This is a genomic window from Enorma massiliensis phI (genome assembly GCF_000311845.1).
Lineage (GTDB): Bacteria > Actinomycetota > Coriobacteriia > Coriobacteriales > Coriobacteriaceae > Enorma > Enorma massiliensis.
In genome coordinates this window covers 1136590-1194260 of the sequence record NZ_HE978574.1, presented here as the reverse complement: position 1 = coordinate 1194260, position 57671 = coordinate 1136590, and the positions used below count along the sequence as shown (strand labels likewise).

The following is a 57671-nucleotide window of genomic DNA, read 5'->3' as shown; positions in this document are numbered from 1 at the left end:
AACTCGAGGTCTTCGACCCGCGCGACAACTCCGTGTGCCCGTGCAACCTAGAGCGCCTTCCCGACGAGGACTGGGGTCTCGAGTTCGACGGCGCCGTATTCGATGGCATGCGCACCTGCGTGAACGCCTGCACGTTCTGCTTCATGCGCATGCTTCCCCCGCATATGCGCGGAACGCTCTACATTCGCGACGACGACTATCGCCTGAGCTTCCTTCAGGGCAACTTCGTTACGCTAACCAACATGTCCGAGAGCGATGTCTCCCGGGTCATCGACTACCATCTGAGCCCCATGAACGTTTCCCTCCACGCGGTGTCACCGGACGTGAGACGGTCCCTCATGGGCAAAAACGCTCAGCGCGGCATGGAGGTCGTCGAGCAGCTCATCGAAGCAGGGATCGAGATTCACGCTCAAATCGTCCTCATCCCCGGAGTAAACGACGGTAAAGAACTCGACCGCACGCTCGCTTGGTGCGCCGAACGATCCGCCATCTCGAGCCTGGGCATCGTCCCCTTGGGTTACACCCGTTTCCAAAAACGGTTCAGCGCATCGTTTTCCGACGACCCAGCCGCAGCACGCGCCGTAATCCACCAGGTCGAACCCTACCAGCGCGAAGCCCGGCGCACGCGTGGGCGCACCGTGTTCCAGCTTGCCGACGAGTTCTATCTCGACGCCGGCGTTCCCGTACCAGCTGCAGAGACCTACGACGGGTATCCGCAGTACTATGACGGTATCGGCATGATTCGCAGCTACCTCGATGAGTCCTTCGAGGTACAGGCGGAGCAGGCAATGCGAATCGAGGCTGCGGGGCGCCTCCTTGGCAGCCTTGGCATCAAGCTCACGGTGGTGAGTGGCTGCGCTGCCGCGCAGACGATCCGCAGCTTCGTATCCGATTCCCCGCTAAGAGGAAGCGTCCGCGCGATCGAGAACAACTACTTCGGGGGGAACGTCGACGTGACGGGGCTCATCTGCGCGGAAGATTTGCTCGCCCAGCTCGGTAGCGACCTCTCGGGGATTATGCTCTTTGTGCCGGACGTGATGTTCAACGCTGACGGTCTTACGCTCGACGGTTATCATCAAGAACGGCTGAAAGCTGAGCTCGTTCGCCGCGGAGCTCGGGTTCGCATCGCGTCAACGATGCCGCTCGATCTCTTGGGCGCCCTCGAGGAAGAGCTTACCGCCCTTGCACCGGGCACCGAGCAGCAACGTACCGCAAACGTGTAGGAGAGTATATGAAACCCATCGTCGCCGTCGTCGGAAGGCCCAACGTCGGTAAATCTACGCTGGTGAACCGCCTCGCGGACACGCAGGACGCAATCGTCCACGAGAGCCGGGGCGTCACGCGCGACCGCTCATACCATGATGCCGACTGGAACGGTCGGCAGTTCACGCTCGTAGACACGGGCGGCATCGAGCCGCTCAAGAGCGAGGACGTATTCTCAGCCTCCATTCGCGACCAAGCGCTCGCCGCAGCTGAAGAGGCCGATGTCGTGCTCTTCGTCGTGGATGGATCTGTTGGCGTAACGGAGGAGGACGAATCGGTCGCGCGCATGCTCAAGCGCGTCAAGAAACCGTTGTTCCTACTCGTCAACAAGCTCGACAACCCCGATCGCGAGCAGGAACGGCTCTGGGAGTTCTATTCGCTGGGGCTTGGCGACCCGCGCCCCATTTCCGCCCACCACGGGCACGGCACGGGCGACCTCCTCGACGAGGTGGTCAGCTGCCTTCCTGACGAAACCGAAGACGCCGAACCGTTCCCCGATGCGCTCGGTGTCGCGATCATCGGCCGTCCCAATGCCGGTAAGTCGTCCCTCTTCAACAAGGTGATCGGCTCCGATCGGTCCATCGTCTCGGACATCGCGGGCACAACGCGCGACGCCATCGACACCTATGTCGAGCGAGACGGCCGCCGCTACCGTCTCGTCGATACGGCAGGTATTCGCAAGAAGAGCACGGTCTACGAGAACATCGAGTATTACTCCATGGTTCGAGGGCTGCGCGCCATCGACCGCGCCGACGTGGCGCTGCTCGTGGTCGATGCCGGCATCGGCATGACCGAGCAGGACCAGAAGGTCGCAAACCTCGCCATCGACCGCGGTTGCGCCCTCGTCATCCTTTTGAACAAGTGGGACCTCCTCACGGAAGACCATGAGCGCGAGAAGGTCATGGAGACCGTATCACGCCGCATGACGCTTGCGCCCTGGGCAAAGGTGCTTCGCATTTCCGCCCTCACGGGCCGTTCGGTGGAAAAGATCTGGAACTACATCGACGACGCCGCGGCCGCGCGCGCAACCAAGGTCTCGACCTCTGCGCTCAACGCTTTCCTCACCGACCTTCGTGAGTTCGGCCATACGGTGGTGGACGGCAAGCGCCGTCTCCGCATGCACTACGTGACCCAGACGGACGTCAACCCTCCGACATTCACCTACTTCGTGAACCACCCCGACCTGGTGAGCGACTCCTACCGCCGTTATGTCGAGAACCGCATGCGCACGAAATTCGGCTTCGAGGGGACGCCCATCCGCCTCCATTTCCGTGCCAAGAGCAACAAGGAGGCGTAAATGGACAGCGCCAACACCTCGGCTGTGCTCGCCACGGCCATCACGATGATCGTCTCCTACCTTATCTGCGGTATTCCCTTCGGCAAGATCCTCGTCGGGTTGATGAGCCATAAAGACATCCAGAAGGAGGGCTCGGGCAACATCGGCACCACCAACGCCCTGCGCGTGGGAGGTCCCAAGGTGGCCGCGCTCACGCTTGCGTTCGACCTCCTCAAGGGTATGGTGTGCGTCATCGTCTTCCGCGATGTGGTTTATGCGGGAAGCTCCTGGAGTGCCTGCTCGACCGTTTCCTACCCGCTTTTGGTCGCGCTCGTGGCGCTTGCATGCCTCTACGGGCACATCTTCTCGCCCTACCTCAAGTTCCACGGCGGCAAGGGCATCGCCACGGGCGTTGGCATACTCTTCGGCTTCTATTGGCCACTCGCCCTCATCCATCTTGCCATCTTCATCGTACTCGTTGCGATCACGCGCTACGTCTCGGTTGGCTCGATCGTCACCGCAGCGCTCGTGCCCTTCACCGTATTTCTCACGCAGCCGGGTATCCCTCTGCCCGCCCTCGCTGTCTGGGCGATTCTAGGCTGGTCCGTTGTTTTCGCCCACCGCGGCAATATCGCGCGCTTGCGGGCGGGCACCGAGAACAAGCTGTCCTTCGGGTCGAAGAAAGGGGAGCGCTAGATGAAGATCGCCGTTATTGGTGCCGGTTCATGGGGCACCGCCATCTCGGGTGTCGCTGCCGCAAAGGCAGATGAGGTCATGCTTTGGTCGCACGACGAACCCGTGCCGCCGAGCATAAACGAGCGGCACTTGAATCCGCTCTACCTGACCGACTACACGCTTCCGGAAAACGTCAGCGCCACCTGCTCCTTCGAGGAGGCGCTTGCAGGAGCTTCGGGGGCGATCGTTGTGGTTCCCTCGCCCTTCATACGCGCCACGATTCGTTCCGCCGCACGCTACGTCGCCGATGACCTACCCATCCTCTGCCTCACCAAGGGCATTGAACCCCATACGGGCAAGCTCATGCACGAGGTCATCGCCGAAGAGCTCGGCCACCCGGAGCGCATCGCGGCGCTCACGGGCCCCAACCACGCCGAAGAGATCTGCCGAGGCAAGGTCGCAGCCGCCGTCATCGCATCCGAGACGCCTCAGGTTGGCGAGTTTTTCAAAGAGCTACTCATCTCGCCCTCGTTCAGGCTGTACGCCTCGAACGATATGGTCGGTATCGAGACATGCGGTGCGGTGAAAAACGTCATCGCCATCGCCTGCGGTATCGCAGCGGGCGCCGGCTATGGCGACAACACGCTCGCACTCATCATGACGCGCGGCCTCGCCGAGATCAGCCGTATCGTGTGCGCGCGCGGCGGAGACCCCATGACCTGCATGGGTTTGGCCGGTATGGGCGATCTCGTGGCTACGTGCACATCGCCCCATTCACGCAACCGCTCCTTCGGCGTCGCCTTTGCCGGCGGGGAATCCCTTGAGCACTACCAGGAGCGCACCCATATGATCGTAGAGGGCGCTGCGGCGGTGCAGAGCACGGCTGAGCTCGCGCGCTCGCTCGGCGTCGATGCACCCATCACCTTCGTGCTCGAATCGCTGCTCTACAACAACATGACGCTCGACGAAGCCCTGAACACCCTCATGGGGCGCGTGCCCACCGAAGAGTTCTATGGGCTCGACCGTGACTGACCTACCTACATCCAACTCTGCACCAAAGGGGCTTTCCATGGGAACACTTGCACGCATCGCACCCTCGATTCTCTCGGCCGACTTCGCACACCTCGCTCTAGACCTCGATCGCATCTCGAATGCCGACTTTATCCATGTCGACGTCATGGACGGCCACTTCACGGGCAATCTCACCTTTGGCCCTGGTATGGTCGCCGCTTGCAAGCGCTCGACCGACGTACCGCTCGATGTTCACATGATGGTCTCGAACCCCGATGAGACGATTGGATGGTACGTGGAGGCGGGCGCCGATATGATCACCGTTCACGCCGAAGCTTCCACGCACCTCCATCGCACGGTGACGTACCTCAAGGAACACGGCGTCAAGGCAGGAGCCGTCCTCAATCCCGCTACGCCGGTCGGTGTGCTCGAAGACATCCTGCCCGAACTCGACATGGTCCTCGTCATGAGCGTTAACCCCGGTTTTGGAGGACAGCGCTTCATCGAGGGCACGTATGCCAAGCTCGATCGCCTGCAGGCGCTCTGCCGGGCAGTCGGCGCCCATCCGCTTATCGAAGTAGACGGGGGCATCTCTGCCGCCAATATCGAGGATGTCGCTCGCCACGGAGCCGACGTGTTCGTTGCCGGCTCCGCCGTCTTCGGGTCGAGCGACCCGGCAGCTGAGGTCCAGCGCCTTCGCTCGCTCGCGCAAAGCGGTATCGCCGCTGCGGAGGCGGATGCCGCATGAGCGTGGCGCCGACGCGCCTCGTGAACCTTGATTATGCTGCCTCGACCCCGTTGCGGCCCGAGGCTATCGAGGCGATGCGAGCCTATGATATCTCCGAGATAGCGGGTGCGAATCCAAACTCGCTCCATACGCTTGGCAGACGCGCCGCTCAGGCGCTCGATGCGGCCCGTCGAGACATCGCACGCTCGCTGGGTACCGGTGTGCGCCCTGCTGAGGTCGTCTTCACGAACGGTGGAACGGAAGCCGATGCGCTCGCGCTCTTCGGTATCGCCGAGGGCGCCCGCTCGCGTGACCACGGACGAACCAGGGTCATCACCTCCGCCATCGAGCACGAGGCGATCCTCGATAACCTCGCACAGCTCAAGCGGCGCGGCTTCACCGTCGATATCCTAAAGCCCGGAACCCTCGGGATCATCGAACCAGGCACCCTCGATGCCGCCATGGGCGATGATGTGGCACTTGTGAGCATCATGTTCGCGAATAACGAGACGGGAGCCGTCCAGCCAGTCGGAGAACTTGCCCAGATCGCCCACAATCATGGAGCGTATTTCCACACCGACGCCATACAGGGATACCTCCATGCCCCGATCGATGTGTCAGTTCTTAGGGTTGATGCGCTTTCCCTTGCTGGTCATAAGGTAGGCGCGTCCGTGGCGAGCGGAGCTCTGTACCTAAGGAGGGGAGTGCCCTTCGAGCCCCTCATTCGCGGCGGTGGCCAAGAGGCGGGAAGACGCGCTGGAACGCAGGACGTCCGCTCGGCACTTGGCCTTGCAGCCGTGGCGCGAACGCTTTCCCCGCGCCTCGATGAAGACCACGCGCGCGTGCTTTCCCTCTCAGGGCGCCTCTACGAGCGATTGCTTGAGAGTCCGCGCATTCACGCCACCTTGCCCGACCTTATGCATACAGACCGGCTCCCAGGGATTGTATCCATCCTGGTCGATGGATGTGAATCGGAGGAGCTCATATTGCAGCTCGATGTTCGTGGCTTCTGCGTCTCGGCTGGGTCTGCCTGCTCGAGCGGATCCACGGATGCGAGCCACGTGCTCACCGCCATGGGAATTCCCCGCGAACGCGCGGCGGGGTCGCTTCGCATCTCGTTCGACGATCGCGTGCGAGAGCAGGATCTTGATGCCTTCGCCGATGCGCTCCTCGACCTTACGGGAGGTGCCCGCTCATGAAGGTCTGTGAACTAGAGCGCTCGCTCTTCGAGTCGTTCCCGAAAGTTGATGCTGAAAGCTGGGACCACGTCGGACTCTCCGTGGGCGACCCCGACTCTACGGTGGGCCGCGTCCTCGTTGCGCTCGACGCCACGGCCGATATGGTCAGGCGTGCTCATGACGCCGGTGCCAACGTGCTGCTCGCGCACCATCCAGTCTATATCGCAGCACCCGACGCCTTCGTTCCGAGAGCCGGTTCCCACCCTCAGGCTGCTGCCGCTGTCTTCGAGGCGGCTCGGCTCGGTGTGAGCGTCTTGTCGTTCCATACGAACCTCGATCGCTCCCAGGCCGCGCAAGAGCTGCTGCCGAGCCTCATGGGGCTCGAAGCCCAGCATTCACTCGAGCACCCTGAGAGTTCCGGCTCTTCTGGTCTTGGCTCGATTGCCTCGGTTCCGGACCGTCCGACCCTCCAAGAGCTTGCAGAGCGTGCCGCAGAGGCCTTTGACACCGCTCCGCGTGTCTGGGGTGACCGCGATACGCCGATTTCAAGCTGCGCGTTTCTCGGAGGAAGCCTCGGTGATTTAGGTGAATCCGCCCTCAAATGCGGAGCCGATGCGATCATCTGCGGTGAGGCCGGATACCATGTATGCCAAGACCTTGCCGCGCGCGGGATGGGCATCATCTTGTTGGGACACGATGCGAGCGAGACGCCCTTCACCCGCATCCTCGCTGAGGCCGCGACGCGAGCCGGCGTCCCCTCGGACTCAATTCAGATCGCAGATCCGCCGCGTCAATGGTGGACGATAGAAGGAGGATGTTCATGAGCAACGGAGAGAACCTGCTCAGCCTGCAAGAAGTTGACATCGAGCTCTCGCAGCTCAAGGATAAGCTCGCGCAGCTCCCCGAGCTTAAGGACCTCGCCAAGAAGCGCCGCGCGCTTGCCGCAGCAAAAGAGGAGCTCTTGAAAGTCGTCGCCCTGCGCAAAGACGCCGAGACAGACCTCGCCGACCTCGCCGAGGAGGAGGCGGAGTACCGCCGTCGCGTCGACGAGGCACAGAAGTCAGTGGATTCTAGCGATTACCATCGCGTTCAGAATCTTGAGATCGAGCTTTCAAACCTTGCCAAATGGCTTGACAAGGTCGCCTTCGACCAGCGCAGCTGCACCGCGAGGCTCGAGGAGACCAGTGCGCGCGAGCAGAAGGGCCGCGAGTTTATCGAAAAACTCGAAGCTGCCATCATCAGGAGCGGGAAGGCCGCGCGCGCCGCGGCCACCGACCTACAAAACGATATCGCCGAGCTTGAGCGCCGCCGTGAAAAGCTCACCCGCCAGCTTCCCGATTCCCTGCACGAAGCTTATGCCGTCGCCAGCAAGCAGTTCCGTGGGCTTGGCGTTGAGAAGTTGGAGGGAAGCACGCCATCGCTCTGCCGTATGGCGCTCACGGAGGCTTCGCTGAACGAGGTTAAGCGAACGAAGGGCGTTACCACCTGCCCCTATTGCCACCGTATCCTTATCGTCGACGAGGGTGACCAGAAATGAGCGGTCGCGCCGAGGGTCGCTGCGTCCTAGTCTGTGTTACCGGCTGCATCGCTGCCTACAAAGCATGCGAGCTCGTACGCATCCTCCAAAAGGAGGGCGCACGGGTTAAGGTGCTCATGTCCGAGCATGCCACGCAATTCATAGGACCCACCACCTTTAGAGCACTGACCCATGAAAAAGTTGCCATCGGGCTCTTTGATGACCCTTCTGACCCCATCCACCATGTCTCGCTCGCCAAAGAGGCTGATTGCATCGTCGTAGCGCCCGCAACGGCGAATATCATCGCCAAGATGGCCCACGGGATCGCCGACGACCTCATGTCGACAACGCTTCTCGCTGCAACGGGGCCCATCGTCGTTGCGCCCGCGATGAATGTGAATATGTGGAAAGCTGCTGCCACCCAAGAGAATGTCCGCACGATACGCGCGCGCGGCGTTCGCATCGTAGGGCCCGGTAGGGGATACCTCGCATGCGGCGACGTTGATGAAGGGCGCCTGACCGAGGTCTCTGAGATCGGCGACGCCGTCATCTGCGAGCTCGGCGCCACGGATGCGCTCGCTGGGGAACGTATCGTCATCACGGCGGGCGGAACCCATGAACCGATCGATCCGGTTCGCTACATCGGTAACCGGTCATCAGGCAAGATGGGCGTTGCCCTCGCTCGTGAAGCTCGTGCTATGGGAGCGCACGTCACGCTTGTTCTCGGACCCGCCACCGAGCCCGCGCCAGCAGGCGTCGATGTCGTTCCCGTGGAAACGGCAGCCCAGATGCTTGAAGCCACGCAGGCAGCGTTCTCCCGTGCCACCATGCTTATCTGCGCTGCGGCCGTGGCGGACTATCGGCCCGCCAAGCCAGCCAACCGAAAGCTCAAGAAGGGCATCGACGAGCTCGAATCCATTCAACTCGAGCAAACCGATGACATTCTCGCTCAGCTCTCGCACGATCGCGGCGATCGCATCGTCATCGGATTCGCCGCCGAAACCGGTAACCCCATCGACTATGCGCAACAAAAGCTCGTACGCAAGGGATGCGACGCCATCGTTGCCAACGATGTGTCGCGCTCCGATTCCGGCTTCGGGAGCGATACGAATAAGGCCTGGTGGATCACCGCCCACGCGACCGAGGAACTCCCGCTGCTCAGCAAATCCGAACTTGCTCGCACCCTGCTCATTCGTGCGCACGATTTGAGGTCATAAAAATTTCTCTTGCACAAACCGCAAGAGTTGAGTAAAGTATCTTTTGCTGTCGCAGAGATGGCAACACTTCGGGACGTGGCGCAGCTTGGTAGCGCACTTGACTGGGGGTCAAGGGGTCGCTGGTTCGAATCCAGTCGTCCCGACCAGAAGGTTCGGAGGCGTCGAGAATATCTCGACGCCTCTTTTTTTGAGAAACCCCAAGGGGTTATCTCGCGTTCGGTTGGGTATCATGCTGTAGTGTGAACGCATCCGAATAGGGACTAGAGGAGAATCGTGGGCCTCAGAAAGAAGATCAAACGGGAGCTGATCGGCACCCCAGACTATCCCTCGAACCAGATCTTCACCATCTCCAACTTCATCACCGTTCTTCGCCTTATCCTCACGTTCGTCTTTTTGTATTTATTTGTCATGGATGTCAACCGCTATGTCGCGCTCGTCATCTATGCGGTCGCCGCGAGCACGGACTGGCTGGATGGCGCCATTGCACGCAAAACGCGCACGGTGAGCTGGCTTGGCAAGATGATGGACCCCGTCGTTGACCGGGCGCTTCTTTTTACCGGCGTCATCGGCCTCGTGGCGCGCGGAGAGCTCCCCATCTGGGTCTGCATCGTCATCATCTTGCGCGACGTCTATCTTGCCTGCGGCAATGCCGTCGTACGGCGGTACCACAAACGACCGATCGACGTGGTGTACACCGGAAAGGCCGCTACCGCGCTTCTCATGACCGGCTTCTCTTTCATGCTTCTCGGTTTGCCAAAAATCGGCGGCATCGGCGTTCTCGGCACGTTCTCGGAAGCGTTCCCCGGCCTCGATGCCCGCGAAGTTCCCTTAGGGATATTCTTCGTGTATGTTGGCGTGATCTTCTCCTTGCTCACCGCAGTCATCTATACCGTAAAGGGATACCGAGCCTCGAAGCACGCCATCGAGCATCCTGAGGAGGAGGACGTGGACTTCCTCAACCCGGAAATTGAAGAGGCTGATGGGGCTTCTGGAGCTTCTTGAGTCGCCCGTGAATCTCAACGCGCGCTAGGGTAGAATGAAAGTGCCTTTGCGATGTATTAAACCGGAAACGATTCCGGATCCGTATGTGATAGGGGTTTCCATGGCAGGACTTGGCACAGATTCCACGCGCGTCTTTCGCATGCCCATAGACGATGCAACCGCCCCCGACCTCATGAAGAGCACTAAGATCGTCAATCCGGTGATCTCCATTATCAAGGGGCCCCAAACGGGCAACACCTTCGAGATCACCGCTCCTGAGACCTCGGTCGGGCGCGATCCCGCCAACGCCATCTTCCTGAACGACATGACGGTCTCCCGCTCCCACGCTAAGATCGTGCGCACGCCACTAGGCACCACGATTGAAGATCTGGGCTCACTTAACGGCACTTGGGTCGATGGCGCCATCGTCAACTCTGCTCCGCTCCACGACGGCTCCTCGGTTCAGATCGGCACGTTCACGCTCATCTACCACGAGAGCAGCCCGGAGCGCATCGAAACGGGTGAGTAGCTTTGGCTGAGCGCAGCTATCTGAGCATCGGCCAAGTCGTTAACCTACTACGCGGCACGTATCCCGACCTCTCGAATTCGAAGATTCGATTCCTTGAAGACGAAGGACTCATCACTCCTCACCGCACGCCCAAGGGGTATCGCCAGTACTCCATGGATGATGTAGAGCGGCTTGAGGTCATCCTGCATCTTCAGAAGACGCGCTATATGCCGCTGAACGTCATCAAGCAAAGGCTCGAAAGCGCCGACGATCTGCACACCCTTGCCTACGAAGTCGGCCTTTTGTCCGATGTGCCCATGAAGACGCAGCCCAAGGAAACCAAGCAGAAGCTTCATCCCCTTGAGGATGTTCCGGACTTGCTGGGCGTTAGCATCTCCTTCGTGCGCTCCCTCGCACAGAACGATCTTGTGCGCATCATCAAGAGCCCGAAGAATCGCGAGCTTATCGATGGAAGCGATTTCGAGATTATTCGCTATTGCGATGAGCTTTCGCGTTTTCATATCGAACCTCGGAACCTCCGTCAATACGTCGTGTCCGCCAACCGCGAATCGACGATGTTCGAGCAGGTCCTTGTAGGCATGCTTGGTCTCGATGACAGCGACGAGGACCGCAGCGCAAAGCTGGAGCGCGCCTTCAAGAAGCTGCACGACCTCACCGATGGCCTTCATACCGCCCTCTTGAAGGGCCGCGTGTTCGAGTCGCTCAATGCCGTAGTCAAGGATGCCGACGTGGATTCCATCGATGATGAGCTGGCTCGAGCGGAGGCTTCACGCGAGTCCAAGAGAAACGCTGGCGACGCGGCTTCGCGCACTGAATCGACCACTCGCACCGGTACGCTTACCGATGCTCCCATCTCCCAAGAAGCAACCTCATCTCGTCGCACATCACGCGTCGTCAAACGCGCGCGTTAGCGTATGCACTGTTATCAGTAGAGGAGCCCTTATGCCTGAGACCGCCGCAACTGACTTCGACTTCGAATCGTATATCACCGACATTCCCGACTACCCGGAGCCAGGCGTTGTCTTTAAGGACATCACACCGCTTTTCGCCGACGCCAATGCGATGCGACAGGCTATCACCGCGCTTGCCGACCACTTTCGCGGTAGGGGAGTGACGAAGGTCATCGGCCCCGAGGCTCGTGGCTTTATGGTAGGTGTTCCCGTAGCGCTTGAACTCGGCGCGGGCTTCATCCCCGCACGTAAGCCCGGAAAGCTTCCGCGCGAGACCGTGTCCATCAGCTACGAACTCGAATACGGCACCGATACGCTCGAGATCCACGCGGATGCCCTTGAGCCCGGCGATCGCGTCCTAATCATCGATGACCTCGTTGCCACCGGTGGTACCGTTGCGGCGACAGGCAAGCTTGTCCAGAACATGGGTGCCGAGCTGATCGGATATGGCTGTATCCTTGAGCTCGCATTCCTGAATCCTCGTGACGCGCTCGCTGCATCCGGCGACCAAGAGCTCTTCAGCTTGGTCAAGGTTTCTTAAGGGCCTGCAAACGGGGTAACGCCTGAAGCTCAGCGGATAATCTGAACTAAGGGGCTATTCCGAGCCTTCATATCCGATATAGTGCAGATAGCCTAGCAGATAGGCCTTCGCGGCAAACGCCGTGACTGCATTTCGAACGAGAAGCGACTCCCTGGTAACATGCGTCGCCGAATCCGGTTGGGGAGTCGCATCGATCGAGAATGCGGAACGCACGGCGTTTTCCAGTTCCACGGCCACATAATCGAAGGCAACGTCGACCATATAGGATACCCGCTGAATCTTAAAGAGCGTCGCAATCGCTTGAATCGACAGTACCTGCTTGAAAATGCAGATTACGAGCAGGCGAGCTACGTGCTCACGGTTGTAGAGCTTTTTAACCGGCGCCGCAATGAGGCCTGCCTTCACATAGTTATTAACCATAGAAGGTGTCAGGAGCTCGCCATCGATGCAGGTGCCAAGCGGGCTCAGCGTCTGCTCGACGATACCGATAACCTGATCTCGATAGAGGCCAACTGTGGGGAGGTCCTCGAAACGAGGCATCTTGAAATCAACAAGGGCCGAAGCTATTGAAGAAGTGAGATAGGCATCGGGAAGAACTGTCGGCTTGATATCTTCCTGGGTGATTGCTCGACCGTGTTCATTCATGGGGATTACCGATTTCTGTGCCGTCATTGCATCCTCCATACCACGCACGTTCCACTGAGCATACAAATTACCTACCTAACACGGTACCAACCACATGATACTCTCATTGCTTTTAAAACTATGTCATCTTGTTTTAGAAACCATCTGTTTCACCATTTCGATAAGGGAGCACGTATAATACAGATAGGTTCGATACCGTCGAAGGGACCTACACGATGAGTTGGGCACTTATAGCAGATTCCAGTTGCAACCTCCGTGGCTACACGCCATCTGCCCCAGATACCATTTACCGTTTCGCACCGCTCAAGGTCAACGTAGGCGGCCAGGAATATGTCGATGACGAGGCGCTCGACGTAGCCGAGCTCAACCGCCGTGTCGCTGCCGAGGAATCGGCCACATCAAGCGCATGCCCGAGCGTAGGGGAATGGGCCGACCGCTTCCGCTCAGCCGACAACGTGATTGCCATTACGATTTCCGCGAATCTCTCTGGTAGCTATGAGGCAGCTATCATGGCACGTGATCTCGTACTCGAAGAGGATGGTTCCCGCAACATCTTCATCGTGAACTCCCGTGCGGCAGGCGGCAAGCTCGAGCTATTGATCGTGGCATTAGATAGGTACCTAACTGAACATCCCGATGCCACCTTCAACGAGGTTACCGCGTATATCTGCAATGTAGAGCAGTCTTCGACGGTCTTATTCCTGCTCTCGAGCTACGAAAACCTTGCCAAGGCGGGCCGTATGCCCAAGGTGGCCGGCATGCTTGCCAACAAGCTCAATATCCGCATGCTTGGAACCGCGAGCAGCGAGGGCACTATCAAGGTCCTCGGTCCCGCACGAAGCCAGAAGAAGGCATTCGAAAAAATCATTGGATCCATGCGGGAAGACGGCTTCCAAGGCGGTGACGTGTTCATCGACCATGTCTTCAACGAGAAGGCCGCGGAAGACCTCGCGGCGCGCATTACCGCCGAATGGCCGACTACAAAGGCAACCATTCTTCCATGCGGAGGCCTGTGCTCGTACTACGCAGAGACCGATGGGCTCATCATAGGGTACGGATGGTAGGAGCATCGGTCCATCAGGCGATGATGCTAGCATCCGCAACGATAGATGTCTTTTGGCATAACTATATCCAGCCATGCAAACGGGCGCGCTGCAAAGAGTGCAGGGCGCCCGTATTGTTGTGATCCGATAACCTCGACCGTTCCGTCAAGGCGGAATCAAAGCGTGGCTTCATCAGAGGATGGCTACAGAAGAGCTATCTTTGGCTTCATCTAACAAGTTTACATAAGATATATTATCTTGATTTAATAGATGAGCAAGATGAGCTCACGAACGTATGTGAGCCTTGAAACTATACCTCGCATATCAGCCCCGCTCGGTCACAAAGCGATACGCCTCAGAGCCTGCAATAGCTCCGTCAGCCGCAGCGGTAATCGCTTGGCGGAGTCGCTTTGAGCGCATGTCTCCCACGCAATACAGCCCCGGCGTACGCGTTTCCATGGATTCATTCGTCATTACGCCACCATCAGAGCCAAGGTCTACGAACGGCCGGACGAGCTCCACAACTGGATCGGTTCCCGCAAATACAAAGATGCCGAACGAGCCCTCTTCATACGCTTCAGTATGCTCTTCGCCCGTATCGTTATTTCTAAACGTAATACTCGACAGGAACCGGTCGCCGTCAACCGCAGTGATCGACGTACTATAGCGGACTGTTACTCGCTCATGCGCCAAGAGCCTATCAACGACGCCCTTCGGAGCTCTAAACTCATTGCGGCGCACAACCATCGTTACAGAATTCGCAATGCGCGCAAGATACAGCCCCTCTTCACAGGCAGCATTCCCGCCGCCGATAACGAACACGTTCTTCCCGCGATAAAACATGCCGTCGCACGTCGCGCAATACGATATACCGCGACCGCGGAATTGATCTTCACCGGTAAAACCAGCGGTTCTTGGACGAGCGCCCGTGGCGACGATAACCGCAGGCGCTTGATAGGCCTCATCTGCGCACACGACATTGAAGGAGCCGTCATCGAGCCGCTCAATGGCTTCAACAACGCCATAGACGCTTTCTGCGCCGGCCTCCGTCGCATGTTCCTGCAGCTTCATACCGAGCTCCGCGCCGGTAATGGTTGGTATGGCGGGATAGTTTTCAACGATATCCGTCGTGGCAATCTGGCCGCCCGGCATGCCTTGCTCTATGACGACGGTTTTCAAACTTGCTCGCGCAGCGTAGATGGCTGCTGCATAGCCAGCTGGACCGCCCCCGATGACCACGGTGTCTACCACACGATTCGTCTTATCCATATCGCTCCTCGCATTCAACGAAGCTACCATGCTAAGGTGCTGATTCCCGCTTTATCCCTACCCTATTCAACACTTACTTCGGTACCTAATTGTATGCACAAGACATAAGCGCCCCGAAGGTCCACGCGGAAGTTGAAACGGTCGGCTAAGAAAGAGAGCGCCTCCCATCTGTAACGAGAGGCGCCCTCTATACCATGAACAATGCCTACGCTGCCCATCACGCTGGACAAGACGTACAGCGAGCTATGCGCAGATTGGCACAGCTTACATGATGGTCATGATGAAATAGACCAAGAATGCAGCAGCGGCGACCCACATGAGCGGGCGAACCTTGCGAATGTTGCCCGTGACGGCAGACACGACCACGAAGGTGATGAAGCCAAGGCCGATGCCGTTGGAAATGGAATACGTGAACGGAATGCCAGCGATGATCATGAACGCCGGGAAGGCCTCGAGGGGGTTGGCCCAGTCGATATCGGCGACATCGCTCATCATCAGGAAGCCAACGAACACGAGCGCGCCGCAGGTGGCTGCAGAGGGAATGCAGTTGATGAGCGGCGAGAAGAACGCGGCGAGCAGGAAGAGGACGCCGGCAACCACCGAGGTGAGGCCGGTACGGCCACCATCGGCTGCACCGGAAGCGGACTCAACGAAGGTGGTGATGGAGGAAGCACCCACGAAGCCACCGGCGATAGCAGCGGCGGAGTCGACGATGAGTATCGGCTTGATGTCTTCGACCTTACCATCCTCGGTGAGGAAGTCGCCCTGCTTGGCCACGGCCATCGCCGTGCCCATGGTGTCGAAGAAGTCGCTCATCATGAGCGAGAAGGCAAAGAGCAGAAGAGACGGGGTGGTGATGGCCTCGACGATTCCCATGACATTGGAAGCCTCGCTCACCTGGAACGGGGCAGCGAAGGTCGAGAAATCGAGCGGAGCGACCACGCCGGTGGGCAGGCTCGTGACACCCAGCGGCACACCGATGATCGCGGAGATGACGATGCCCCAGAGCAGAGCGCCCTTCACCTTCATGGAATACAGGACCACGGTAAGGACGATCGAGATGATGCCCACGAGCAGAGCGAAGTTGTAGCCACCATCAGCGTTCAAGAGCGAGCCAAGCGAGACCATGGTGTCGGCGTTGGAAACGATGACGCCACCATCCTTAAGGCCGATCATCGCGATGAAGAGACCGAGACCGATGGAGATACCGTGGCGCAGGGGCACAGGAATGGCCTCCATGATCGCCTCGCGCAGGCCGCAGAGCACCAGGAACAGAATGGCAACGCCCTCCACGAAGATGACGGCCATGGCGGTCTGCCAGCCGAGTCCCATGCTGCCGCACAGGGTAAAGGCGACGATCGAGTTGATGCCCATGCCCGAAGCGCAGGCAAGCGGACGGTTCGAGAACACGCCCATAGCGATCGTCATAACCGCGGCACCCAGGCAGGTCGCAGTTACTGCGGCCGTCGGGTTGATCCCCGCGGCAGACAGAATGCTCGGGTTGACGATGATGATGTACGCCATGGCCAAAAACGTCGTAAGGCCGGCGCGCACCTCCGTTGCGGCATGAGAGCCGCGCTCGGAAAACTTGAAGAACGTATCCATTACTCCCCTTTTCTTCGGATTGCTCTTCCCTACTATGTGCTCGGAGGCGCCTGTTAGCGCGCCCCGCTTGAGCCGAATCCACCGGTTCCACGGTCGGTCTCATCCAGCTCGTCGACTTCAACGAGCTGAACGACGGGAACCTCTTGAATGACGAGCTGGGCGATGCGTTCGCCGCGCTCGATATGAATAGACTCATGCGCATCGAGATTGATTGCGATCACCTTGAGCTCGCCACGATAATGCGCATCGATGAGCCCAGGCGTATTTGCGATGGAAAGACCCCGCTTGAGCGCCATGCCGCTGCGCGGCTGCACGAAGCCGGCAAAGCCGTCAGGGATTGCGATGGCGAGCCCCGTAGAAATCAAGACGCGCTCATGGGGTGGAATATCGACGGTCTCATTCGCGCGAAGGTCGAGCCCTGCATCACCCGCATAGGCATACGAGGGCAGCTCTACCGTGGGGTCGAGCCGCTTGATCTGTACATTCACTAAAGACATGCGCTCACCTAAGCTTATCGAGTTCCTGCAAAAACTCATCGACGTCTTTGAAATCGCGATAGACGGATGCAAACCTGATATAGGCCACTTTGTCTATCTTCTCGAGCCGCTTGAGCACCATATCGCCGATCTCATGTGAAGAGACGTTCGTGAGGGTACGGCCCCGAAGCTCAAGCTCAATATCATCGATGAGTGCGTTCAACTGCGAGATATCGATCTCTCGCTTAGAGGTCGCGCGCATCAAGCCAACAAGAAGCTTGTTCCGGTCAAACGGCTGCATGGTTCCATCGCTTTTGATAACCTCGATGGGATCTTCGCAACGCTCGAATGTGGTAAAGCGATATCCGCATGACCTACATTCGCGGCGGCGCTTTATCGCGTTCGTAGCATCCTGCATGCGCGAATCAACGACTCGCGTATTATCTCCACCGCAACGCGGACAGCGCATTAAACCTCCTCAGGCGCGAACAACTTAGATAGAGTACCACGTCTTGAGAGAATCTGACCGAGAAGTACTAGATATTGCGTTTTGGAAATAGGAAAGGCTCGCTCGCCCGTCACAAAGAAGAGTTGAAGGGAGCGAGGCACAGCGTATACATGGGACGCAAAAACTGGCAGCCGCCGAGGCTTAAGCGAGCCCGGTACGGACAGCGCGCGGGCCACCCTTTAGGAAAGCGGCACGATCAAGGTGTCACCCGGCTGCAGGGTGCTCGTCTCCAAGTCGTTCCAAGTGCGAATGACATCAGAGGTCTGGCGCGTAGAGAGCCCCTCGATATCGTAGGCTTCGGCAATCGACCAAAGAGAATCGCCAGCTTTCACCGTAATCGTTTGGCGCGAGGATGATGCAAGGGCGCTATCGAAAGCGCGCTGTTCACTCGAAAGCATGAACCAAGCGGCAACGACGAGAGCAAGTGAAAGGAGAGCAACGATAACCCCTGCGACGACCGCATGCGACAAAGAGCCCGTCGATGAAACAGGGGTAGCTGCGACATGGGCACTGCGAGGAGACTCAGCGCGCCGGACGGGAAGCTCGTAGATCTGCGTCGCATAGGTGGGAACACGAGGCTCGTCATAGAGAACATCGGAAGACAGCGCGAGGTTTCCCTCGACGATGGCGAATGTAGCGTGCATTGGAAACCCCTTTCTCGTTTGACGAAACTGTTATATCCCGGCACCCGGACAAAAAACTCTGGCGCAAGAACGAGTGTTCGTATATCATTATCTTCGAACAGTTGTTCCTGTCAAGTAAAAATCGAACAAATGTTTTGTATGGAGGGAGCATCGATGGCACGCAAGATTTCGAAGCGCCAGCAGCAAATCTACGACTACATTCGTGCGTACCAGCAAGAGAAGGGTTATCCGCCGAGCGTGCGCGAGATGGCGGCCGCCGTGGGGCTCTCCTCCCCCTCCACGGTCCATGCGCACCTGAGCGCCCTCGAAGCGCGCGGCCTCATCAAACGCGACGCCACGAAGCCCCGTGCGCTCGAGCTGTTCAATGAGGACGGTAGCTCCGTAAGCCTTGCAGAGGTCAAGGAGTCTCCGGACCGCGGTACGGTAACGCTCCCCTTGGTGGGCAGGGTTGCCGCGGGCATGCCCATCCTCGCCGAGCAAAACGTCGAGGACACCTTCACCCTTCCCACCGAGATCGCAACCGACGCCTCCTCTTTCGTGCTCGAGGTACATGGTGATTCCATGATCAATGCCGGTATCTTCAACGGCGATTACCTGGTCGTACGCGAGCAGAAGAACGCCATGAACGGCGAGATCGTTGTTGCCATGATCGATAACGAGGCTACGGTCAAGACGTTCTACAAGGAGCGCGGTCGTGTACGCCTCCAGCCCGAAAACGATGCCATGGAGCCTATCTATGCCGAGAATCCGCAGATCCTGGGCAAGGTGGTCGCCCTCATGAGGCGCTTTTAGGAGCAGACGTGCAGGATAACGCACACGAAGAGAGCCCTCGGAAGCCGCGCATCGCCTTCTTTGACTCGCTGCGCGGCTTCACCATCATCTCGATGGTCGCGTTCCATGCGGCCTATGATGCAGCCTATCTCTTCGGATTCGAAATCCCCTGGTTCACCGACCCCATCATCCAGACGGTCTGGCGCTCCTCGATAAGCTGGGTGTTTCTCGCCCTTGCAGGATGGATGACCAGCCTTTCGCGTAACAACCTTAAAAGGGGCGGTGTCTATGCAGCAGCTGCAGGCGCCGTATTCCTTGCCACCAGCATCGCTGGGGTAGATACGCCCATCTCATTTGGCATCATCTACTGCATGGCCGCTTGCACGCTCCTCTATGCCGCCACGGCACCGTTGCTTAACCGCTTCCCAGCAGCAGCGGGGCTCATCAGCTGCCTTGTGCTCTTCGCCGCAACCTACACCCTGCCGCACACGACCTATCCCGTGGAAGGCCTAGCTTGGCTCGGGTTTCCCTCGGCGTCGTTTGTCTCAGGAGACTACTATCCGCTTTTACCCAACGTATTCCTCTACCTCGCGGGTGCTTTCGCAGCACGCTGGTTCGACGGACATCACGCATCGGGCTATCCCATGTGGATGATGAATGCGAACGTACCCTTCCTCTCAATGATCGGTAATCTCAGCTTGCCGATCTATCTTGTGCACCAGCCCCTGCTCATCCTCATCTTTACTATGGTCAGCAGTTTGTAGGCAAGCTCGCATATGAGCAACGGCGGCCAGAAACCTCAGCTTGAATAATAAGCGGAAAGGTACCCGGCAATGCGAGGGGGCACTTTTGCCACGAGATGCGTGGACGTCTCTTCGAAAGACTCCTCGAGCACGTGTCCGGATTGACGAATGAGTTGGACCAGCGATCCGTTTGCATATGGAATATGAACGTCGATAAGCTTATCGAGCGCAGCAGCCTCGAGTGCCACGCGCTCAACCAGATCATCGATGTGCTCTCCCGTACGCGCCGAAACGAGAACGGCATCAGGATAGATGCGCCTAAGATCGAGCAGCGTTTCGGCATCTATGAGGTCAATCTTATTGAACACCACAAGAGAACGCGACTCGCCCGCGCCAATCTCTTCCAAAACGCGATGAACCGCATCAAGCTGACGAGAGAGGTTATCATCAGATGCATCGGCAACCATGAGGATCAAATCGGCCTCACGAACCTCAGACAAGGTCGATTTAAAGGCATCAACGAGCCCGTGCGGAAGCTTTTGGATGAAACCGACGGTATCGGTGATCGTCATAGACCGGCCGCCAGGCAAGCGATAAGCACGCGTCGTCGGATCAAGCGTAGCGAAGAGCTTATCCTGCGCAAGTACCGTCGACCCAGTCAATCGGTTAAGAAGCGAAGATTTACCAGCATTGGTATAGCCCGCAAGAGCGACGCGGAACGCGGGAGAAGCGATCCGCTCCTTCGATTGCACGGACCTTCTACGCTCAACCACGGCAAGCTCGCGTCGAACCGCGGCAATGCGGTTGCGAACCATGCGTCGATCGACTTCGAGCTGGCTTTCTCCCTGTCCAAAACGGCTTCCAATGCCACCGCGCGTCTGCTCCTTCGCAAGGTGGCTCCACATGCCACGAAGGCGCGGCAGAAGATATTGAAGCTGTGCGAGCTGCACCTGGAGCCGCCCCTCACGCGTCTGAGCGTGCAACCCGAAAATATCAAGAATCAAAGCGGTTCGATCGATGATCTTCACCGGCTCTCCAACCGCTTTCTCAAGATTCGCCTGCTGAGAAGGAGAAAGGTCATCATCGAAGATAACAACATCGGCGTCGAGGCGCGAGACGAGCCCGCAAACCTCGGCCACTTTGCCCGATCCGATAAACGTCCTAGGATTCGGTCGTTCGAGCCGCTGCGTAACACGAGCAACACACTCAGCTCCAGCGGTATCGGCAAGACGTTCGAGCTCATCGAGTGAGCGGTCAACAGGCCAAGAAGAGCCCCTCTGCTCTATGCCGACGAGCACCGCTCGCTCGGGAACCGGCGATGTCGATACGGGGATGAACCGAGCCATCAGCAGCGCACCTCGCGTTCGATAGCATCGACCGCACCCTCGATATCAAGCGAATCCATGTCGAGCCAGGTGATGCGATCGTCACGACGAAACCAAGAGAGCTGACGCTTTGCATAGCGGCGCGAGCGCATTTTGATGAGCTCGATCGCCTCGTCCAGAGAGCATGCACCGTTCAAATAGTCGATGATCTCTTTATAGCCAATTGCCTGGCGCGCCGTGAGCGCAGGCCCCGCACCACGCTCCAAAAGGCGCTCCACCTCTTCTACGAGCCCATCTCGCACCATCGCATCAACACGAGCATCGATACGCCCATACAGGCGCGACCGCTCCATCGTGAGGGCAAAGATATGAGCCGAATAGACCGGCTTGGGCGTTGAGAATCCCTTGCGTTGCTCAGCATAAGAAACACCCTCATCAAGCATCTCAAGTGCGCGGATAACGCGTCGCACGTTATGGGGATGGATGCTTTGCGCGCTCTCCGGATCGCGTCGATTCAGAAGCTCGTAGAGCGCATCGGGACCGTGCTCCTCAGCAAAGCGCTCATATCGCCTGCGAGCGCCGCTCTCGATTTCACCCGAGGGAAACCTCATATCGTCAAGAGCCGCCATGATATAGAGGCCTGTTCCGCCGCATAGCACCGGAATCTTGCCAGCAGCCTGCAGCCGATCGATCTGCTGGCGAGCATCGCGTTGGAAGAGCGCGGCGGAATATGCCTCGTCCGGCTCGATGATATCAACAAGCAGCAAAGGGGCGTGCCGCTCCTCGACGGGCATCTTCGCAGTGCCGATATCCATTCCACGGTAGACCTGCATCGCATCAGCAGATATGACGGCGCTTCCCCAACGCTCCGCAAGGGCATCGGCCACAGCGCTCTTCCCTACCGCGGTAGGCCCCACGACGGCGACCACGGGCCCCGTCATCGAGGGTCGCCTGCCACGGTGCCCGAGAGATACCAGGTACGTGCGGTGTCTACGCGAACGTCAACGATCTTGCCGATAAGGTCCTCGATGTGAAGCCCCTCGGGAATGGGAGCATGGACCGTTTGGTTCTTCGGGCTCTTGCCCTGAAGGACTCGGGTGTTCTTCTTCGAAGCGCCTTCAACGAGAACGGGTACCGTGGCATGGAGCTCGCCCTGGTTGAACTCATAAGCGGTATCTTCGATAACCTTAACGAGTCGATCGAAGCGTTCCTGAATCACCTCATGCGGAGTCGGGTCCACGATGGCGGCAGCGGGCGTGCCCTCACGACGCGAGTAGATGAAGGTAAAGGCCTGGGCGTACCCAACCTCGCGTGCAAGGGAAAGGGTCTCCTCGAAATCCTCTTCGGTCTCTCCGGGGAATCCAACGATGATATCGGTGGTGAGCGCAATTCCGGGAATGCGATCGCGGACGCGACGAACAAGATCAAGGTAATCCTCGCGCGTATACCGACGATTCATCTCCTTCAAGACACGGGTAGAGCCCGACTGCACGGCAAGGTGAAGATGAGGCATGACCGCAGGCGTCTCGGCCATAGCGTCAATGGTCTCAGGGAGCAGGTCTTTAGGATGCGACGAGGTGAAGCGAATACGCTCGATACCGGTTTCACCAACCTTGCGAAGCAGCTCTGCAAAGCGCGGCGCCCCATAGCGGTCACGCCCGTAGGAGTTGACATTTTGACCAAGGAGCGTAATCTCACGGACTCCAGAGCGCACAAGCGCCGAGACCTCGTCTAAAACCTCCTCAAAAGGCCTGCTCTTCTCACGTCCGCGCACATAGGGAACAATGCAGTAGCTGCAAAAGTTATTACAGCCGGTCATGATCGGAACCCAAGCGTGGTAAACCGTCTCACGATGCCACGGCATAGACACGGCGGCAAGCGACTCGTCCTCGGCAATCGAAACATGACGGCCGCCATCCTCAAAGGCCCGTGCGATAAGTTCGCCGACGTGCGCAATGGCATGCGTGCCGAAGATTACGTTCACGTTATCGACGTTCGTGAGGAGCCCCTCGCCATCTCGCTGGGCGATGCATCCGCCCACAGCGACGACCCGCGTGCCGGAAGGTGGAGCAGGAAGGCTCTTGCACGAATTGCATTGGCCGTAAAGACGCTGATCGGCCGCCTCGCGAACGCAGCAGGTCATGAATATCACGATATCCGCGCCAGCGGGATCCGCTGCCTCAAGGCAGCCGCAGGCATCAAGCAGACCGGCGACGCGCTCGGAGTCGTGCAGGTTCATCTGGCAACCGAACGTGCGGATGAAATACGTCTTGCCGGAAAGCGCCGGCCGCACACTCATCATATCCATGTTAGTAGACCATGGCTGCATCGGATACCTGATCGGCTTCCGCACCCTGGAGGGAGATGCGATGAACGATGACGGCAAGCCTGATGGCCGTACGCGACTCGCCGTTGATAAGGATATCGGAGAACGTTGGAGCACAAGAGATATCAAACCCTGTGGGGATGAGGAAACCGCGAGCTATAGCCATGGCCTTGATGGCCTGATTGACCGCTCCAGCGCCCACACACTGCATATTGACCGGAACGCCATCCTTGACCATGCCTGCTATAGCGCCGGCAACGGAGGCGGGCGATGACTTGCTCGAGACTTTCAGGTATTCCATAGTGCGGTTCTCCTGCGTGTATGGTTTGAATATGCAGCCCTTTGACTTTACCGTATTGGCCCGTGAGCAGCAAGAAAATGATTCAGGCCATTCTCGGACCCGGTCATTCGCCCTTCTGGATATCGAATGTGACCGTAATCGAATCACGGGAAACCCTGATTCTGGGCTCTCGACTGAGCGAAAGGTAGTAGCGCGCGGCGATGCCCTCGAAGTCGCGCTCAAGAACGCGCGAGAACTCATCGAGATCATCCTGGGCAATCTTAAGACCGCGGCGATCGCGGGATAGATCAATGGGAGCGGGCGCCTTGCGTTCGGAACGCATGCGGAGCAGACGAGAGGTCACGCTTCGCAACGGCTTGATCTGCCCGCTCAGAATACGGTGAGCAGTGCGCTCGGACATCTCAAGTCCTATAGCGCGCGCGATGCGCATCAGATCGGCGGCATCGGCCGCACAGCCCAATCGCTCGCAAACCGGGAGCTCGGCTTCATCGTCAATGAAGAGCATCTTTGAGGCATCAAGCGATGAGGTTGCTTGATCGTAAAGCGTCGCAGCGATCTCTGCCGGACTGCCCAGATACACATCGCATCCATGCTGTTCTTCCAAAGCGAACTCGCAGACCGTGCGAATGATGTTATGCGGGCCTCTCGAACAGACCCACGCACCTTCCTCGTTACGTGAAGCTTTAGGCCAGCTTGACTGGTCGGCACGCTCGGGCAAACGCTCGGTATCCGCAACGACGCGCATAGAGGTGCCGAGCCCAGGCGCGGAAGCCACAACGCACGCCTGGTCGGTGTTTTCGCGGATGGAATACAGGGCCATGCCACGACCGTGCACGCCCCAGCGGTCCATCTTCATGCTCTCGAGCTTAGAAGTCACGCGAGCATCGAAGATGCGTTCGTGCATGTCCTGCGGCACGCCAGAGCCGTTATCAAGAAAGAGGAGGGTCCTGACACCCCCCTCTTTCGATGTGGCAACATACATGCTGGTAGCACGTGCGTCGCGCGCATTGCGCAGCATTTCGATAACGATATCCTCAACGTGTTGAATATCGTGCTTTGCCTGTCGGCGCTCAGCCTCAGCAACGCGCAGCCGAACAAATCCCTCGCCAAGGTTCTCCTCAACGCGAAGGTTGCCCTCGCCCGTCATGGACGCGATGAACGAGATGAGTTGCTGAGCGTCTGCCATACGCTACTTCGCGATATCCATCGCACGGCTCTCGCGGATCACGACGACGCGCACCTGACCGGGATATTCCATTTCCTCCTCGATCTGACGAGCGATATCGTGGGCGAGCACCGTAGCCTGGGCATCAGAGATCTTCTCAGGCTGAACCATGACATGGACCTCACGACCAGCCTGCATGGCGAAGGTACGCTCGACGCCATCGTGGGCGTTGGCAATCTCCTCGAGCTTCTCAAGACGCTTCACATAGCTCTCGAACGACTCGCGACGGGCACCGGGACGCGAAGCAGAAACGGCGTCGGCAGCCATCACAAGCATGTCGAGCACCGTGTTCGGCTCAACATCCGCGTGATGTGCCTCGATAGCATGGACGATCTCGGGCTTCTCGCCATAGCGACGAGCCAGATCGGCACCGATGACGGCATGGGGCCCATCAACCTCATGATCGATGGCCTTACCAAGGTCGTGCAAGAGGCCCGCTCGACGCGCAGGCACGGAATCGAGACCGAGCTCGGAAGCCATGATGCCAGCCAGCTCTGCCACTTCGATGGAATGGTTGAGAACATTCTGGCCAAACGAGGTACGGTACCTCAGGGCACCGAGCGTCTTCACAAGCTCGGGATGAAGGTCATGGAAGCCGATATCGAATGCAGCCTGCTCGCCAGCCTCGCGCACGCGCTGCTGCACGAGCTCAGATGCCTTTTTGTACATCTCCTCGATACGGGCAGGATGAATACGTCCATCCGCAATGAGGTTTTCGAGCGCAACGCGAGCGGTCTCGCGACGGACGGGGTCGAAGCTCGAAAGCACGACGGTCTCGGGGGTGTCATCGATAACGAGGTTGACACCCGAAACCTGCTCGAAGGTGCGGATGTTGCGCCCCTCGCGGCCGATGATGCGGCCCTTGAGATCATCCGAGGGGATGTGAACGGAGGTCACGGTAACCTCCGCGGTGTGATCGGCGGCACAGCGCTGGATGGCCGTAGAAAGAATCCGCTGAGCGGTCTTTTGGCACTCGGCCTTCACCTGCTGCTCGGAATCGCGAATGATGGTCGCCGCCTCATGGGTAACCTCACCGCGGACCTTATCGAGAAGCTCACGGTGCGCGTCATCTCGCGTGAGCTCAGAGATGCGCTCGAGCTCTTCGGTCTGCTTGGCATAGAGGTCCTCGAGCTCACGGCTGCGCTTCTCAACTTGCCCGGCCTGGCTGGAAAGCTGGTGCTCGCGCTTGTCGAGCGCATCGTTTCTCCGGTCAAGCGATTCCTCGCGCTGCATGATGCGGTTCTCGAGCGCGCGAAGCTCGCGCTTGCGCTGCTTTTCCTCCGCCTCCGCAGCTTGTTTGTTCTGGATAATCTCTTCTTTTGCCTCGAGAAGAGCTTCCTTCTTCAAGGTCTCTGCCTGTCGCTGCGCCTCGCCGATCACCTGGTCTGCCTCAGCGCGCGCCGATTCGATTCGGGAATCCGCTTCGCGAAGGCTGCCGTTCTTGGCGTTGCGCATGGCGATGACGGCGATGACGGCGCCTACGGCGAGGCCAACGACAATGCCGATGACAATCTCCATGCTCACTCCTCTAACGTAAAAAGCAACTCATTGATGGCGCATGGCTGCGCCCGACATTTGCGAGGTATGAACACCCAATATGAAGTTGTGTATGTAACACAAATGAACTCATCTACGATGAGTGTGCATCACAAGACAAATGACAGATTCATCCTACGTTTTAAGTCAAAAACTGTCAATTCTACACAGCACCAGCTGCGACTTTACGGAGGAATTACACGACCCTTGAGCGCCTAGCCTTTATCAGGCATCGTCGTCGATCCGCTCGCGCGCGGCGCGGGCTGCGACATCGAATGAAAACCCCTTTCCCACCAGATGCCGAACAAGCTTCTCGAATGCGCGCGTTTCGGGGACCGATTTTCGCTGCAAAAGCTGACGCGCTCGTTCAGCATCGTCTTCCGCAGAGAAGAATGCTTCGGGATAGCCGGGCAATGCCCTTGGATCTGCCCCGCGTCGCTTAAGCTCAAGCTCAATCTTACGACGACCCCAGCCTCGACGAAGACGCTCATCTATGAATGAAGCCATGAATCGCGCATCATCGAGAAACTTGAGGTCCAAGGCTCGTTCGATCGCAGCGTCGATAGAGGTCACGCGAAAACCATGCTGCTGGAGCTTTGAGCGAACTTCATGACTCGAATGCTCGCGCCTCGACTGCATCTCAGTAAGGGCAGTGAAGCAGACGCGGCTCTCGAGCTCCATAAGAGCGTCCATCGCCGAGCGATACGTGCACGGCAGATCTGGCAGGGCTTTCTCATACAAGCGAGCCACACGAGGAGGAACCCACCCGCTGCGCACATCGCCATTTTCAAGCGAGAAGCGAACCTCGGCACGCGGGCGTCGATATGGCAGGGCCCCGCCCATGCCGGCGGAGCCCTTTGGTGGCAAAGCTATATCAATCTCAACGACGTTCTCGGACATGATGAAACGAAAAGGCTAGAGCGCATCGTTCGCGGCGGCTACGTCATCGTCCAAGATGACGGCGTCCCCCGTGGTCTCGTCTGAAAGCTCGAGACCGCATGCTACGCGAACGCGATGCTCGATCTCATCGCAAAGGTCGGGGTTAGTGCGCAGGAACTCCTTCGCAGCCTCGCGACCTTGGCCAAGCCGCTCAGATTCGTAGGTATACCAGGCGCCGGACTTCTTCACGATGTCGTAGTCGACGCCCATATCGAGTATCGAGCCCTCTTTTGAAATGCCGGTGCCGTACATGATGTCGAATTCAGCGGTGCGGAAGGGAGCTGCGACCTTGTTCTTTACCACCTTGCAGCGCACACGGTTGCCCACGACCTCATCTTTAACCTTGATGCTCTCGATACGGCGGATGTCGATTCGCACGGAGGAGAAGAATTTAAGCGCCCTGCCGCCGGTCGTCGTCTCGGGGTTACCGAACATGACGCCGATCTTCTCGCGCAGCTGGTTGATGAAGATGCAGGTGGTCTTTGATTTTGAGAGCGATCCCGCAAGCTTGCGCAGCGCCTGACTCATAAGCCGGGCCTGGAGGCCAACCGAGGAATCTCCAATCTCGCCCTCAATCTCGGCACGAGGAACAAGGGCAGCGACAGAGTCAACGACGACGGCGTCGATGGCGCCGGAACGCACCAACATGTCGCAGATCTCGAGCGCCTGCTCGCCGGTATCGGGTTGGGAGATGAGCACCTCATCGATATCGACGCCGATGCGCGCTGCATAGGTCGGGTCGAGTGCGTGCTCGGCATCGATGAACGCAACAACACCGCCCGCAGCCTGAGCCTCTGCAAGGATCTCGAGCGAAAGCGTCGTCTTACCTGACGACTCCGGGCCATAGATCTCGATAATGCGCCCCCGCGGAACGCCGCCGATGCCGAGCGCGGCATCCAAGGACAGCGCGCCCGTTGGGATGACCTCAATCTCAAGCTCGGGCCCACCGTCACCATATTTCATGATCGAGCCCTTGCCGAACTTCTTCTCAATCTCGGCCTTGGTAAGCTCCACCATCTTATCGCGCTCTTCGCCGAACGTGCGCTCATGCACCTGACGAACGGGCCCGCTGTTCTTAGCCATAGGTACTCCTCCTCTGATCCGGCTTCCATACTACGCGAACAGCTGTTCGCGGTCAAGCGATACCAACATCCTACCGGGCATATCTGAACAGATTTCCTCGATATCTGACAAATCGCTAAACGTAATTCGAAAAAACCTGAACACGACGTTCGCCGAGGAGCTACGCACGAATAAGGGAAACGAGGATGCCTGCTCAAAGGGGCTGAGCAGACAGTTGAGAGCTATCGCCGGCGCGCGCGGCATGCGCAACCGTCACAGCCGCAATGGCGCCCAACCGCGAAAACCGCGCCAAATGCACATGGCCAGCGCGTGCGCATAGCTGCGCTCCATGTCAGCCGCCCGCGGAGACTGGAGCAGATCACCAAGATGAATTGAACAGTAAAAGGTTACTCACCAAAGAAGGAGAACGACACCGTGCCCCCAGCCTGAAGCTCATGAGCTGCAGACAGGAGGCATTCGCAAGCCCTACGGCATGCCGCGGCCCGCACGTCGTCGCGGTCGCCCTCGAAGTGGCATCGTTCAGCACGCGACCCATCGCGTGATGCGATCCCGATATAGACCGTCCCCACGGGGTCTTCGGCAGTGCCGCCTCCAGGGCCGGCGAAGCCGGTGATGCTCACCGCGAGGCTGGAACCGAACACATGGCGTGCGCCCTCCGCCATCTGGCAGGCGCAAGCGAACGAAACGGCCCCCACGGAATCGAGGACATCTTGGCTTACCCCGAGAAGGTCATGCTTGACCTCGTTTACGTAGGTCACCGCCCCGCCGCGCAGCACATCCGAGGCGCCGGGCACACCGGCAATGGTCGAAGCGACCATGCCCGCGGTGCAAGACTCAGCCGTAGCAACGGTTACCGAGCAATCCGAGCACAAGGCGACAAGCTCCTGGGCAAGCCGGAGCGCGTGGACGCGGTGGTCTGCGGCGCGTCCTTCATACCGAGCGTCCATCATTAGACCCTAAACACGATATCACGAGCATTCCAGATGTACTGGATTCCCGAAACGACCGTCAGCACGACCGCGGCGACCATGAGCGCCTGCGAAATGCCGAGGATCCAAACGGTAAGATCGCCCATTCCCAATGCTTCAAGCGCGAAGGCGACGTAAAAGCCGCAAAGCGAGACCATCGTGACGGCCGTCTTCGCCTTGCCGAGGCTATCGGCAGCAATAACCTCGCCGGCAGCACTCGCGACCATGCGCAGCGCGCTCACCAAGAACTCACGGAGCAGAATGATGAACACGACCCAAACGTTCACGTATCCCTGATCGAGCAGCAAGAGCAGCGCAGAGAAGACGAGGAGCTTGTCGGCGATGGGGTCGAGAAATTTACCGAAGTCGGTAATCTCGTTGCGCTTGCGGGCAAGCGAACCATCAAGCTTATCGGTAAGACTCAGCAAGATGTAGAGCGCGCACGCCCCGATAGCGAAGGCCGGATGCGTGAGAGCGCCCATCGCATCGCGCGAGAGAACAGCCAACAGCATGAAAACAGGAATGAAGCAGATGCGAACAGACGTAATGACGTTCGCAGGCGTCCATATGCTCGTAAGCTCGCCTTGCTCGTTTCGGGCCATCGAATTACCCCTAACCAATCACATGACCAATCAGCTCATAGCAGAAGCTGTCCGTAAACTCTACGGTTACAATATCACCAACGGCGGCCTCCGTCGCGTCCAAGTGCACGGCTCCATCGGAATCCGGAGCCTGGAACCAAGCATGGCCTATGAGTTCAGGTCCTTCGTCCGTCTCCTCGATGCCGTCGACGATCACCTCGGCCGTCTCCCCCACATGTGAAGCGGTTGCCGCGAAACCGAGAGACTCTGCCAGATCGATGGCAGCCTGGGTACGCTCAAGCTTCTCGTCTTCGTCGAGCTGCCCCTCCATGCGCGCGGCACGGGTTCCGTCTTCCGGAGAGAATGCGAAGACGCTTGTGTAATCAAACCCAGTACGGTCCATAAAGGCAAGCATCTGCTCGTGGTCGTCAAGCGTTTCGCCCGGGAAGCCAACAAGGTACGTCGTCCGGATGATCATGCCGGGAATCTCGCGACGAAGACGCTCGAAGAGGGCATCGAGCTCCGCTTCGGAACCGCTACGGTTCATCGCCGACAAGACGCGGGCGCAGCAATGCTGAACAGGGATATCGATATAGGGCAGAACCTCAGGCGTATCGCGGATGGCTGCGATGAGCTCGTCCGTCATCCCTTCGGGCTGCAGGTAGAGGACGCGAATCCATACGCGCTCAGGACGCACCACGCCCGCAACGGCAACAAGCAGCTGGGCAAGGTTGTGCGGCCCCTCCCCTTCCTGAGGAAGATCTTCGCCCCATATACCCGTATCCTGGCCGATGAGCACGATCTCGCGAACGCCGGAATCGACAAGGTCTCGAACCTCCGCGAGGATGCGCTCGGCAGGACGCGAATGGTAGCGACCGCGGATATAGGGAATGGCACAGAAGCTGCAGAACCGGTCGCAGCCGTCAGAGATCTTCACGTACGCGACGGACCCCTCGACGGTGCGCTTGACATCGGGAACGAAAGCGGGGGCCGAGCGACTTACACCCAAAAGGCGATCGACAACGGCAACGATGCCGTCCTCTTCATCCGTGCGCACGAAGGCGGCAACCTCGGGCAGCTCGCCAGGGAGGTCGTCGCCGTAACGGGAGGGTACGCAGCCGCACATGACGATGGGAACAGAACGAACGCCGTCCGCAACCTCCTCGGCCAGCGCGAGTGTCGCCTCGATGCTCTCCTCCGTTGCCGAGGCCAAAAAGGAACAGGTGTTAACGAGGGCGAGGTCGGCCTCAGAAACATCGTATGCAACCTCATAGCCAGCCGCGAGAAGCAATGAGCGCATGCGATCGGTATCGACCTCGTTCTTAGCACAACCGAGCGTGATGTAGTAAACGGAACCGAATGCGTCTTCGAACTGCTGGGACATGGCAACCTTTCAATCGTGAGCTATCCCTGTATGTGCCGGCTCGACGCTCTATAGAGGGAACGGGTTCCTAGAGCGTGATGCGGGCGAACGACTCGCCTATCCGCTACCTGCATGGACCGTGGCTAGGCTAGCGGTAGTTGGTGAACTGAAGCGGCTGGCCGTAGTCTTGATCGCGCAGGAACGCGATAACCTCCTGAAGGGTATCTTTGGAAGCAGAGCTCACGCGCAGCTTATCGGACTCGATAACGACCTTGCACTTGAGCTTGAGCGCCTTGATGTCCTTGTTGATCTTCTTGGCGGTATCCTGGTCGATGCCGTCGATGATGCGGCCGAGGACGCGCACCGTGCCGCCCGAGGCAGCGACGGGAGCGTCCCAGCGCACCGCCTTGATGTCGACTCCGCGCTTGATCAGCTTGGAATTGAGAACATCAGTGATCTGCCGAGCAACGAAATCAGCCGGCGCCGAAATGGTGATCGTCCTCTCGGGCTTGGAGAGCGCAACCTCAGATCCGGAATCCTTGAGATCGTAGCGCTGCGAAATCTCGCGGACCGTCTGCTGGTAGGCGTTATCGACCTCTTGCATGTCGACCTGGGAGACAACGTCGAAACTTGAATCCTTTGCCATGAATCCTCCTTAACGGCAAGAACGGTTAATGAATGGAGCCGAGCTATACGCTATTGCGACGCCGAGGCGCTTGACGAGTCTCCGGCGTCGGAACCATCAGACGAAGCGGCGGTCGCCGGAGTCTGCGGCGCGGTGATGGTGACCTTTGCAACGCCGGCAGTCCTTGTATCCCAGGAAACGGGCTCGCCGTTGTTGGTCACCGTAACATCCGCAGGGCTGCTCACCGTGATCTCGATGGATTGCTCGACGGTAAACTCCTGGCTGAAGGGACCGACGACATTATCGGCGAACACGGAGGAGCCGTCGAGCTTCACCTCCACCCAGGAGGTGCCCCCATCTTCCACGCTTACCGCCACTACCGTTTGCTCGGGAACCACGGTCGTAGCCGCCTGGGTATCGGCGGTGTTGGCCTGCGTCGCGGGTGAGGTCGCATCCGTCGCGGAATCGGGAGTTGCGGCAGTCGACGTTGCCTGAGTGGTCACCTGCGTCGTCGTCGACTCAGGCTGGGTATCGCCGGTGTTTGCCGAGCAGCTCCGCATTGCGAGGAACACCACGATAACGATCAGCAACAGCACGACGGCGAGCACGCCGATGACCAAACGGGGGTCCATGCCATTGATGGAGGAAGCACCCCGGCCCCTCGAAGACGGGCGAGCACCCCGCACAGGAGCTCCGCCCTGCCCCCTCGCTCCCGGGCCATATGATGTACGGCGGCGGGCAGGCCCATCGCCGTAACCGCCGCGACCACCCATGCGTGCATCACGTAACGGCGCCGAGCCACGAGGTTGCATGGAGCGCGCAGGACCGGATCCTCGGTAACCAGATTGCCCATATGAGGAGCCTCGGGGTGCGAGTGAGCGCGTGCGCGACGAATCGCCATACGCCGGTCGCTGCGACGAGCGAAGCTGGTACGCGCCCCCGCTAGAAGGCCGTCCTGACACCTGGGCCCCAGAGCCATAGGCGGAAGAGCTCCCACCGCGTCCATAACCACTGGAAGATGTACCCTGACCGGCGCGCGGAAGAGAACGTTGCCGATAGGGATTGCGCGAGACGCGGATGGGTTCGTGCCCAGAGTTCGCCTCCGAAACATACCCAGCCTGGGGAGGTCGCTGCGCGAAGCGGGAACCACCGTCCAGCGCCATGAACCTCCCTGTGGGGTTTTCAGATCGCGCGCTCACGAAACCGGCAGCATCTTGAAAGTGGCCTCCCGAACGCGAGGTCTCGCGCTCGTACCGGTCGAGCTCATCGAAATACGCCCCCACGACGGTTCGCGGGTTCAAGCCCAAGAAGCGCGCGTAGCTCGAAATCATGCCCTGTGCGTACCCGCGGGGCGGCATAGACGAGAAATCGCCCTTCTCGAAAAACTCGATGATCTGGGGACGAATCTTGATGGTATTAGCCACCTGCTGGATAGAGAGACCCATCTGGCGGCGCCGGTTAAGCAGCATGTCTCCGAATTGGGATGGCATCAGTAGCCTCCTAACCCATCGTCATCAGGCATACGAGCTTCAAGGGCCTGAAGCTCGGCGAGCTCCTCCTCGTTGAGAAGAACCTCGCGAGGCTTCGAACCATCAGGCGGACCGACCACGCCCTTTTCCTCGAGCATGTCCATGATGCGGCCGGCGCGAGCATAGCCCACCTTGAGACGACGCTGCAAACCCGACGTGGATCCAAGCCGAGAATCAACAACGATGCGAGCGGCCTCCCAGATGAGCGGGTCGTCGTCAGAGTGGCTGGAAGAAGCGCCTCCACCGCCCGAGAGCGTAGCGGGCACCACAGCCGAAAGGATCTCTTCGTGGTATTCAGCCTCGCCCTGCTCCTTAACGAACTCGGTGACGGCAGCGATCTCCTCATCCGAGACGAAGCAGCCCTGGATGCGCTTGGGCTTGCCCCAATCGACCTTGCTGAAGAGCATATCGCCGTAGCCGGTGAGCTTCTCGGCACCGACCTGGTCGATGATCACGCGTGAGTCGATACCCGTGGCCACGTTGAATGCGATGCGGTTGGTGATGTTTGCCTTGATGAGGCCCGTCACCACGTTTGAGCTGGGGCGCTGGGTAGCCACGATGAGGTGGATACCGGCAGCGCGGCCGAGCTGGGCGATACGCACGATCGAGGCCTCAACGTCCTTGCCCGCAACCATCATGAGGTCGGAGAGCTCGTCGATGATGATGACGAGGTAGGGCATCTTAGCCGGCGGATTGTCGTAGTGATCGAAGGCGCCCGAGGCCTGCTTCTCGTTGAAGGTCGATATCTTTCGCACGCCCACGCGCTCGAAGATCTTGAGTCGGCGCTCCATCTCGGACACAGCCCATTGCAGTGCACTCGCAGCCTGCTTGGGTTCGGTGACGACGGGCACGTAGAGGTGCGGCAGGCCGTTGTATCCAGCAAGCTCGACGCGCTTCGGGTCGACCATGATGAGGCGCACATCCTCGGGATAGGTGCGCATGAGGAGCGCCATCACGATCGAGTTGATCATGACGGACTTGCCGGAACCAGTGGTGCCCGCGATGAGGAGGTGGGGCATCTTGGCGAGGTCGGCCACGATGGGCGACCCTTCAGCATCGCGACCGATGGCGAGCTCGAGCGGGCCACCCTGCACATAGGGCAGGACATCTCCCAAGTTCACATTCTGGCGCTTGCGGTTGGGAATCTCGATGCCCACGAGCGAGGTACCCGGGATGGGCGCGAAGATGCGCACGGACTGCGCCGCGAGCGAGAGGGCGATATCGTCCTCGAGGCTCGAGATACGGCTTACGCGCTCGCCCTCGCCGGGCTGCACCTTGAAAGTTGTAACCGTAGGACCGCTGATCCAGCCCACAACCTGCGAGTGGAGGTTAAACTCCTGCAGGGTCGACTGGAGCGACTCAGCCGTCTGGCGAAGCTCTTTATCAGAAGACGCCGAGGAAGCGGAATGGGGATTATGGCGAAGCATCGACAGCGGCGGCAGCTTGCGCTCCCCATCGTCATCTTGGGGCTCGGCATCAGCGCGCACGGGCTCGGCGGCGGCCACGACGGAAGCGGCGCCAGCACTTGACGAAGCGCCTTCACCCACAGAGGACGCGCGCGGGTGCAGCAGGAAATCGGGAATGGTAGGCTGCGTTTCCCGGCCGTCGACAGGAGAGGGAACGGCCTGAGCCGCCGCGGATACCCCCGTCTCGGCAGAAAGGTCGAAGGGAGGCTCATCGCAGCGTTCGTCCCCCGACTCAAGGATTTCGGTCATCCCTGCAAGGGAATACGGATCGTCCGCCGCTGAAGATGCGGCAGAAGCGTTCCCCGCGACAGCATGCTCACCAGACACGTGCTTATCCTCGATGGGAATAAGGCGCGTTTTGGCGGCCTCGGCTTTAAGCTGCTCCGAAACATCGACGAACGGGTCCTCGTCGGGATCGTCCGGATCATCTGTGATGAGCGTCGTCTTCGCGCGATCACCGATATAGGTGGTCTTGGCCGCGCCATCCTCATCGAAAAGCTTCTGTTGGCGACCAACGGGCGCACCCTTTGGATTAGATTCGCGAACGGGAACCTCGGCATAGGGGTCATCGCCCCATGGGCGCTCGTTGACCTCGACATGGCGGCGCGCTCGAAGCCCCTCGACGCGCTCGCGCACCGCGCCCGCAAAGCTCGAGATGGAAAAGCCTATGAGCACGGCGCCGGCAAGTGCGATGCCAACGAGCACGACCCCGGCGATGGGCTTACCGAGCGCACCTGCAAGCACCGACGAAACCGCGAAGCCGACGTATCCACCCGTAGCGGAAAGGCCCGCCTCGCTCACGGTAACGCCAAGCACCATGGGGTCGGGCAGCCCGATCAGGGCGATGAACGAGATGACCGCGACGAAGATGAGGAGCGCGCCGAGCGCGGTCTTCATCTTGAAGACCCCCTCGTCTCGCACGAAGACGAGCGCGGATACGAACAGGAGCGCAAGCGGCAGGACATAGCCACCCAGGCCGAAGCCTAGGTGATAGAAGCCGGCCACGGCCGCCGCAACCGGGGCGGTCGTGGGAGCGATGACCGCGATGAAGGACGCAACGGCAAAAACCGCCAGGACGACTCCCGAGATATCGCGCGCCGTGCCGCCCGTGAAAAGCGGCTCGGGAACGGGCTCGGGAGCTGCCTGCGCGTTCGCACGAAGCTTAGCCGCACCCTGCTTGGGAGCAGCCTTGCGCGATGCGCCCTTCTTCTGAGCGTTCTTCGATGTCGTCTGCCGAGACGCCACGCTAGACCTCCATGACCACAGGGATGATCATGGGACGCGTACGCGTACGGTTCCAGATGAAGTTGGACAGCGAGTCGCGAACCGCCTTGCGGAGCGCGCCCGTACCGTTGCTCGTGTAATCGAAGGAGCCCTTATCGATCGCTTTCATGATGGAAGCAGAGGCATCGGAGCTGAACTCGTCATCGATGGTAAAGGACACGCCGCGGCTCGAGAACTCGATCGCGTCGATGCGCTTGCGCTTCATCGAGACGATGGCCACGACGGTCACCATGCCGTCGTTGGCAAGCTTCTGGCGGTCGCGGAGCACGATGGGATCGGTATCGCCGATGCGCAGGCCGTCGACGTACACGATGCCGCTCTCCACCTGCGGGCCGATCTTGACTTCGCCGCCGCGCATCTCGAGCGTGTCGCCGTTATCCACCACGAAGATGTGGTCGTCGCGCATGCCCATCTGGCGAGCGAGGTTGGCGTGCGCCCGAAGGTGCACCGCCTCGCCGTGGACGGGCATGAAGTAGCTCGGCTTGGCCATAGCGAGCATGAGCTTGAGCTCCTCCTGGCTACCGTGGCCAGAAACGTGCACGAGCCGGGTGGATTTGTCCACAACGGTGCACCCAAGCTTCGCCAGGCTGTTGATAACCTGCTGGACCGCCTTTTCGTTGCCGGGAACCGGCGTAGCGGAGATGATCACGGTGTCGCCGGAGTGAATGGAAAGCGTCTTATGCTCTCCGTTTGCCATACGGGAAAGCGCGGAAAGCGGCTCGCCCTGGGAGCCCGTGCACATGACGACGATCTGGTCGTCGGGAATGCCGTTGAGCTCGTAGGCATCGAGGATGTCCTTCTCGTCGATGTTGAGGTATCCGAGCTCGCGCGCCACGCGCGTGTTGGTGAGCATCGAGCGGCCCGTCACAACGATCTTGCGCCCGCATTTCTTAGCCGCATCGCAAATCTGCTGCAAACGGTGGATATGGCTCGAGAACGAGGCAACAAATACGCGGCCCTTCGCGTTCTTGATGACCTCGTTGAGCGTGGGGCCCACCGCCGCCTCGGACGGGGTGAACCCGGGGCGGTTGGCGTTGGTCGAGTCGGACATGAGAAGATCGATGCCCTGCTTAGCGAATTTAGTGATGGCAGCGTAGTTGGGTGTGACCCCGTCGATAGGTGTCTGATCGAGCTTGAAGTCGCCCGTATGCATGACCGTACCCTGCGGCGACTTGATGTAGACGCCGAGCGCGCCGGGAATGGAGTGGGTCATCGAGAAGAAATCGATGGAGATGTTTCCCAGGTTCACATGGCTTCCATCATGCACCTCTCGGAACTTCGGCGTCTTGATGCGAAACTCTGCAAGCTTGCCCTCGATGAAGCCGAGTGTGAGCTTGCTCGAGAAAATGGGCACCTTGTTGTTGAGGTCCTGTAGAAGATACGGAAGCGCACCCGTATGGTCCTCGTGACCGTGGGTCACGACGATGCCGCGCAGCTTGTCCTCGTTTTCTAGAACGTAGGTGTAATCAGGCAGCACCAGGTCGATACCGGGCTGGGAATCATCGGGGAACATGAGACCGGCGTCGATGAGCACCATATCCGGGCCGCACTCGATGGCGGTCATATTCTTGCCGATTCCATCAAGACCACCCAAGGGGATGATGCGAAGGGGCGGATTCTTTTTTGCCATGAGCTCTATAAGCTCCTTTCATATCGCGTCCATAACAAAAACACGCGGGTCACCCCGCGATTACGTACACCATATCGGCACATAGGTGATGCTATTGTATCCATTCCCCGCTCAATCGAGACCCGCTCCCCCGCGCCCCACAGGAATAGCAGAGCGTAAAGCCGACCATCGAGGATGTCAAGGGCTCATGCGCCCCCACGCCGGGCGAGCGAAGCGATGCCCGCCCCCACAACGAGCCCGCCTCCGACCCGCGCACCTCCCGCGCCGAGCAAGCGAAGCGACGCTCGTATCCGACAAAGGGCCCCCTCCATGCCGACCCCCTTCCCCAACCAACCCGCAAACGCAGGGCGCCCCGGTTACCCCTGAGCGATTCCGCAGCAATTCGGCGAAGCCGAATTGCGAGGACCAGCGAAGGGGAAACCGGGGCGCCCGATGGGAGCAGAACGGGTTACTTACTCGTGGTGCCGCCGCGGCGTGCGCTGCCCGTTATCGCCGGGTCGGCGCCGCGGGCGCTCAGAGCGGTCGCGGGATTCGCGACGAGGACGGCCCTCCCCCGCCGCGTGTGCGGGAGCCTCGGGCTTATCAAGACGATCGAGCGAGATCTTGCCCTTCTCGTCCACCTCGATAACCTTGACCTTAACCTCGTCACCAACGTTGAGGACGTCTTCGACCTTGTTCACGCGACCCTGTGCCACGCGGCTGATGTGCAGGAGGCCGTCTTTGCCGGGCAGCAGGTTCACGAACGCGCCGAACTCCTTGATGGAGACCACGCGACCGGTGTACTCCTCGCCCACCTCGGGCACCTTGACGATGAGCTGAATGCGCTCGATGGCCTGATCGACCGACTCGCCCACGCCGCCAACGTAGACGGTGCCGTCCTCATGGACGTCAACCGAGGCACCAGTCTCGTCCTGGATGCCGCGGATGGTCTCGCCGCCCTTGCCGATGACGTCGCGGATGTTATCGACCGGAATCGTGATCGAGGTGATGCGCGGAGCAGTCGGGCGCGTCTCGGAAGCAGGTCCGGGGATGACCTCAAGCATCTTGCCAAGGATGAACGCGCGGCCCTCTTTGGCCTGCTGGAGCGCCTGCTTCAGAATCTCGAAGGTGAGGCCGGTGGCCTTGTTGTCCATCTGGAGCGCCGTGATGCCGCGCTCGGTGCCGGTCACCTTGAAGTCCATGTCGCCGAGGAAGTCCTCGATGCCCTGGATATCGGAGAGGACGACGGTCTTGCCCTCCTCCTGGATAAGGCCCATGGCGATACCGGACACGGGGCGCTTGATGGGCACGCCGCCATCCATGAGCGCAAGGCAGCTCGCGCAGGTGGACGCCATCGAGGAGGAACCGTTGGACTCCATGACCTCGGAAACCACACGAATGGCATAAGGGAACTCGTTCTCGTCCGGAAGCACCGGCAACAGTGCGCGCTCAGCGAGGTTGCCGTGGCCGATCTCGCGGCGCTTAGGGCTGCCGATGCGGCCGGTCTCGCCGGTGCAGAAGGGCGGGAAGTTGTACTGATGCATGTAGCGCTTGCCGTCGACAGGCTCGATGGTGTCGAGGCGCTGGGCCTCGTTGAGCATACCGAGCGAGAGCACGGAAAGCACCTGGGTCTGGCCGCGCTGGAAGAGGCCAGAGCCGTGCACGAGCGGCAGGTAGGAACCCTTGACCATGATCGGGCGAATCTCGTTGGCCGCACGTCCGTCCACGCGCTCACCGGTCTCGACGACCATGGTGCGCATGGCCTTCTTCTCGAGCGCCTTGAGGTTCACCGGGATCTCGCGCTCCCACAGGAGCTGCTCCTCCTCGGTGAACTCGGCCTTGATGGCCTCCTTCAGGGCCTCGACCTTGGCGATACGGCTCTGCTTGTCGGCATCGGCCAGAGCGGCGTACATCTCGTCATAGTGGGTGAAGATACGCTCCTGCACCTCGGGCACCGGCTCGTCGAGCGGGTACTCCTTCGGCACGATGGGACCGTTTACGCGCTCCCACTCCTCAACGAACTCGAGCTGGGCGTCACAGAACGCACCGATGGCTTCCTGGCCGAATTCCATGGCGGCGAGCATGTCGTCCTCGGTGACCTCCTCGGCGCCAGCCTCCACCATGGAGATGAAATCGCGGGTGCCGGCAAGCTCGAGGTCGAGGTCGGAGTTCTCGCGCTCCTCATAGGTGGGGTTGACGATGAATTCGCCCGTCTCCTTGTTGCGGCCGATGCGCACGCAGGCAAGCGGGCCCTCGAAGGGCACGCCACCAAGGGTGAGGCTCAAAGAGGCGCCCATGGTGCAGATGACATCGATGGGGTTCACCTGGTCGGCCACGAGCGAGGTGGCAACGATCTGCACCTCGTTGCGGAAGCCGTCCGGGAAGCTCGGTCGGATGGGACGGTCGATCATGCGCGCGGTGAGGGTGGCCTTCTCGGTGGGACGGCCCTCGCGCTTGAGGTAGCCGCCGGGGATGCGGCCGGCAGCGTAGAGCTTCTCATTGAAGTCGACGGTGAGCGGGAAGAAATCATAGTTCTTGCGCTCCTTGGAGACCACAACGGTCACGAGCGCGGTCGTGTCACCCTGTTTGACGAGGGTGGCGCCGGTAGCCTGCTTGGCAAGCTCACCGGATTCGAGCGTATAGGTCTTGCCATACAGCTCGAAGGTCTTGCTGACGAGAGTCATCTTTCTCCTTCATCTCCGCACGCCCCATTGCGTACGGGCTTCTTCGGGCCGGCGTTGCGCCAGCGGTGTAGAGCCGAGATTTCGGCCCCTACATGAAAAGGAGCGCCGAAGCGCTCCTGCATGTACGACTTACTGGATGTTGTCGCGGATGCCGAGCTTCGCGATGAGCTCACGGTACTCGACGATGTCGTTCTTCTTGATGTAGGAAAGAAGACGACGACGGCGACCAACGATCATGAGCAGGCCGCGGCGGGTGTGGAAGTCCTTCGGGTGGGACTTCATGTGCTCGGTGAGCTCGCGGATGCGCTCGGTCGCGATGGCAACCTGAACCTTGGGATTGCCGGTGTCCTGCGCGTTCTTGCCGAACTCGGCGGTGAGCTCCGCCTTGCGCTCCTTGGAGATGGTCATCTCTTCACCTTTCTTCCGGGCGGATCGCTCCGCCGCACATTCGCCTCGTGCTGGGTGGACGCCGGTGGAGCGCACCACTAAGCTCGAGGTACCAACGGGCGATATACTACCACATCGCATGCCGGGGCGCCGCTACGCCTTTTGGCGGCATCACGGTATGCGCACAGTCTGCCATACCGCGCCCAGGCTACCCCTCATTCAAGACCGCTTTCCCAACGAAGGGCGAATCGGATTCGCTCGCCATACCCTATCGCCCGGCAGAACTCTACACGCCGAGAAGGAACTCGAGCGCTCGCAGCCGACAGTCAAGATGCGTCGCTGCCCATATATGAGCGAACGCAAGGAGCAGAGCGGCCGTAGGGGCATCGCACGGCGCCGCCGCGAGCTCATCGAAACGAAGCGAGATGAGCGATTGCAGCCACCCCACCGTAACGGCATCGAGCTCCTCCGCGCCGGGCACGTTACGGGCGCAGGAAGCGCACAGGAGGCCGCCAGCGGTTGCAGAGAAATACGTTACCGCCGGGTCGCCGCATGCCACGCAGGCAGACCAATCTGGACGATAACCCAAATGGGAAAGGAGCTTAAACACGTACGCTGCAACGATGAGATCGAGATGAGCACCATCGAGCACACCGCACGAGCCTCCGAGCACCTGTTCCGCGCGAAGGGTGATCTGGTAGACGAACGGGTCCTCGGCGTCTTCGAAGCAGCACGCCTTCGCGACATCGGCAAGCGCGCTTGCCGCCGAGAGAAGCTCGTAGCTTGGCGCGGCACCGAGCGTCGCCTCGACGAGCGTCGCCTCAGCGACGACGTCGAGCGACCTGCCGTGGGCGAGCAGCAAGTCGACCTTGCAGCCAAGCTCGCAGCGCGCCGCCAACCGACTTCCCGGCTTTCGCGCGCCCTTGCCCACGGCGCGCAGCTGGCGCCCGTTCTCGGCAAGAAGCGTGAAGATAAGATCCGTCTCGCGCAGCTTCGTCTTATCGAGCACGATTGCCAAAGTCCGATATGTCCTGCCGCCCGCCACGCGCACTCAGCTCCAGCCGCTTGCTTCGTCGCTATTCATCGGCGGCGTAACCGAGCCGGCGAATCTCGCGGGCATCCTCGCGCCAATTCGGCTTGACGCGCACCTCGAGCTCAAGGAAGACCTTGCAGCCGAAGATTCGCTCAAGATCGCGGCGGGCATCGATTCCGACATGTTTGAGCATCTCGCCCTTCTTGCCGATGATGATGCCCTTCTGCCCCTCCCGCTCGACGTAGATGACCGCATGAACATGGAGCACGCCGCGGCGCCGCTCCATGGAATCGCAGATGACGCCCACGGAATGCGGCACCTCTTCGCGCGTGCGCGTCAAGAGCTTCTCGCGCACGAACTCAGCGACGATCGTATCGTCCGAAGCATCGGTAGACATGGTATCGGGGAACCATTTGGGGCCCTCGGGAAGATAGCTCGCGACCAAGTCGATGAAGGAGTCGACGTTGAACCGTTCGGTAGCGGAAAGCACGATCACGTCGTCGAACTCGCAGAGCTCGCAAGCCGCAGAGATCTGCTCGAGCACGCGCTCAGGCGAGGCGAGGTCGGCTTTGGTGAGTACGAGGATGCGCTTCGCAGGGCTCTTGGCAACGCGCTCCGCAACCCATGCGTCGCCGCGGCCGATGGGCTGCGACGCGTCGATGAGGAAGCACAGCACATCAACGTCTCCGAGCTCCGCGAGCGCGCTTTTATTGAGCTCGCTTCCCAGGGAGTCATGCGGCTTATGGAGGCCCGGGGTATCGACGAAGACGATCTGGACCCCCTCGCGGCGCACCACCCCGCGCATACGGCGCCGCGTAGTCTGGGCAACCGGCGAGGTGATGGCCATCTTCGTGCCCATGCAGGCATTCATAAGGGTCGACTTGCCGGCGTTCGGGCGGCCTACCAGCGCAACAAAGCCGCTGCGGAAACCATCCTCGCCGGCAAAACCGTCGGGCTCGCTGCCAAGGTCGCTTACCATCGCATCGAGCTCGTCGTCGGTCATCCCCTCGAACGGGTCGAATTCATCCATATCCACACTTCCATTCTCACATTAGTCATAGCCGAACGAGCCTGCGCAACCGCCGCTGCAAGCCCGCCCATCCTTACAGCATACCGAGAGCGCGGGCGAAAACGATGATCCCCACCACCGCCGCCGTGATGGAAAGCGTGAAGACGCTCGCCGCCGCGATGTCCTTAGCACGTTTAGCGAGCGGATGAAGGTCCTGCGTGGCAAGGTCGACGATCGCCTCAATCGAGGTATTCACCAGCTCGGCAAAAAGCACCAGCCCGATACAGAGCAGCACCAGCACCCACGAGAGCGCGTCGATCCTGAGCACCACGCCAGCGACGATGGCAAGCACGCCAACGAGAAGCTGGACCTTGATGTTACGCTCCGTTGCCACCGCGGTACGAAAGCCCTCGATGGCATAGCCGAAGGAGCGAATAAACGTTGGGTGTTCGCGATTGCTACCAGGTATCACGTCAACCTCCCGTATCAGTCGTACTCATGGCGCGTCACCGGGCCGATGCGAACACCGGCGGGGTCGTCGCCCCTCAGAACGGCGAGCTCGCGCAAAATGGCGAGTTCCCGCCCTTCCATCTCGGCCGCATCATCCTCGTTCATATGGTCATACCCCACAAGGTGAAGCAGCCCGTGCACCAGCATGAGCCGGCACTCCTCAACGGGCGTATTGCCGAAATCCGCAGCCTGCGCGGCAATGACCTCGGGACAAAGGATGACGTCCCCCAGCTCGAGGGGATCTTGATCCCTCGCGCCATCGAGCCCGTCGCATTCGAATGAGAGAACGTCCGTGGGGGCATCGATGCCGCGCCAGGAAGCGTTGAGCGAGCGCATTTCCGCGGAACGAACGAAGGAGATGGAAACCTCCACGTCACTCGAGGGGTCTGCGCCCTCCGCCTTGAGCATGCATGCGACGGCCTGCTCCATCTCCTCTGCCTGCAGCAGGGTATCCAAGCCGTCATCGTTAGAGATCAAAACCCTCATTTCCGGCCCTCCCGGGTGCGCGCGGCGCGATGCCGCCCGTCCTCACCCTGCTCATATGCATCGTAGGCCTCCACGATGCGCCCCACCAGGGCATGGCGCACCACGTCGCTGCGATCGAGATGGATGAATGCTATATCGTCCACGTCGCTGAGAATCCGTTCGATGTCGGAAAGACCACCCCGGCGGCCCATGAGGTCGCGCTGGGTCATATCGCCCGTGATGATGAACTTGGAGTTGAATCCCAAGCGCGTGAGGAACATCTTCATCTGCTCGGGAGTGGTGTTCTGAGCCTCATCAAGTACGACGAACGCATCGTTGAGGGTGCGCCCGCGCATATAGGCGAGCGGTGCGATCTCGATGATGCCCTGCTCGATGAGCTCGCCACCCCGCTCCATATCCGTCATATCGAAGAGCGCATCGAAAAGCGGCCTCACGTAGGGATCGATCTTCTCCTGAAGGGTTCCGGGCAGAAAACCCAGGCTCTCCCCTGCCTCGACCACAGGGCGCGTAAGCACGATGCGCCCCACCTCATGCCGTTTGAGAGCGGCCACGGCCATCGCCATGGCAAGATAGGTCTTTCCCGTTCCCGCAGGACCCAAGCAGAACGTCACGGTGTTGCGACGGATGGCATCGATATAGCGCTTCTGCCCCACCGTCTTGGGCCGGATGGCCTTGCCACGATACGTAAGGAGAATGTCGTCACGGAATCCGGAGAGATCCATGACGCTTTCGCGAAGCGTCTGCATGGCGCGCTCGACCTCGGTCACGGAAGGAGTGTCCCCCGCGCGGGCCTCTTTGATGAGAAAGGTGAAGAGGCGCGTGAGCAACTCCACCTCCTCGGCCGATCCGGAAAGCGAGATCTGCCTGCCACGCACCACGACACGAGCGCCCGTCCGCTCCTCGATGGCCCGAAGGACGGCGTCGCCCCCGCCCATGATGCTGACGGGATCGACCTCATCGGGAATACTGAGCTTGACGCTTGCGGTATCCATCAATCCCCTTTCGATGCAACGGGAACGTTATCGAGTACGGACCGCCGGACGAACTCCGCTTTCACGAGCCCCGACGCGTTCACATCCATGATAGCAACGTCGACGAGCGCGGGGGCCTCGATGCCCTCACGGTCAAGCCCGTCTACCTCGACGCGGTGGAACGAGGCGAGGGTGCCGCGCCTGCCCTGCTCGATAACCGCACGTTCGCAGGTGCCGCACCTGCCCTGGGCGTCAATTCGCGCCATGCGCTCGGCAAGCTCGCGCATGCGCTGGGAGCGCTCCGCCATGAGCTCGGGCGGCACCTGGTCGGGCATCGTTGCCGCCGGCGTGCCGGGACGGGCGCTGTACCGGAACACGTGCATGCGCGAGAACCCCACGCGCTCGCAAAGTCCGAGTGAAGCCTCGAACTCCTCTTCGGTCTCGCCTGGAAAGCCGACGATGATATCGCAGGAAAGAGCGACGGAGGGAACCCTTCGGCGAATGCGATCACAGAGGTCCTCGAACTCCTCGGCGCGATACGGCCGCCCCATGCGCTCGAGCGTAGCGGTGCAACCAGATTGGACGGGAAGGTGCAGAAATGGAGCAATGCGCCCTTGGGACTCCGCGATGCGGTCGATGAGCCGGTCAGACACGTCCATGGGCTCAATAGACGAAAGGCGAATCTGCGGAATCGAAGTCTCGCGCAGAATGATACCGAGAAGCTCGTCGATCTCGACATGCTCGTCGTTCGCACTCGAGCCATCATAGGCACCAAGATTGACACCGGTGAGCACCACCTCGGGAAGCCCCGCTTCCTCGACGTCGCGCACCTGTTCGAGCACAGCGTCGACAGGCACGGAACGCTCGGGGCCGCGCGCCTTCCACACAATGCAGTACGTGCAGCGGTTGTTGCAACCGTCCTGGACCTTTACGCCCACGCGCGCCTGCCTGAACGCAAGCTCAGATGGCTCACAATCGCCCCGTGCGCTCTCCTCAAGCCCGAGGAGCTTGAGGGCGCGCGAGACGACCTCGATCTTAGAGGGAACGACCGCGACCCGATCGGAGAGGTCTCGAAGCGCCTCTGGATGCAGCGACGCGGCGCAACCGGTAGCCACCACGAGCGGCTCGCGGGCACGCCCCAGGGCATGGCGGACCGCCTTGCGGGTCTTCGCCTCGGCCTCCCCCGTCACCGCGCAGGTGTTGATAACGATAAGCTCGGCATCGTCTGGATCGACGAGCGCGAAGCCTGCTTGCGCAAGATCGCGCTCCATGCGATCGGATTCAACTCGATTGACCCGGCACCCCAGGTTGATGACGGATACGAACGGATTGGCCACAGCGCTCCTTACGCGTCAGGGGCTTACTGGTCAAGGATATCGTCGATGGCGTCACGAATGCGGTCGCCCATCGAGCGGCGCGCGGTGTAGCTCTCGCCCATCGCATCGGCGTATTTCTCCAGATGCGACCGAGCCTCACCAGAAAGCTTCCGCGGAACGAGGATGCGCACCTGGCCGATCGCGCGCCCGCGCGAACCGCCGCCGCCCACGCGGGGCATGCCGAACTCGGCGACCTCGACGGTATCGCCGTACTGGGTGCCAGCAGGAACCTCGAACGTGATGGTCTCGTCGGGCATGATGCCGGGAACCTCGACAGTGCAGCCGAGCGCAGCCTGAGCGATGGAGACGTCGATCGCGCAGACGAGGTCGTCGCCGGAGCGTTGGAAGCGCTCGTGTTCAGCAACAGCGACGCTTACGAGCAGGTCGCCGGATGCCTCGCCGCGGAACCCCGCCTCGCCATAGCCGCGCACGCGCAGCTGCTGCCCTGAAGAAACGCCGGCGGGAACGTTGATTTCGACCCTCTCGTGATTTGGCGTGCGACCCTGGCCTCCGCACATGTCGCAAGGATGGTCGATGACCGTTCCCTCGCCATGGCAATCCGGGCAAGGTGAAGACGATTGCATCTGGCCGAAGATGGAACGCTGCACGGTAGTCACATAGCCAGTGCCATGGCAGCGCGGGCAGGTCGTCTCCTGAGCGCCGTCGGCAAGCCCGGAGCCCTGACAATCCTCGCAGGGGGCCAAGCGATCATACGTGACCGTCTTGGTGCATCCGAGAGCGGCCTCCTCAAGCGAGATGGTGAGCGAGATGGCCATGTCGCGGCCGCGCCGGCGAGCGGTGCGCCCGCCACGCCCCGACCGACCGCCTCCGCCGAAGAACGAGGAGAAGATATCGTCCATGCCCATGCCGCCGAAGATATCGCTGAAATCGACGTACCCGGAACCGCCGGGGCCATCGGGCGTTCCAAAGCGGTCGTAATTCGCACGCTTCTGTTCATCGGAAAGAACCGAATAGGCCTCGTTGACCTCTTTGAACTTCTGCTCGGCATCCGGGTCGTCGGAAACATCCGGATGCACCTCGCGCGCCTTCTTCAGAAACGCGCGCTTGATCGTGCGCTGGTCGGCGTCACGATCGACGCCCAGAATCTCGTAATAATCTTTAGAGCTCGGCACTGTTGGAACCTTCCCCCATCTCATCCATCAGCACAGGTTTGGCTTGACCAGACCTCATGGTACCCCACGTCTCCGCAGGCTAAACGCGCTACGGGCGCACGCGCACTACCAGAAATACATCGGTCGGTAATAGAGCCCCGAGGTGCAGCTCACGAACCAAAGGATGATGACCACATAGAACAACGCGTTCAAGAAACCGTTGAGAAATGCCTTGAAGCCGCGCTTAAGCCATACCATCGACCGATGGCTGGGGACCTCGCGCAAAACCTGAACCAGACCGAAGACGAACGGAATGAGGCAGATGAGCGCGAAGAGCGTCATCGCGCCCCCCAGCGCGACGAGAAGAAGGAACGGCGCCGCCATGCCCATGATGTTGAAACCCCGCTGCGCCCTGCCGTCGAGTCGCTCTGCAGCGACGCGCGCACGGCCCACCAGATCGCCCGCCGCAGCCCCGTTGGTGCCCGCATGGCCCATGCCGCGCACCCGCACGGTGTCGCCGTCGTGCATCCCAGCGGGAAACTCGATCACGGCCTCCGACATCACCTTGGTGCGACCGGAGCCTCCGCAATCGGGGCAGGGATCGTTGATGACCTTGCCCGAGCCGTTGCACTCAGGGCAGACCATCTGGAACACGCCGCCGCCGAAGAGGAACGACATGTCGACACCCATGGCGCCCGTACCTCCGCAGCTCGGGCAGACATGCGCATGGTCCGAGGAAACCGAGCCGGAACCATGGCAGTGGCCGCAGGGCTCGTACCGGCGGTACTTGACGCCCTTGCGCACGCCGTTTTTGACCTGATCGGGCGTGAGGTCGACATCGACCACCACATCCGCGCCCTCCTCGGGGTTGAAAGCTTGCGCGCCCTGATGCGAGCCGCGACGAGGCTCCGACCACATGCCGCCGAACGGGAAGCCGCCGAAGCCCCCGTAGTACCCACCGCGACCCGAGGCACCGCCCGCATACGGGCTCGACGCCTGCCCGCCTCCATAGGCGGCATAAGGGTTGCCGGAACGCATGGCATCGTAACGCGCGCGTTTCTGCTCGTCGGAGAGCACCGCATAGGCCTCGGAAACCTCTTTGAACTTCTCCTCGGCGTCAGGCGCCTTGTTGACATCGGGGTGGAGCTTGCGCGCCTTCTGCTGGAACGCCTTCTGGATCTCTCGCTTGTCCGCGTCCTTGGAGACCCCGAGGATCGCGTAGTAGTCTTTTTCGTTCATGCTTGCCATGTGGCGGAAACCCTCTCTGCGGCCGCGCGTCGTTATAACGTGCGTAATTGTACCCAAAACACCTCGTCATGGCGCAATGGTAAAGAGGTGTGGAATTCGCGTGGGGCGGCTGCCGCGGTGCGCCGGTTAAGCTTCGGCGAGGCCCCACATGAGCCCGTAAAGCTCATTCCCCATGAGCCATCCGCGAGCGGTGGGCACGAGCGCGCCCGCTGCGGAGTCGATGCACGCAAGGCCCTCGGCAAGCGCCATCTCGACTACCTGATCGAAGCGCGCACCAAAAAGGTCTTGAGCTCGACCGATGAGCTCCGGCGGCGCGCCTGCGGTCATGCGCATGGCGAGCATGAGGTCCTCAGCGAGGGCCTCTCGCTCGCTCAGAAATTCAAACTCGAAGGTATGGGCCCGGCCATCGGCTTGCACGAAGCGCGCCCGGGCATCGCCTTGGCTGGGCGACGCCCCGGGAATGAGCGATGCCATATCGCAAAGTTCCCCGGCGCCCATCATGCTCGCCGCCGAGCGGCCAAGGCCCAGATAGCTCACGCCGCTCCAATACGCGATGTTATGGCGGCATGCATGCCCCGGCCGCGCGTAGCTCGCCACCTCGTAGGGAGCAAGCCCCGCCCCTTCGCAAAGGGACCGCGCGACCTCCATGCAATCGGCCTGGAAATCCTCGTCCGGAAGAAGCGAGGGATTGCGCGCGACGCGATTGGCAAGCGGCGTACCCGCTTCGACCGTGAGCGGGTAGACCGAGATGTGATCAGGATGGGCCGCGAGCGCCCGCTCGAGCGTACGGCGCCAGCTAGCCGCATGTTGCCCTGGAAGGCCGCACATGAGGTCGCACGATACGGAAAACCCCTCGCGTCGCGCAAGCTCGATAGCCTCGAGCGCCACCGTTGCCGTATGGATGCGCCCGATGGCGGAAAGCTCGTCATCCTCAAGGCTCTGCACGCCGAGGGAGATGCGCGTCACACCGGAAGTGGCAAGGCTCCCAGCAAGCTCCTCATGAAACGACTCGGGATTCGCCTCGCAGGTGAACTCCTCGGGCGCGCACCAGGCGCGCACGCGGCGGACGAGCCCGGGCAGGCGCTCCCCGAGCACGGTAGGCGTGCCCCCGCCGATATAGACCGTGCGCACCGAAGCGAGCATGCCGCGGGCGCCGAACTCGTCGATGCGACGCTCGAGCGCCGCAAGATAGCGGGTGGCCTCGAGCTTGAGGGCGGCGGGATCGAGAGCACACGTATCGAAGTCACAGTATGCGCAACGCGCGCGACAAAACGGGATATGCAGATACAGGGCCTCGACTGCCATCACGAGGCCTCGCTAGAGAGCCCATGGGGCCGAGCGGTCATGGCAGCTTCCAAAGGAACAACGTCCGCTTCGATCTCGTCGACCAGCAGGCAGAAGTCCTCATAGGAGTCGCACTTCACCACGCGCCCACGCCATGCGGCAGCATGGGGCATGCCCTTGAGATACCAACTCGCGTACGTTCGCGCCCGCGCCATCGCACGCGGGACGAGCCTATACGTCAAGCTCAAGTGCTCCCGCAGGGCGTGGAGGCGCTCGCGATAGGGGCGCTGCGGAACCGGCTTGCCCTCGCAAGCCAGGGCAAGCGCGTCTCCGAATATCCATGGGTTGCCATAGGAGCCGCGCGCGATGAACACGCCCTCCGCAGCGGTCTCCCGCAGCATGCGCACGGCATCATCGGCGCAGAACACGTCGCCGGAACCGATCACGGGGATGGACACGGCACGTGCGACCTCGTCTATGATCGACCAATCTGCCGCACCCGTGTAGAGCTGCTTAGCGCTCCTGCCATGCACCGCCACCGCAGCGGCGCCCGCGTCCTCGAGCATCTCGGCGAAAGCGGGCGCCACGCGGTCCCCGGTGTGAAACCCGATGCGAATCTTCGCGGTAACGGGAACATGCGCGCGTGAAACCGCCGCTTTCATGATCGCCGAGGCGAGCAGCGGGTCATCCATGAGCGCAGAGCCCTCCCCCTTGGTTATGACCTTGCGGGCGGGACACGCCATGTTGATATCGATGAGCGCGAGCTTCTCGCCCACGCGCTCCTCGACCGCCTCCACCGCTAACGCGAACTGCTCGGGCTTGCTCCCAAAAAGCTGCACGGCGATACTCGGCTCCTCATCGGCGGGAAGCACGAGTTCCCAGGTCCGCTCGCTCGCATACGCAAGGCCCGCTACGCTCACCATCTCGCTGTATGCGAGGGGTGCACCGTGACGCCGCATCTGTATGCGGTATGCAGCATCCGTCACGCCGGCCATAGGCGCCATCAAGAAGGGGCGCTCAGCCAAGAGAGCGCGAATAACATCGGGGTTGGACATCGGTCTCACCTTCACAAGAAGATAGCTGCAGGGCCATCTTGGGTCATTTTGGGTCATTTTGGGACGTGTTTAAAACGCCCCAATCGATCATTTTGGGACGGGCTTCGTAACGCAGTACCGCGAGCGCACCGTCGGACACATCCTAGAATGGCCCAAATGAGGCGTTTTAAACACGTCCCAAAATGACCAAAATGACTCACAACCTAGTCTTCGACCTTGAGGATGGCGAGGAACGCTTCCTGGGGGACCTCGACCGAGCCGATAGCCTTCATGCGCTTCTTGCCCTCCTTCTGCTTCTCCAGGAGTTTTCGCTTGCGCGAGATATCGCCGCCGTAGCATTTAGCGAGCACGTCCTTGCGGCGCGCCTTCACCGTAGACCGAGCGATGATCTTGTTGCCAATCGCACCCTGGATGGGAACCTCGAAGAGCTGACGGGGAATGATCTCCTTGAGCTTGTCGCAGAGCCCGCGCGCAAGGCCATAGGCCTTGTCCTTGTGAACGATGAAGCTGAGGGCATCCACCTCATCGCCCGAAAGGAGGATGTCGAGTTTCACGAGCTCTGAGGGACGGTAGTCCGCAAACTCGTAATCGAGACTCGCGTAGCCCTTGGTGCGGCTCTTGAGCTGGTCGAAGAAGTCCAAGATGAGCTCAGCAAGCGGAATATCGAAGCGCATCTCGACCGACTTCTGCGAGAGGTGGATCATGTCGGTCATGATGCCGCGATGCTCGATGGAGAGCTGCATGACAGCACCGGTGTATTCGGGTGGCACGATAACCTTGGCCTTGAGATACGGCTCCTCGATATGGTCGATGCGCGTCACGTCGGGCAGGTCCTGGGGGCTGCGCACCTCGAGCATGGTGCCGTCGGTCTTATAGACGTGGTAGTCCACGGATGGCGAGGTCGCGATGAGGTCGAGGTCGAACTCGCGCTCCAAGCGCTCCTTCACGACCTCCATGTGCAGCAAGCCCAGGAAACCGACACGGAATCCAAAACCGAGCGCTACAGAGGTCTCGGGGCTCCAGGTGAGCGAGGGGTCGTTGACATGGAGCTTCTCGAGCGCGTCGCGCAGGTTTTCGTAATCCTTGTTGTCGATGGGGAAGATTCCCGTGTACACCATGGGCTTGGCCTCGCGATAGCCAGGGAGCGGCTCGGCCGTGGGGCGAAGCGCGCCCGTGAGGGTATCGCCCACGCGCACCGCCTCCGGATCTTTAAGGCCCGTCACCACGAAACCGACCTCGCCCACGGAGAGCTCGCCTACAAGCGTCTCGGCCGGGCGCTTCACACCTACGCCGTCAACGAGGAACGCATGCCCCGCCTGCATCATCTGAAGCTGGTCGCCCTTCTTGATGCCTCCATCGAAGACGCGCACCGTAGCAACGACGCCACGGTACTCGTCGAAGTACGAATCCAAGATGAGCGCTTTGAGCGGAGCCGACGGGTCACCGTGAGGGGGCGAGATCAAAAAGACGATCGCTTCGAGCAGGTCATGGATGCCCTCGCCCGTCTTGCCGGAAACGCACACCGCATCGTCGGCGGGGATGGCAAGCTCATCCTCGATCTCGAGCTTGACCTCATCCGGATGCGCAGACGGTAGGTCGATCTTGTTGATGGCGGGGACGATATCGAGGTCAGCGTTCATGGCAAGGTTCGCGTTTGAGACGGTCTGCGCCTCGACGCCCTGCGTCGCATCGACGACGAGCACGGCACCTTCGCAGGCGGCAAGCGAACGCGAAACCTCGTAGGTGAAGTCAACGTGGCCCGGCGTGTCGATGAGGTTAAACTGATAGGTCTCCCCATCGTCTGCCGTGTACATAACGCGGACGGCATTCGACTTGATGGTGATGCCGCGCTCTCGCTCGATATCCATGGTGTCGAGCAGCTGAGCCTCCATATCGCGTTCCTCGACGGTGTTCGTGAGCTCGAGGATGCGGTCCGATATGGTGGACTTGCCGTGGTCGATGTGCGCAACGATGGAGAAGTTGCGGATGTGAGAGGTATCTGTCGTATTCATGAGCGTCATTGTACTGGATTTGCCTGCATCATGGCACGACATTGCCAGCCGCTCCACCCTTTCCCCAGCGATACACCCGCAAAGAAAAAGCCCGCTACGAGAGCGGGCTTTACAAGCAATGGTGTGAAGATGCTCTAGTTGAGCGTGTTCACGAGCTTCTGGACACCGGACTTGCGGTTCGAAGCCTGGTTCTTGTGGATGATGCCCTTGGCAGCAGCCTGATCGAGGCGCTTGTAGGCGCGGGACGCAGCAGCCTTGGCGGCGTCGGCATCGCCCTGCTCGACGGCCTCGTGAACGTGCTTAACGAGCGTCTTGAGCTCAGAGCGCACAGCGCGGTTGCGCATACGGGCCTTCTCGGCGGTGCGGATACGCTTCTTCTGCGATTTGATGTTAGCCACTTTGCAGAGTTCCTTTCGAGTTCCTAGTTCTAAAGTATCGCCATATGATCAGGCCTCTGAGACACGATTGAGGTCACGAAGACGCAGTTTACCACGAAGGCACAGGTAAGTGAAGTGTTGAAGCTGTGAAAATACCATGTGGAGCACCCTATGCTGCATGGCGCGCTACCGATGCGACGGCTTGGAGGCGATCCGAGCGATCCACGCCGTAAACGCGACAACGGAATCACGCGACCCTTTAAGAGCTGTCTCGACGTCTTCCGCGGCACGAAGGGCATCGACAAGCTCCTGCATCGAGAACCCCCGAGCCCACGATATATGGTGCTTGACCTGCCAGTCCTTTACTCCGAGCGTCTGTGCGAGCTGGCGGCCCTGGCCACGTGCATCGAGCGCCTTGGCGGTGATGAGCTCGCGTAGGCGCGTGAGCATGAGCGAAAACAGGCGGACCTCGCTTCGAGGCGGCAAAAGCCGATACAGCTCAAGGGCGCGCACAGGGTTGCGAGCACTCACCGCATCGAGAAAGTCCCATGGCTTTACCTCGGCAGTACGCACCACGAATTGCTCAACATCCTCGCGTTCGATCTCGGGCTCCTCGACCATCGATGCGAGCTTCCGCAACTCGTTGTCAAGCATGCGCGTCGATTCGCCAACACGAGATACGAGCTCCTCTGCCGCCGCTAGCGATATGGTCTTGCCGTGCCGGCGCGCCATCCCCTGCACCTGCTTGGGCAACTCCCAGCGCTTCTTGCTCGAGCAATCAATCACCGCCTTTGCCCCGAGCTTCGCAATCGCCTTATAGAGCCGCGTGTTCTTCGCAAGAGAGGCTGCGATCACCAGGCAGACGGTATCGGTTGAGGGATTCGCGAAATATGAGACGAGCGCCTCGCTCGTAGCCTTGGGCAGCCGGTCGCATCCGTCGAGCACGACGAGGCGGAAATCGGCTCCCATCGGCAAGGTGTTGAGCGATGCAAGCACCTCATCGGGATCCTGCTCCTTCGTCATGTCCCTACGGTCGAAATTGAAGTCGGCCATACCGCTCGCCTCAAGGCGCTTCCTCAGGCGGGCGACAGCGGTATCGCGCTTGACCTCGTCGGGCCCAACGATAAGATAGCCAGGCAGCAGCGTTGCTTCCGGCATAGAAACCTCCATGAGAGACGTCTGAACCATCCACTCCTGTATCGATGCCAGTATTCTAACCGCTTTCGCCGCATTCCCCACTTTTAATGGCTGAACGCATCGTCACCGCTCGGTGCTCACGCTGAAGCCGCCCCGGGCAGGGCGGATGGTCACATCGCCCACATCGATGGTGCAAAGGAATCGCGCCCCGGAGGCCTCCACGGTATCGATGCACTCCTTGGTAGGATGCCCATAGCTATTGCCCTCCCCGGCGCTCGCGATCGCAAGCTCAGGTCGCATTTGCGCCATCAGCGCTGCGTCAACGGAGGCAGCAGACCCGTGATGTCCCAACTTGAGGACATCGATATCCCCCACGCGCCCGGCATAGCGTTCTTCCTGCGCAATCTCGGTATCCCCCGCGAGCAACATGTCGAGCGCGCAACCACCGGAATCGTACCTCACGGCGAGCGCAACGGAATCTTCGTTATCTGAACCCTCCACAGGGCCCTCGGGCCAGACCATGGTGCAGGCAAAGCCTCCGACTGAGAGCGCGTCGCCTTCACTCAGCTCGTCGACTTCAGGCATATCGAGGGCGACAAGCTCTTCTGGCATAGCGTCGAGCGCTCCTTCTGCCACGACGACGCGGGAGACGGAGACGCTTGCGAGCACGTCTTCCAAACCGCCGTAATGATCGAGATCCCAATGGGTGATAACGACGGCATCGAGCTGGAACACGCTGTTGCGTGCCAGCGCATCTGCAACCTCGCTGTCAACGCCGGCATCGACGAGTATAGCCGCCGACCCTTCGCGCACCAAAATGGCATCGGCCTGCCCCACATCGAGCACCGTCACCGATGCGGGCGCGAAAAGGGTCCAGCGAACCAAGTGCATCGCAAGCGCGCCCGGTATTGCCGCGCATACGACGGCTACCTGCCATCGGCTTGCATCCAACCATGCCGCGTATACCACGCACGCTGCGAGGTAGGGCAGCGCCGTAGCAGGCGAAGCAGCCATAGCGATCGATGCGTAGGGAAAACCAGCGAGCGCTTGCGCCCCGAACACTGATATCGAGGCGAGCGCACCGGCGGGAGCGAGCAGAACATCAGCGAGCGGTCCTACTATCGCTGCGAGGGGAACCGACACGAGCCCCACAACAAGCAGCGCGCTCATAACGGGACCCAGCACGAGGTTCGCGAGAGGAGCCACGATCGAGCACGTGCCAAAGATCGGAATCGTGATGGGAAGCGTCCCCCATTGGGCGCACAGAGTAAGCGACAGCGGCTCGGCAATCGGCCGCGGCATGCCAAGACGGATGAGCAGATACGAGAGATATCGATAGAACAGCTGGATGAAAAGAACGCTCACCGCCGAGAGCTGGAATCCAACATCGAACACAACCCCGGCGTCGCGCGCAACGAGCGCCATCGTCGTCAAGGCAAGAGCCGAGATGCCGTGCCCGCGGCGTTTGCCCCATGATGCGACGAGGGTGAGCCCCACCATGATGAGCGAGCGAACGGCGGACGCAGATCCGCCGGTCAATATAACGTAGGAACTCATGAGCAGCACGAGGAGCAGATAGCGCGTTCGCAAGCGCGCGCCAACGAACGCAAGGAAAACCTGTGCAAGCGATGTGACCAGCGCAAGATGACTGCCAGACACGGCGACAAGATGAGAGGTTCCGGTTCGCGCAAACGCCTCTGAAGCGCTCGCTTGATCTAGCTCCGTCGTTCGCCCGCACACGATTCCCGCGACGAGAGCGCGGGCCTGACTCGCATCGGGCTGTATGACATCGAGCATGCGCGCACGCAGCGCCTCGATAGGGCCGATTGCGCGCGGCTCTGAATCGACGATTCGAACTGCAGAGACCCGGGCAACCTCCCCTGCCATGTACCGGCTCCTCCCCCAAGCAGAATCGGGGAGACTGCTCACCCTCCCTACGAGACGGAGACGCGTTCCATTCTCATAGGCGCTATCGGCATCGAGTCGCACGCGCCCCAGCACCGCCCCTTCAGCACTCATCACGCGCGCTGTATGCTGGACACCGTAAGAAGAAATAGACGGATCGCCCTCTATCTCAAAGACGCACGCGCTGGCAACGATGTTCTCTATACGCTCATGGGCGCTCGTGCGCCACATCGTTCCCAGCGTCGCAGACGCCGCGCCGAGCACGATCCCGATGCCGAGCCACCTTGCCCATCGCCGCATCCTTTCACTCCAAAACCGCCTCACGAAGATGCATAGGATGCCCACCGCACATGAAACCGCAAGCACAGCGAACGCGATTTGGCCCGGCGCCCCGGAGTCAGAGGCGATATACGAGCGCCAACCGAACTCGAGACCCAGCGCGGCCGCAACCAGAGCGCCCGCCGCCCCCGCCGCCGCAGGAGGAAGGTACGGCCTTGGAGGAAACTCCGGAGCATCCGATGTTGCAAAGGCGCGCCTCATATGCAAATGAGGGACGAGAGCTTCTCGAACTTCTTCTCGCCGATACCGCTCACGCGCATAAGGTCCTCCGGTGAGGTGAAGGGCCCGTTCTCCGTCCGATCATCGATGATCGCTTGAGCAGTGGCCGGCCCGATGCCAGGGAGCCCGTCCAGTTCCTCGAGCGTCGCAGCGTTGATATTGACGAGAGCATTCGAAGAGGCACCCGCCTGGCTACCGTTCGCTGCCGCCGAAGCCGTCGAACCATCTCCCGAGGAGGATCCGGCCGCTGCGGCCGAACCAGTGACGGGCACATATATCTTGGAGCCATCGGCTACCTCGGCTGCCTGGTTAAGCGAGGTGGTGTCGGCATCTGGGGAAAGGCCGCCAGCCGCAGCGATCGCGTCGGCGACACGGGCACCCTGTTCGAGCTCGTATACGCCAGGTGCCGTCACAGCCCCATCCACATCAACGATGACCATATCATCCGACTCGGCAGCGTCCGACTCGGTCTCCCCAGCAAGTTTGTCGCCAGAGGCTCCACCTGTCTTGCCGGAATCGACCGCCCTCTCGGCGCGTTGCAAGCGCTCGATCGTAAAGCTTTCTCCGCTCGCAAGGGTCGTCCCAGCTACCGCAAGACCTGCCACCGCTGCGACGAGCAATACGCAAAGCGCAGCGAAAGCGCCATAATGACGCATGGAGCGCAGGCGACGGGAAATCCGGACGAAAACGCTTTCACGTACCCGCTGTGCCATATCCACCACCTCATGGCACATCGTCCCACCTCCTGCCCCGGAGGTGCCAAGAAACCTACACTCCTCGCTTGCAAGCTGACAAATTG

At 60.4% G+C, this 57671-nt stretch carries 54 protein-coding genes, 1 tRNA gene and 1 pseudogene (1 of these 56 running past the window's edge); 17 read left to right on the top strand and 39 right to left on the bottom strand.

Going from position 1 to position 57671, the window contains the following annotated elements; genetic code table 11:
• The 14 genes from HGEM_RS05005 to HGEM_RS04940 form a co-directional block, all read left to right on the top strand.
• Positions 1-1223: the 3' portion of a DUF512 domain-containing protein gene (locus tag HGEM_RS05005; RefSeq protein WP_019128320.1), read on the top strand. The gene continues 205 nt to the left of window position 1, outside the view; the window shows 1223 of its 1428 coding nt (coding positions 206-1428); its start codon lies off the left edge, out of view; its stop codon occupies positions 1221-1223.
• Positions 1224-1231: 8 nt separating this feature from the next.
• Positions 1232-2560, top strand: a complete 1329-nt coding sequence (gene der / locus HGEM_RS05000) for a ribosome biogenesis GTPase Der (protein WP_019128319.1) — start codon at positions 1232-1234, stop codon at positions 2558-2560.
• Positions 2561-3235: a glycerol-3-phosphate 1-O-acyltransferase PlsY gene (gene plsY / locus HGEM_RS04995; RefSeq protein WP_019128318.1), complete on the top strand. Its 675-nt coding sequence runs from the start codon at positions 2561-2563 to the stop codon at positions 3233-3235. It begins immediately after the preceding gene.
• Positions 3236-4246, top strand: coding sequence for an NAD(P)H-dependent glycerol-3-phosphate dehydrogenase (locus tag HGEM_RS04990; RefSeq protein WP_019128317.1), 1011 nt, complete (start codon positions 3236-3238; stop codon positions 4244-4246).
• A 37-nt stretch (positions 4247-4283) separates the two neighbouring features.
• Positions 4284-4973, top strand: a complete 690-nt coding sequence (rpe, locus tag HGEM_RS04985) for a ribulose-phosphate 3-epimerase (protein ID WP_019128316.1) — start codon at positions 4284-4286, stop codon at positions 4971-4973.
• Entirely contained in the window at positions 4970-6151 is a 1182-nt protein-coding gene (locus tag HGEM_RS04980; RefSeq protein ID WP_019128315.1) for a cysteine desulfurase family protein, read from the top strand. The genes rpe and HGEM_RS04980 overlap by 4 nt, the downstream gene beginning before the upstream one ends.
• Complete coding sequence (locus HGEM_RS04975) at positions 6148-6954, top strand: Nif3-like dinuclear metal center hexameric protein (protein WP_019128314.1); 807 nt, start codon at positions 6148-6150, stop codon at positions 6952-6954. Before HGEM_RS04980 ends, HGEM_RS04975 begins: the two co-directional genes overlap by 4 nt.
• A complete protein-coding gene (locus HGEM_RS04970) occupies positions 6951-7667 on the top strand; it encodes a zinc ribbon domain-containing protein (RefSeq protein WP_035100706.1) in 717 nt (238 codons plus the stop codon). Before HGEM_RS04975 ends, HGEM_RS04970 begins: the two co-directional genes overlap by 4 nt.
• Complete coding sequence (gene coaBC / locus HGEM_RS04965) at positions 7664-8863, top strand: bifunctional phosphopantothenoylcysteine decarboxylase/phosphopantothenate--cysteine ligase CoaBC (RefSeq protein ID WP_019128312.1); 1200 nt, start codon at positions 7664-7666, stop codon at positions 8861-8863. The genes HGEM_RS04970 and coaBC overlap by 4 nt, the downstream gene beginning before the upstream one ends.
• A 69-nt stretch (positions 8864-8932) precedes the next feature.
• A tRNA-Pro gene (locus HGEM_RS04960) sits at positions 8933-9009 on the top strand.
• Positions 9010-9136: 127 nt separating this feature from the next.
• Positions 9137-9865, top strand: a complete 729-nt coding sequence (locus HGEM_RS04955) for a CDP-alcohol phosphatidyltransferase family protein (protein WP_019128311.1) — start codon at positions 9137-9139, stop codon at positions 9863-9865.
• A gap of 100 nt (positions 9866-9965) precedes the next feature.
• The gene (locus HGEM_RS04950; RefSeq protein ID WP_019128310.1) at positions 9966-10373 is read left to right on the top strand and encodes an FHA domain-containing protein; all 408 of its coding nucleotides are present in this window, start codon (positions 9966-9968) and stop codon (positions 10371-10373) included.
• 2 nt (positions 10374-10375) lie between these two features.
• The gene (gene ftsR / locus HGEM_RS04945) at positions 10376-11284 is read left to right on the top strand and encodes a transcriptional regulator FtsR (protein WP_019128309.1); all 909 of its coding nucleotides are present in this window, start codon (positions 10376-10378) and stop codon (positions 11282-11284) included.
• Positions 11285-11315: 31 nt separating this feature from the next.
• On the top strand, positions 11316-11864 hold the full coding sequence (locus HGEM_RS04940) for an adenine phosphoribosyltransferase (RefSeq protein WP_019128308.1): 549 nt from the start codon (positions 11316-11318) through the stop codon (positions 11862-11864).
• 54 nt (positions 11865-11918) lie between these two features.
• On the opposite strand, the gene HGEM_RS04935 is transcribed toward HGEM_RS04940, so the two are convergent.
• Positions 11919-12536, bottom strand: a complete 618-nt coding sequence (locus tag HGEM_RS04935; protein ID WP_019128307.1) for a DUF1836 domain-containing protein — start codon at positions 12534-12536, stop codon at positions 11919-11921.
• A gap of 188 nt (positions 12537-12724) precedes the next feature.
• On the opposite strand from HGEM_RS04935, the gene HGEM_RS04930 reads away from it, so the two are divergent.
• Positions 12725-13573 carry a DegV family protein gene (locus tag HGEM_RS04930; RefSeq protein ID WP_019128306.1) on the top strand — a complete coding sequence of 283 codons (849 nt, stop codon included), beginning with the start codon at positions 12725-12727 and terminating at the stop codon, positions 13571-13573.
• 303 nt (positions 13574-13876) lie between these two features.
• Here the strand turns inward: HGEM_RS04930 and HGEM_RS04925 are convergent, their stop codons facing one another.
• The 5 genes from HGEM_RS04925 to HGEM_RS04905 form a co-directional block, all read right to left on the bottom strand.
• Positions 13877-14821, bottom strand: coding sequence for an NAD(P)/FAD-dependent oxidoreductase (locus HGEM_RS04925; RefSeq protein WP_019128305.1), 945 nt, complete (start codon positions 14819-14821; stop codon positions 13877-13879).
• Positions 14822-15085: 264 nt separating this feature from the next.
• Positions 15086-16426, bottom strand: coding sequence for an NCS2 family permease (locus HGEM_RS04920; protein ID WP_019128304.1), 1341 nt, complete (start codon positions 16424-16426; stop codon positions 15086-15088).
• Positions 16427-16479: 53 nt separating this feature from the next.
• Complete coding sequence (dut, locus tag HGEM_RS04915; RefSeq protein WP_022349576.1) at positions 16480-16923, bottom strand: dUTP diphosphatase; 444 nt, start codon at positions 16921-16923, stop codon at positions 16480-16482.
• Positions 16924-16927: 4 nt separating this feature from the next.
• Positions 16928-17371 (bottom strand): transcriptional regulator NrdR, encoded by a 444-nt coding sequence (gene nrdR, locus HGEM_RS04910; protein WP_019128302.1) that lies wholly within the window; start codon positions 17369-17371, stop codon positions 16928-16930.
• Positions 17372-17589: 218 nt separating this feature from the next.
• The gene (locus HGEM_RS04905) at positions 17590-18054 is read right to left on the bottom strand and encodes a LysM peptidoglycan-binding domain-containing protein (RefSeq protein ID WP_019128301.1); all 465 of its coding nucleotides are present in this window, start codon (positions 18052-18054) and stop codon (positions 17590-17592) included.
• 153 nt (positions 18055-18207) lie between these two features.
• Here HGEM_RS04905 and lexA point away from each other — a divergent pair, with 153 nt between their 5' ends.
• Together lexA and HGEM_RS04895 are read left to right on the top strand one after the other, a co-directional pair.
• Positions 18208-18846, top strand: coding sequence for a transcriptional repressor LexA (gene lexA, locus HGEM_RS04900; protein ID WP_019128300.1), 639 nt, complete (start codon positions 18208-18210; stop codon positions 18844-18846).
• Between the two features lie 8 nt (positions 18847-18854).
• Entirely contained in the window at positions 18855-19589 is a 735-nt protein-coding gene (locus HGEM_RS04895; protein WP_019128299.1) for a heparan-alpha-glucosaminide N-acetyltransferase, read from the top strand.
• A gap of 35 nt (positions 19590-19624) precedes the next feature.
• Here the strand turns inward: HGEM_RS04895 and hflX are convergent, their stop codons facing one another.
• The 33 genes and pseudogenes from hflX to HGEM_RS04735 all read right to left on the bottom strand — a co-directional run bounded on the left by hflX (position 19625) and on the right by HGEM_RS04735 (position 57585).
• Positions 19625-20914, bottom strand: a complete 1290-nt coding sequence (hflX, locus tag HGEM_RS04890) for a GTPase HflX (RefSeq protein WP_035100702.1) — start codon at positions 20912-20914, stop codon at positions 19625-19627.
• Positions 20914-21834 (bottom strand): tRNA (adenosine(37)-N6)-dimethylallyltransferase MiaA, encoded by a 921-nt coding sequence (gene miaA / locus HGEM_RS04885; RefSeq protein WP_019128296.1) that lies wholly within the window; start codon positions 21832-21834, stop codon positions 20914-20916. Before miaA ends, hflX begins: the two co-directional genes overlap by 1 nt.
• A complete protein-coding gene (miaB, locus tag HGEM_RS04880; protein ID WP_195891249.1) occupies positions 21831-23192 on the bottom strand; it encodes a tRNA (N6-isopentenyl adenosine(37)-C2)-methylthiotransferase MiaB in 1362 nt (453 codons plus the stop codon). Before miaB ends, miaA begins: the two co-directional genes overlap by 4 nt.
• Positions 23193-23202: 10 nt before the next feature.
• Complete coding sequence (locus HGEM_RS04875) at positions 23203-23520, bottom strand: stage V sporulation protein S (RefSeq protein ID WP_019128294.1); 318 nt, start codon at positions 23518-23520, stop codon at positions 23203-23205.
• Between the two features lie 103 nt (positions 23521-23623).
• Positions 23624-24706 (bottom strand): ATP-binding protein, encoded by a 1083-nt coding sequence (locus tag HGEM_RS04870; protein ID WP_019128293.1) that lies wholly within the window; start codon positions 24704-24706, stop codon positions 23624-23626.
• A gap of 3 nt (positions 24707-24709) precedes the next feature.
• Entirely contained in the window at positions 24710-26263 is a 1554-nt protein-coding gene (gene rny, locus HGEM_RS04865; RefSeq protein ID WP_019128292.1) for a ribonuclease Y, read from the bottom strand.
• Positions 26264-26506: 243 nt separating this feature from the next.
• The gene (locus tag HGEM_RS04860; RefSeq protein WP_230197222.1) at positions 26507-26962 is read right to left on the bottom strand and encodes a regulatory protein RecX; all 456 of its coding nucleotides are present in this window, start codon (positions 26960-26962) and stop codon (positions 26507-26509) included.
• A 234-nt stretch (positions 26963-27196) separates the two neighbouring features.
• Positions 27197-28303, bottom strand: a complete 1107-nt coding sequence (gene recA, locus HGEM_RS04855) for a recombinase RecA (protein ID WP_019128290.1) — start codon at positions 28301-28303, stop codon at positions 27197-27199.
• Positions 28304-28689: 386 nt separating this feature from the next.
• The gene (locus HGEM_RS04850) at positions 28690-29250 is read right to left on the bottom strand and encodes a CinA family protein (protein WP_051008441.1); all 561 of its coding nucleotides are present in this window, start codon (positions 29248-29250) and stop codon (positions 28690-28692) included.
• 2 nt (positions 29251-29252) lie between these two features.
• Positions 29253-29873: a CDP-diacylglycerol--glycerol-3-phosphate 3-phosphatidyltransferase gene (gene pgsA / locus HGEM_RS04845; protein ID WP_019128287.1), complete on the bottom strand. Its 621-nt coding sequence runs from the start codon at positions 29871-29873 to the stop codon at positions 29253-29255.
• Between the two features lie 10 nt (positions 29874-29883).
• Entirely contained in the window at positions 29884-31236 is a 1353-nt protein-coding gene (rimO, locus tag HGEM_RS04840; RefSeq protein ID WP_019128286.1) for a 30S ribosomal protein S12 methylthiotransferase RimO, read from the bottom strand.
• Positions 31237-31363: 127 nt separating this feature from the next.
• Positions 31364-31861 (bottom strand): YajQ family cyclic di-GMP-binding protein, encoded by a 498-nt coding sequence (locus HGEM_RS04835; protein WP_019128285.1) that lies wholly within the window; start codon positions 31859-31861, stop codon positions 31364-31366.
• Between the two features lie 50 nt (positions 31862-31911).
• Positions 31912-32460, bottom strand: a complete 549-nt coding sequence (locus HGEM_RS10465; RefSeq protein ID WP_051008440.1) for a RodZ domain-containing protein — start codon at positions 32458-32460, stop codon at positions 31912-31914.
• A 678-nt stretch (positions 32461-33138) separates the two neighbouring features.
• Positions 33139-33309, bottom strand: a pseudogene (locus tag HGEM_RS10670) (helix-turn-helix domain-containing protein); the annotation flags it as partial.
• A gap of 20 nt (positions 33310-33329) precedes the next feature.
• Positions 33330-35654 (bottom strand): DNA translocase FtsK, encoded by a 2325-nt coding sequence (locus HGEM_RS04825; protein WP_420834430.1) that lies wholly within the window; start codon positions 35652-35654, stop codon positions 33330-33332.
• Between the two features lie 427 nt (positions 35655-36081).
• Positions 36082-37749 (bottom strand): ribonuclease J, encoded by a 1668-nt coding sequence (locus HGEM_RS04820; RefSeq protein WP_019128282.1) that lies wholly within the window; start codon positions 37747-37749, stop codon positions 36082-36084.
• Between the two features lie 452 nt (positions 37750-38201).
• Positions 38202-40412 carry a polyribonucleotide nucleotidyltransferase gene (locus HGEM_RS04815; RefSeq protein ID WP_019128281.1) on the bottom strand — a complete coding sequence of 737 codons (2211 nt, stop codon included), beginning with the start codon at positions 40410-40412 and terminating at the stop codon, positions 38202-38204.
• A 129-nt stretch (positions 40413-40541) separates the two neighbouring features.
• Positions 40542-40820: a 30S ribosomal protein S15 gene (gene rpsO, locus HGEM_RS04810; RefSeq protein ID WP_019128280.1), complete on the bottom strand. Its 279-nt coding sequence runs from the start codon at positions 40818-40820 to the stop codon at positions 40542-40544.
• A gap of 265 nt (positions 40821-41085) precedes the next feature.
• Complete coding sequence (gene recO / locus HGEM_RS04805) at positions 41086-41844, bottom strand: DNA repair protein RecO (RefSeq protein WP_035101331.1); 759 nt, start codon at positions 41842-41844, stop codon at positions 41086-41088.
• Between the two features lie 31 nt (positions 41845-41875).
• Positions 41876-42862 carry a GTPase Era gene (era, locus tag HGEM_RS04800; protein ID WP_019128278.1) on the bottom strand — a complete coding sequence of 329 codons (987 nt, stop codon included), beginning with the start codon at positions 42860-42862 and terminating at the stop codon, positions 41876-41878.
• 73 nt (positions 42863-42935) lie between these two features.
• Complete coding sequence (locus HGEM_RS04795) at positions 42936-43313, bottom strand: diacylglycerol kinase family protein (protein ID WP_019128277.1); 378 nt, start codon at positions 43311-43313, stop codon at positions 42936-42938.
• 14 nt (positions 43314-43327) lie between these two features.
• A complete protein-coding gene (ybeY, locus tag HGEM_RS04790; RefSeq protein ID WP_019128276.1) occupies positions 43328-43837 on the bottom strand; it encodes an rRNA maturation RNase YbeY in 510 nt (169 codons plus the stop codon).
• Complete coding sequence (locus tag HGEM_RS04785) at positions 43834-44829, bottom strand: PhoH family protein (protein ID WP_019128275.1); 996 nt, start codon at positions 44827-44829, stop codon at positions 43834-43836. The genes ybeY and HGEM_RS04785 overlap by 4 nt, the downstream gene beginning before the upstream one ends.
• A complete protein-coding gene (locus HGEM_RS04780; RefSeq protein WP_019128274.1) occupies positions 44829-46145 on the bottom strand; it encodes a MiaB/RimO family radical SAM methylthiotransferase in 1317 nt (438 codons plus the stop codon). Before HGEM_RS04780 ends, HGEM_RS04785 begins: the two co-directional genes overlap by 1 nt.
• Before the next feature lie 23 nt (positions 46146-46168).
• On the bottom strand, positions 46169-47317 hold the full coding sequence (gene dnaJ / locus HGEM_RS04775; RefSeq protein WP_019128273.1) for a molecular chaperone DnaJ: 1149 nt from the start codon (positions 47315-47317) through the stop codon (positions 46169-46171).
• A gap of 105 nt (positions 47318-47422) precedes the next feature.
• Positions 47423-48535 (bottom strand): DnaJ domain-containing protein, encoded by a 1113-nt coding sequence (locus HGEM_RS04770; protein WP_035101330.1) that lies wholly within the window; start codon positions 48533-48535, stop codon positions 47423-47425.
• 135 nt (positions 48536-48670) lie between these two features.
• Positions 48671-49849 (bottom strand): radical SAM family heme chaperone HemW, encoded by a 1179-nt coding sequence (gene hemW, locus HGEM_RS04765; RefSeq protein ID WP_019128271.1) that lies wholly within the window; start codon positions 49847-49849, stop codon positions 48671-48673.
• Complete coding sequence (locus tag HGEM_RS04760) at positions 49849-50883, bottom strand: tRNA dihydrouridine synthase (protein ID WP_019128270.1); 1035 nt, start codon at positions 50881-50883, stop codon at positions 49849-49851. The genes hemW and HGEM_RS04760 overlap by 1 nt, the downstream gene beginning before the upstream one ends.
• Positions 50884-51086: 203 nt before the next feature.
• Complete coding sequence (lepA, locus tag HGEM_RS04755) at positions 51087-52895, bottom strand: translation elongation factor 4 (protein ID WP_035101327.1); 1809 nt, start codon at positions 52893-52895, stop codon at positions 51087-51089.
• A 134-nt stretch (positions 52896-53029) separates the two neighbouring features.
• Positions 53030-53293, bottom strand: a complete 264-nt coding sequence (gene rpsT, locus HGEM_RS04750) for a 30S ribosomal protein S20 (protein ID WP_019128268.1) — start codon at positions 53291-53293, stop codon at positions 53030-53032.
• 165 nt (positions 53294-53458) lie between these two features.
• Positions 53459-54430, bottom strand: coding sequence for a DNA polymerase III subunit delta (holA, locus tag HGEM_RS04745; RefSeq protein WP_035100698.1), 972 nt, complete (start codon positions 54428-54430; stop codon positions 53459-53461).
• 102 nt (positions 54431-54532) lie between these two features.
• Entirely contained in the window at positions 54533-56614 is a 2082-nt protein-coding gene (locus HGEM_RS09720; protein ID WP_195891236.1) for a DNA internalization-related competence protein ComEC/Rec2, read from the bottom strand.
• A 236-nt stretch (positions 56615-56850) separates the two neighbouring features.
• Positions 56851-57585: a ComEA family DNA-binding protein gene (locus HGEM_RS04735; RefSeq protein ID WP_035101323.1), complete on the bottom strand. Its 735-nt coding sequence runs from the start codon at positions 57583-57585 to the stop codon at positions 56851-56853.
• Between the last annotated feature and the right edge of the window lie 86 nt (positions 57586-57671).

Excerpts from the sequence above, each read along its gene's own strand:
- der (WP_019128319.1), top strand. The coding sequence starts at position 1,232 with ATGAAACCCATCGTCGCCGTCGTCGGAAGGCCCAACGTCGGTAAATCT.
- plsY (WP_019128318.1), top strand. The coding sequence starts at position 2,561 with ATGGACAGCGCCAACACCTCGGCTGTGCTCGCCACGGCCATCACGATG.
- HGEM_RS04990 (WP_019128317.1), top strand. The coding sequence starts at position 3,236 with ATGAAGATCGCCGTTATTGGTGCCGGTTCATGGGGCACCGCCATCTCG.
- rpe (WP_019128316.1), top strand. The coding sequence starts at position 4,284 with ATGGGAACACTTGCACGCATCGCACCCTCGATTCTCTCGGCCGACTTC.
- HGEM_RS04980 (WP_019128315.1), top strand. The coding sequence starts at position 4,970 with ATGAGCGTGGCGCCGACGCGCCTCGTGAACCTTGATTATGCTGCCTCG.
- HGEM_RS04975 (WP_019128314.1), top strand. The coding sequence starts at position 6,148 with ATGAAGGTCTGTGAACTAGAGCGCTCGCTCTTCGAGTCGTTCCCGAAA.
- HGEM_RS04970 (WP_035100706.1), top strand. The coding sequence starts at position 6,951 with ATGAGCAACGGAGAGAACCTGCTCAGCCTGCAAGAAGTTGACATCGAG.
- coaBC (WP_019128312.1), top strand. The coding sequence starts at position 7,664 with ATGAGCGGTCGCGCCGAGGGTCGCTGCGTCCTAGTCTGTGTTACCGGC.
- HGEM_RS04950 (WP_019128310.1), top strand. The coding sequence starts at position 9,966 with ATGGCAGGACTTGGCACAGATTCCACGCGCGTCTTTCGCATGCCCATA.
- HGEM_RS04940 (WP_019128308.1), top strand. The coding sequence starts at position 11,316 with ATGCCTGAGACCGCCGCAACTGACTTCGACTTCGAATCGTATATCACC.
- HGEM_RS04935 (WP_019128307.1), bottom strand. The coding sequence starts at position 12,536 with ATGACGGCACAGAAATCGGTAATCCCCATGAATGAACACGGTCGAGCA.
- HGEM_RS04930 (WP_019128306.1), top strand. The coding sequence starts at position 12,725 with ATGAGTTGGGCACTTATAGCAGATTCCAGTTGCAACCTCCGTGGCTAC.
- HGEM_RS04925 (WP_019128305.1), bottom strand. The coding sequence starts at position 14,821 with ATGGATAAGACGAATCGTGTGGTAGACACCGTGGTCATCGGGGGCGGT.
- HGEM_RS04920 (WP_019128304.1), bottom strand. The coding sequence starts at position 16,426 with ATGGATACGTTCTTCAAGTTTTCCGAGCGCGGCTCTCATGCCGCAACG.
- dut (WP_022349576.1), bottom strand. The coding sequence starts at position 16,923 with ATGTCTTTAGTGAATGTACAGATCAAGCGGCTCGACCCCACGGTAGAG.
- nrdR (WP_019128302.1), bottom strand. The coding sequence starts at position 17,371 with ATGCGCTGTCCGCGTTGCGGTGGAGATAATACGCGAGTCGTTGATTCG.
- HGEM_RS04905 (WP_019128301.1), bottom strand. The coding sequence starts at position 18,054 with ATGCACGCTACATTCGCCATCGTCGAGGGAAACCTCGCGCTGTCTTCC.
- lexA (WP_019128300.1), top strand. The coding sequence starts at position 18,208 with ATGGCACGCAAGATTTCGAAGCGCCAGCAGCAAATCTACGACTACATT.
- hflX (WP_035100702.1), bottom strand. The coding sequence starts at position 20,914 with ATGGCTCGGTTCATCCCCGTATCGACATCGCCGGTTCCCGAGCGAGCG.
- miaA (WP_019128296.1), bottom strand. The coding sequence starts at position 21,834 with ATGACGGGGCCCGTGGTCGCCGTCGTGGGGCCTACCGCGGTAGGGAAG.
- miaB (WP_195891249.1), bottom strand. The coding sequence starts at position 23,192 with ATGAGTGTGCGGCCGGCGCTTTCCGGCAAGACGTATTTCATCCGCACG.
- HGEM_RS04875 (WP_019128294.1), bottom strand. The coding sequence starts at position 23,520 with ATGGAATACCTGAAAGTCTCGAGCAAGTCATCGCCCGCCTCCGTTGCC.
- HGEM_RS04870 (WP_019128293.1), bottom strand. The coding sequence starts at position 24,706 with ATGGCAGACGCTCAGCAACTCATCTCGTTCATCGCGTCCATGACGGGC.
- rny (WP_019128292.1), bottom strand. The coding sequence starts at position 26,263 with ATGGAGATTGTCATCGGCATTGTCGTTGGCCTCGCCGTAGGCGCCGTC.
- HGEM_RS04860 (WP_230197222.1), bottom strand. The coding sequence starts at position 26,962 with ATGGAGCTCGAGAGCCGCGTCTGCTTCACTGCCCTTACTGAGATGCAG.
- recA (WP_019128290.1), bottom strand. The coding sequence starts at position 28,303 with ATGGCTAAGAACAGCGGGCCCGTTCGTCAGGTGCATGAGCGCACGTTC.
- HGEM_RS04850 (WP_051008441.1), bottom strand. The coding sequence starts at position 29,250 with ATGGACGCTCGGTATGAAGGACGCGCCGCAGACCACCGCGTCCACGCG.
- pgsA (WP_019128287.1), bottom strand. The coding sequence starts at position 29,873 with ATGGCCCGAAACGAGCAAGGCGAGCTTACGAGCATATGGACGCCTGCG.
- rimO (WP_019128286.1), bottom strand. The coding sequence starts at position 31,236 with ATGTCCCAGCAGTTCGAAGACGCATTCGGTTCCGTTTACTACATCACG.
- HGEM_RS04835 (WP_019128285.1), bottom strand. The coding sequence starts at position 31,861 with ATGGCAAAGGATTCAAGTTTCGACGTTGTCTCCCAGGTCGACATGCAA.
- HGEM_RS04825 (WP_420834430.1), bottom strand. The coding sequence starts at position 35,654 with ATGGTGCTTGGCGTTACCGTGAGCGAGGCGGGCCTTTCCGCTACGGGT.
- HGEM_RS04820 (WP_019128282.1), bottom strand. The coding sequence starts at position 37,749 with ATGGCAAAAAAGAATCCGCCCCTTCGCATCATCCCCTTGGGTGGTCTT.
- HGEM_RS04815 (WP_019128281.1), bottom strand. The coding sequence starts at position 40,412 with ATGACTCTCGTCAGCAAGACCTTCGAGCTGTATGGCAAGACCTATACG.
- rpsO (WP_019128280.1), bottom strand. The coding sequence starts at position 40,820 with ATGACCATCTCCAAGGAGCGCAAGGCGGAGCTCACCGCCGAGTTCGGC.
- era (WP_019128278.1), bottom strand. The coding sequence starts at position 42,862 with ATGGATGAATTCGACCCGTTCGAGGGGATGACCGACGACGAGCTCGAT.
- ybeY (WP_019128276.1), bottom strand. The coding sequence starts at position 43,837 with ATGAGGGTTTTGATCTCTAACGATGACGGCTTGGATACCCTGCTGCAG.
- HGEM_RS04785 (WP_019128275.1), bottom strand. The coding sequence starts at position 44,829 with ATGGATACCGCAAGCGTCAAGCTCAGTATTCCCGATGAGGTCGATCCC.
- HGEM_RS04770 (WP_035101330.1), bottom strand. The coding sequence starts at position 48,535 with ATGAACGAAAAAGACTACTACGCGATCCTCGGGGTCTCCAAGGACGCG.
- hemW (WP_019128271.1), bottom strand. The coding sequence starts at position 49,849 with ATGGCAGTCGAGGCCCTGTATCTGCATATCCCGTTTTGTCGCGCGCGT.
- HGEM_RS04760 (WP_019128270.1), bottom strand. The coding sequence starts at position 50,883 with ATGTCCAACCCCGATGTTATTCGCGCTCTCTTGGCTGAGCGCCCCTTC.
- lepA (WP_035101327.1), bottom strand. The coding sequence starts at position 52,895 with ATGAATACGACAGATACCTCTCACATCCGCAACTTCTCCATCGTTGCG.
- holA (WP_035100698.1), bottom strand. The coding sequence starts at position 54,430 with ATGCCGGAAGCAACGCTGCTGCCTGGCTATCTTATCGTTGGGCCCGAC.
- HGEM_RS09720 (WP_195891236.1), bottom strand. The coding sequence starts at position 56,614 with ATGCGGCGATGGGCAAGGTGGCTCGGCATCGGGATCGTGCTCGGCGCG.
- HGEM_RS04735 (WP_035101323.1), bottom strand. The coding sequence starts at position 57,585 with ATGGCACAGCGGGTACGTGAAAGCGTTTTCGTCCGGATTTCCCGTCGC.